Here is a 57,671-nt window from a genome sequence, read left to right as displayed (position 1 = left end):
TCATTTTAGCATGTGCCTATTCAGGTATTTCAGCCTTTTTACCTTTGTATGCAAAGGGTTTAGGCTTAGTATCGGCAGCCAGTTATTTCTTTATTATTTATGCCGTATTCATTCTAATTTCTCGCCCGTTTACAGGACGCTGGTCTGATCAATGGGGTGCAAAAGTTATCATATATCCTTGCTTGCTTCTTTTTGCTTTAGGAATGTTTTTGTTGAGCCAAGCTCACTCGAGTGCCATGATCTTACTGGCCGGAGCTATTATTGGTATCGGGTATGGTTCGGTAACACCTGTATTTCAAACACAAATCATTAGTTCAGTGGAGCCTCATCGGGTAGGAATCGCTAACTCCTTATTCTTTAACTCGATGGATGCCGGAATGGCACTTGGTGCGTATATCTTAGGGACTGTCGCAGGCATTGCAGGCTATGGCAGCATTTATGAGATTGGAGTCGTGTTAATTATTATTGCTGGCCTTCAATATTTTGTTCTAACACAAAAGAAAGAATTACTGCGAACCCAGTCTGATCCTTCTGTTTTGAATAACTAGAAGTTTGGTATTCTGTAGTAGGTAACGTTCTCCGCTAACATTATGTCGATTAGACAGTCCGAAAGGGCTGTTTTTATTATGTATTCAATTAGGTTAAAGAAGGAAAATCACAGCTTCTGTGGAATATTGTCAGATAAGAGATGTTTTTAACTGAATTAACAGATAATACATTTGTCGATTTTTGAGATAATGGGAGTGTCATACTATGGGATTCTTTCAATCACAACATATAACAGAGAACTACGAATACGCAATTGAGCAGATTCTAACTTACGAAAATTATAACCGTACTAGAAAATTTTCGGTCATTTTGTTTTTGGCAAGTATCATCCTTCTCTTTGTTGACCATATCAACAAGGTCGAAGGGCTCTGGATTATTTCAGATGGTTATAAGTATTTGTTTTATTCTCATGTGATTCTAGGCTTTGTTACACTCTTTTATAGTCTGGTTTCCTACAGAATTATTGTCCCCACCGCAAAAGGCATTACGCGATATCATAAATTTCACGTGATTGTTTTTTCCCTTTTTATACTAACTCTTACAGCTGTAACATCTGGTTGGATAGATCAAAAGATTCATGGACAAATCACCGTTTATGTTATAGGGAGCTTTATGATAGCTGTAATGTATAGTTATAAACCGAGAATTACAGCACTTTTATATGGATTATCCTTTGTCGCTTTTATGATTTTACTAACTATTAGTCAAAAGGATCTGGTGATACGCCATGGGCACTTTGTAAACGCATCTTTAGTAGTTGTAATATCATATTTTCTATCCAATGTACTCCATAAACTCAAGCATCAGGATATGCTGCATAAGTGTCATCTAGAGGATTTAGTTACAGAGCGGACGAAGGAATTACAAACTGCTAATGACTCACTTACACAGGAAATCTTGGAACGCAAGCGAGCTGAAATAGAGATGGCGAAGCTTGATAGATTAAACTTAATCGGTGAAATGGCAGCTAGTATTAGCCATGAAGTCCGAAATCCGATGACAACAGTGAAAGGTTTTTTGCAATTGCTTAGGCACAAACAAAATTCAAGGGATAGAGAGCATTTTGATCTCATGATAGAAGAACTGGATCGTGCGAATTCTATTCTTTCAGAGTTTCTTTCCATCAGTAGAACAAAGTCGACTATTTTTGAATCGCACAATATCAATGATATAGTCACTTCCACTTTACCACTCGTTCAAGCGGACGCACAAACCAACGATAATCTACTGACTGTAGAGCTTAATAATGTACCAAATTTACAACTCAATATACAGGAAATACGCCAACTATTATTAAACCTTGTTCGTAATGGACTTGAAGCTATGTCTGGTGGTGGGCAATTGAGAATAAGAACGTTTTCTACTAACAGTGAAGTAGCCTTAGCCGTATCGGATGAAGGTAAGGGAATTGAACAATTTGTGCTTGAAAAGTTAGGGACACCATTCTTTACAACGAAAGAAAAAGGTACGGGTTTAGGATTAGCCGTGTGTTATGGTATAGTTTCGCGGCATAACGGAAGGATTAATGTTGAAACTAGTCCTATTGGCACTACGTTTAATGTATATTTTGAATTGTCTTGAGTAAAAACAACGGACTCTACATATTTACGTAATACTTGATTATATCTTTCGCCTTTTATAGGGAACAAATAAAGTGGTTCTATTTTCCAGAATAGATATAATAATTGTTTCAACAGTGCTTAGAGGGCTCATCGAATAGGACAACTGTGATGGTCCGGAAAAGAGTTTGACTTCAATAGGAGGTAATAAGCATGAACAAGTTATATCCTTTAACAAACGCTCAGAAATCTATCTGGGTTGCTGATAATTTATATCCAGGTACAAGTCAAGCTGTTTTATCGGCAACTGCGATTATTCGCGAGGAAATCAACTATACTTTAATGAATGAAGCCATTAATTTAGTAATAGAACAAAATGATGCTCTTCGCATTAGATTGGTTGATCATGATGGGACGCCAAAACAATATTTTGCAGACTTTGTACATAAGACGTATGAAATACTGGATTTTAGTTATGGAGATGGAGAACTAGACTATAGACTATGGGAAAGGCAAATGGCAGAAACCCCATTTGCCTTAATCGATTCCGAGCTTTTTTACTTTGCTGTGATTAAGTTAGGTGAGCAAAAAAATATCTGTTTCTTCAAATTCCATCATACGACTACTGACGCATGGGGAGTCGTTCTGGTAATCAGAAAGACTTTGAAAGAATATTGGAAACTAATAAACGGTATTTATTCGGAAACTATCAAGGAGCCTTCCTTTATTGACCATATTAATGGCGAACTAGATTATCTGGCTTCCGAACGTTTTGAAAAGCACAAGGAATTCTGGTCGAATGTTTTTGAGACAGTTCCTGAGTTTATATCCGTCACACATAACAAAGGTTTTATCAGCTTAGCTGGAAAAAGGAAAAGTTATCCTCTATCCCAGTCACTGAGTACTAAACTGCACAGTTTTTGTGAGTTGAATAAAGTGTCGGCGTTTAGTGTCTTTTACGCACTTCTTGCCTTATACCTTTCTAAGAAAAATAATAAGAAGGATATCGCGATTGAGACCCCTATTTTAAACCGGTCGGGCAAAATGGAAAAAAACACAGTTGGGATGTTTATGCACAATATTCCTACCAGAATATATGTTGAGCCAAGTCTTGATTTTCTTGCTTTTGTTAATGAGTCATTCAGAGAGTTAAAAAAATTTATGAGAAATCAACGGTATCCCCATAGCTGTATATTAAAAGATTTCCGTGAAAAGCATCAATTTTCTGGAACGCTTGTGGATGTTGCGTTGAATTATCACAATAATAAGCTTGATTCAGTGATTGAGTACGAGGGAACCTGGAATTACTCTGGTGCTCAGTCTAACTCTCTGTCGATATGTATTAGTGACAGGGATGACACAGGCTTACCAGTATTGGATTATGACTATTTGTTTGAAGTTTACAGCGAGGAAGACATCGATCAAATGCACCGCAACATGTGTAATCTCTTGACAGATGTGCTACAAGACCCAAGTAGGAGGCTTAAAGAACTACAAATGTTCTCTAAGGACGAGTTAAATACGCTGTTAATAGAGTTTAATCAGACTGAATTACCGTATGAAGCCAAGACGGTGTCTGAACTGTTTGAAGACCAGGTTGTGAAATCACCCAATGACATAGCTATAGTTTTTGGTGACAGAAGATTGACTTACCGTGAACTCAACGAGAGGGCCAATCAACTTGCCCGTTATATCAAGAGCCAAGGGATGACACGGAATTCAATTGTAGGGTTGTTGCTCAATAGATCTTTGGAAATGATCATAGGTATTCTAGCGATTCTTAAAGCCGGAGCAGCTTATTTGCCTATAGACCCCGGCTACCCTAGTGAAAGAATCGCCTATATGCTTCATCAGAGTAATACTCGCTTGATTCTTACGGATAGTGACAATCCTGATATTAAATTAACTGCAAATTGTAAGCTTGTTAATATTTCGTTGAGTAATACTACTGCCTATACTTCTGAAACTGCTAATTTAGATAAAGATAATAAGGTTGATGCTGATGACTTAGCCTATGTGATTTACACATCGGGGTCGACTGGCAAACCCAAAGGGGTTATGGTTCATCACCGTGCCTTGTGCAATTTTATAAACGGTATCGCCTGTAATATTTATCTTGAGAATAAAACTATCGTTTCTATAACAACCATCTCCTTTGATATTTTCTTTTTAGAGACTATTTTGCCCTTAACCAAAGGAATGAAGGTCATTATCGCTAATGAGAAAGAACAAACGATACCCAAGTATCTCTTTGACCTTATTGCTAAAAACCAAGTTGAAGTTTTACAATCCACACCGTCAAGAATGAAACTAATATTGGATGAGCAACAGTGCCAGGAATGCCTAAATAGTTTATCCCACATTTTAATTGGGGGAGAGGAGTTTCCAACTACATTGTTATCCCGTCTAAAAAATGTTACCAGTGCCAAAATCTATAATCTGTATGGCCCAACAGAAACAACGGTGTGGTCAACAATAAAAAATGTGACCAATTCCGAAATTATTACGATCGGAAAACCCTTCGCCAATACACAGGTATATATCCTTGATGAGCATTTATCACCTGTATCTATCGAGTCAGAAGGCGAAATCTATATCGCTGGGGATGGAGTTTCCTTGGGCTATCTAGGTAACCCCGAATTGACCAAAGTGCGATTCTTGGCTAATCCATTTATTACCGGCCAAACAATGTACAGGACAGGGGATTTGGGACGATGGCTTCCCGACGGTGAAATAGAATATTTGGGCCGAAATGATAATCAAGTAAAGATCAGAGGTTTCAGGATTGAGATTGAAGAAATTGAAGCCTGCCTATCAGCACATAGCGCAGTTAAAGAGGCAATTGTAGCGGTTAGAGAAGACAAAGCGGGCAAGAAACATCTATGTGCTTACTTAACTGGTGAAAGCGGAACAAGCAATGAGGATTTGAGATGCCATCTGTTAAAGACTTTGCCAAACTACATGGTTCCTAATTGGTTTACTTGGCTCAAGGCAATGCCGCTGACTCCAAATGATAAGATCGATCGCCGCGCTTTACCTGAACTATGTGAAATGGATTTGGGTCAGTTAACCCATGTGTATGTTGCTCCCGGAAATGATCTGGAATGGAAACTAGCTATGTTGTGGGCAGAAGCTCTTGAAGTAGAACGAATTGGAATTGATGATAACCTTTTCGCGTTGGGGGGAGATTCTTTAACAATCCTTGAAATCATGTCTGGTGCCTTATCTTACGAATGGAAACTCAATGCCCAGGATTTCTATGAATGTCCTACCATTAGGCAACTATCCTCTAAAATTTCTGGTTGGGTCCAAGAAGATAAAGGAAATGAAGAAGAGATTTATATCTCCAGCAGGATAAGGCCAACAGAAATTATTATCAAACCAATGGATACAGGTAATGTGCTTTTGACGGGTGCGACAGGCTTTTTGGGAATACACCTACTTTGGGAGTTACTCGTTCAAACAAATAAAGAAATCTATTGCCTGGTACGGGGAAATCAGGCTAAAGCAAGATTGGACGAATTGATAAGTTTCTATTTCCCCTCACTTACGGTCCCTTTGAAAACTAGAATTATCGTGGTTGAAGGGGACATCTCCTTAGAGCAATTTGGGTTAAACGATAATTCCTATTATGATCTTGCTCAAAAGGTACAGACAGTAATACACAGCAGTGCGTTGGTCAAACACTATGGAAATTACAGTGAATTCGAGAAAAATAATGTTCAAGGGACTAGAGAAGTAATCGATTTTTGTTTGAGGTTCGACAAGAAGTTGAACCACATTTCCACGATCAGCATATCAGGAGATTTTGTGGTTGGCCAAAGCAAAGTCAATTCAGTTTTTAGAGAAGAAGACTTTTTTATTGGGCAGGATTACAAAACCAACGTCTATGTACGAAGTAAATTTGCCGCGGAGAACCAGGTATTTAAAGCTGGAATTAGAGGGTTAAGGGCATCTATCTTTAGGGTTGGTATCGTAACCGGACGCTTCCAAGATGGTAAGTTTCAGCACAACATCGATCAAAATTCATTTTATCGTAGAATTAAGTCTCTAGTGGCGTTAAGGGTTATCCCTGAAAGTTTCCTCGATCAAAGTATCGAGTTTACGCCGGTCGACTACTGCGCCAAAGGTATTGTGAATATTATTAAGGTTAACCAGGCTAATGGTTTGGTGTTCCATATATTTAATCATCAAAAGATTAAGGCAATCGAACTCCTGAGTTTTTTAAGGGCGCTAAATATTCCTGTGCGAACACTATCTAACATAGAATTTGATTCTTATATTGCACAGCTCTCAGTAACAAAAGAAGGAAAGGAAACACTAAGTGGTCTTGTGTCCGATCTAAGTCTTAATAAGAGCTTGAATTTAAGTAATGCTATTACTATAGATTCGAATTTTACCATCAACTATTTGAATCGGGTAGGTTTTGATTGGCCAGAGATAGATGTTGAATATCTTTCCAAAGTGCTAAGTTATATGCATGAAGTTGGCTTTATTAATGAGTCAATAAATTATATTGCTGCCAGAATGAAATAGAGTTTGCTTTGCCTTCGCTTATAAGTTTTGGAGAAAACGTGTGACATCGTGGCAGTGCTGAATATAGGGCTATTTACCTATTGAAGTTTGTAAATTCGACATGTAAAATGTAATTTAAGAATATTCTTGGTTGAAGCTAAGATCTTGTAGATTAATCAGTTATATACTCAGGGTCGGTTTCCGCCAAACTAAATTCGAAAGTTATGGTGCATGAAATGTCTTTGAAGAACAAGCTATTAGCATTGGTACAAACAAAAAGTATGTCTGGGTATATTCCCATTAGTGAAAAAAATAAATTTGACCAAGAACTTATAAATTCTAATTTCGATCGTTCAAAAAATTTAAATTTTATATTATTTATGGTTTCGATGGTTCTTCTTTTTACGGACCGCCTTAATATGCAAAAAGGGCTGTGGACGTTATTGCCAGGGTATAAATATCTTTTTTATACACACCTTCTACTTTTTCTTATAATGCTGATATTATTACCTTTTTTTCACATATATAGAGATATAGAGCCTAAGCAAATACGATGTAAGCTATTAATTGTTTTGTTATTGGCATATTTCGTTATTCTGGATTGTGCCTTGACCTCGATTGTCGATCAATGTATTCATGGTGAGATAACAGTATTTATTATTGGGGCATTTGCAATTGCCATAATGAATAATTTTAAACCATTAACTAGCCTGGGGGTCTATTTGACTAATTATTCAATATTTATAATAGGAATTACATTTATCCAGAAAAATCCTGCAATTTTAAGAGGGCATTACGTTAATGGTACAATACTTGCTGTGGTTGCGTGGTTTCTTTCGATCATACTTTATAATGCTAAAGTCAAGGATTTTCTGAGCAGGAAAACAATCGAACATCAGAAAACTGAGCTGGAAAAAGCCAATCAACTGCTCACTACGACTAATCATAACCTCCATGAATCGCTCTCCGCACTTGATGAATCCCAGAACATTATTTTTACACTTACACTTGCTCTTGAATCAAAAGATCCGTATTCACATGGACATTCAGAACGGGTGAAAGATTATGCGCTAGAGCTTGCAAGGTTCCTGGATTTAAGCAAGGTTGATCAAGTTAATATTTACCGCGCAGCAATTTTGCACGATATTGGGAAGATTGGAATTCCGGATGCGATATTAAATAAGCCGAGCGCTTTAACAAGAGAGGAATGGTTAATCATGAAGTCTCACCCAGAGCGGGGTGAGACCATTTGTTCCAAGTTAAACTTTGCCAGAGAAATTTTGCCGATTATTAGACATCATCATGAACGTTACGATGGAAAAGGCTACCCAGACGGCTTAAGTGGCGAAAACATTCCATTTCTAGCTCGTCTTGTTAGTATTGCCGATACGGTCGATGCGATTACTTCCAGTCGTCCTTATCGTTCGGCAGGAACGTTTGAACAAGTATTAGAAGAATTGCAAAAATGTGCGGGCACTCAATTTGATCCTGTTTTGGTATCGGCCTTCATATCTTTACTTAACGATAAAAATGGCAAAATTCAAGATCAGAATATCAAACTGATCGATCTTTAGTAATCAAGACTTAGGGTTTTTTATCGGAGACAAAGGGACTCGCTTATTAAGGCAAGTCCCTTTGTCTTTGGAGCTATTAATAATATCAAAATGGATATTTCAATAATGATTCTATTTTCCAGTCCACATATCCGTTACATAGTTAGCAAAATAGTCATAAGGGAGATAAAAATAGCCTTTATCTCCCCAGCTTTCGCCCCAGGAGTTTCGGCAAATCACATAGCCCTGACCCTTCCTTACTTCATCTTTGTAGCCTACCGCTAAGACCGCATGGCCTCCTAGGAACTTCTCCCAGAGTTTCGGAAGGGGGATAATCCCGTTCTGTGCTACTTTGTCGGACTCAAAGCTTTCGAATACCTTTATACCGATCACAACTGGATAACCTTCGGCCAAAGCAGTCTTCAATGATGTTAAGTCTGTCACCCTATGGTATTCATTAATTTTAAATTGTGCTGCGTCTGTAGTAGCTTTTACAGGGGGTGTTTGCGTAAATTTAGAAATGTCGTAAGGCCAATCTGCCTCTGGTGCACAGCCTAGTTGTTGAAGGATTTTCATGCCGTCTCGAATAATAGCTCCTGCATCTTCACTAACGGTTCCTTCTAGATACCTTTCTTCCCAGTAAAGCCACAAGCGGCTTAGCAGGGTTAACGATCCAACCTTGTTTTCCCAATATTCTCGCAGACCGCTAGCAATGGCATTGGCCGTACAGCTTCCCAACTCTCCCTGGTCGACAATTTGTGAACAGCCGGACCGAAGGTCTACACTCTTCGGCAGGACCGTTTTCGTTTTATAGACAGTAGCTCTATACACTCTGTCACGAAGGTCTTCCGTGTCTGGTTTTAGTTTATAAACTCTTTTGGCCATTTTTACCCCTCACAATTCTTCTGTCATTTAGTACTGTTTGGTAATAAGTCAGCGTGTCCTTACGCCTGAATAATGTATTTTACTCATGGTCGTCCTAATATGTGCACCGAAGTATCTTAGACTCAAGTTACAACAAGAATATTTTAAAGTATAAATTGAATTAATCGTTTGGATAAAACGGCATTATGCTAAAACTGGCGTTTGACAGTTATATGCTAGCGGGTTGCATGAAAAAACTAAGGCATCGACGCAAGCCGATACCTTAGTTTTTTGAAGAATCATCATTTAACAAATTGTTCATTTAAATACTATTCCGTTTCTCCTCCACTTTTCCTCTGTGTGAGGGATTTCTTTGCTTTATTTACATATCGTTCCGCCGTTGCGCGCATGGATACTATCTCCGTTTCAGTAAGCTCTCTCACCACTCGTGCAGGTACTCCCATCAGCATTACGCGAGGGGGATAGGTTTTATTTCCTGGAACGAGGGTTCCCGCTGCTATTGAAGTTTCCTCATTAATAACGGTGCCATCAAGAATAATCGCGCCCATTCCGACCAGCGAGCCTTTGCCAACCTTACATCCATGAAGAATAGCAGAATGACCAATCGTTACATAGTCTTCAATAATTACGGGTTGGTTCTCGTTGACATGAATAGCCACTAGATCTTGAATGTTTGAGCATTTACCAATACTAATTTTAGCAAGATCACCCCGAATGACTGAGTTATACCATACACTGGAGTCTTCATCAATGGTTACATCGCCCATTACTTTGCATCCGTCAGCAAGGAATACGCTCTTAGATAGTTCAGGTTCTATATTAGGATCATGTTTCATTTTTATTTCCCTCCATCAGCAAGGTTAAAGCTTTTTTTCGAGTTTAATTATACTGAGGAATGTGCTTAAATGCCAGCTATAGGCATAAACCTGTCTTAAATGTCTAAATTATGTCCACGAAGAATAGCAAGGCCTGCTATGAACGTATCGGGAACTTTAATCTCAACAAACGAACTCTGCAATGCGAAGATAGTATTCAGAAAAGCTGGGGTGTGATTAATCTCACACCAAAAGAATCTTTCTAATCACGGTCCAATGGTCGGATTTGATTTAAACTAAGCTTAGTCAACTTGAGCACAACAAAAAATTGAAATAAAATTTAGGGGGAAACAATTCATGAGTATGTTTTGTTATCAATGTCAAGAAACCGCCAAAGGAACTGGATGCACGATCAAAGGGGTATGCGGAAAAACCGAAAACGTTGCCAAATTGCAAGACCTTCTAATCTATACATTAAAAGGAATTTCTGTTTATGCGGTTCAGGCACGTGGCATGAGTATTGTTCGTCCGGATATTGATAAATTTATCATGGAAAGTCTTTTTGCTACGATCACAAACGCTAACTTCGACAGAAGTCGTTTCATAGAGCGAATCCAAGAAGGTCTCACCCTACGCGAAGGACTCAAACAAGAAATCATTAAAGCGGGCGGCACGATTCCAGAGAACTTAAATGATGCAGCAACTTGGACGGCCTCTGCAGATGAGTTTGAGGAGAAAGCGGCGCTTGTCGGAATATTAACAACGGAAAATGAAGATGTTCGTTCACTCAGAGAATTGCTCACCTACGGATTAAAAGGAATGGCTGCCTATGCAGAGCATGCATATACTCTCGAGTATAAAGACGCAGGTATTTTCGCGTTTATCGAAAAGGCTCTAGCAGCTACACTGGATGACACTCTCGCTGCTGATGGTCTGGTTGGTTTGGTCTTAGAAGCAGGTAAATACGGAGTTGATGTGATGGCCTTACTTGATAAAGCCAACACTACGACCTACGGTAATCCAGAACTCACCAAAGTAAATATTGGGGTCAGAAATAACCCAGCTATTCTTATCAGCGGTCACGACCTAAAAGACCTCGAAGAATTGCTCATTCAGACTGCAGGGACGGGTGTGGATGTTTATACGCATGGTGAAATGCTCCCAGCCAACTATTACCCAGCCTTTAAGAAATATGATAACTTTGTCGGAAACTACGGAAATGCTTGGTATAAACAAGATAAAGAATTCGATTCCTTCAATGGGCCAATTTTCTTGACCACTAACTGTCTTGTTCCCCCAAAAGATTCCTACAAAGACCGCATTTATACCACAGGTGTTGTTGGATTTGAAGGGGTTAAGCACATCGCTGATCGCAAAGATGGAAAGCCTAAGGATTTCACTGCGTTGATTGCACATGCCAAAAGTTGCCCAGCACCGACCGAAATCGAAACGGGTGAGATCGTGGGGGGCTTCGCCCACAATCAAGTTCTAGCCCTCGCTGACAAAGTCGTTGATGCTGTAAAAACTGGAGCTATTAAGCGTTTCTTCGTCATGGCAGGTTGCGATGGCCGCATGAAGAGTCGTGACTATTACACTGATTTCGCGGCTGCGCTGCCCAAAGATGCTGTAATTCTTACTGCAGGGTGTGCAAAATACAAATATAATAAACTGAACCTAGGGGACATCGGTGGGATTCCGAGAGTTCTCGATGCCGGACAATGTAATGACTCCTATTCCTTAGCTGTGATCGCCTTGAAACTCAAAGAAGTTTTTGGCTTGGATGATATTAATCAACTCCCGATCTCTTATAATATTGCTTGGTACGAGCAAAAGGCTGTCATCGTTTTACTGGCCCTTCTGCACTTGGGCGTGAAAAACATTCACTTAGGACCGACACTTCCAGGCTTCTTGTCCCCGAATGTCGTTAAGGTCTTGGTTGATAACTTCGGGATTGCTGGAATCAGTAACGTAGAAGATGATATCAAAATGTTCATGGCGTAATAGCGAACCAAACCAATATTTAACAAAAAGGAAATAGACTGCCTTCAAGAGGTAGTCTATTTCCTTTTTCAATGGTATTTTTAGTGTTCGAAATAGAGAAAATGATGAAAGTTTTGGCACTATTGACGGAAAGAAGGGAGGAATACATCGCCGAACGTCGAAAATACCTCATAATGGGTTAAATAGCAATTGGGTTACTGAGGAGTGTTTTCATGTCAGAGGTGCCTTGTTCAATTCAAGACTGGGAGCAGGCCATTAGGCAAATCAAATCAGTGATAGCTGCTCGAATCAACGTTAATAATCAAGGAGAAATTGAAGAAGTCCATATTCTGGCGGGCTCTGGACGATCACCTAAGCAGATCGTCAGGGATGTTGAGTCAAGTCTGGCTGCTCAATTCGATTTACAAATTGACCATAAGAAGATCAGCGTAGCACAAGTGGACGATAATGAGGAAGGAACATTCGCGGTCGTCGAGTCAACGCGACCTAAATTGGTCGGAGTAACACTTAGAACCGTTAACGGGATGGCTGAAGTTAAGGTGGAGCTGTTAACAGGTGACAAGCTCATGGAGGGAGTTGCACAGGGACCATCTTCATCTCATAATAAATTGCGTCTATTCGTTGAGGCAACACTTAAGGCACTTGCGCCTCTAACCTTGGATCAATTTCACTTCGTCACTGAGGATGTTGGAATTACACACTTAGCAAAGCAGCAAGTTGCTTTGGTAGCCATAACTATGATTGTACCCTCAGGTGAACAATCCCTGACAGGATGTGCTTTAGTCAGAAACGACGATCGAGAAGCCGTGGTTAAGGCAACTCTTGACGCGGTTAATCGGAAACTTAAATTTCTTAGAAACAACCAAAAATAATGTGCTGACTTTGGCCGACCATATCACAATTAGATTTAGAGTAACCCTGTTTTAATCCCCTATAGCGAAGCGGAAAAACAGCGGAACGAAGAAAGAGCGAAGCGGTTAGACTGTCCCTTTGATACAAAAAATCAAGGAGGTTTACCGTATGAGCAAATTATTTAAGGCTATCACTGTTCTCGTTACTCTCGTTCTTGCCGGAGGCGCAAACTACAGAATCTGATTGTGAAAGTTGGTTGGCCAGAACATATATGAGGTGGGAAATGAAGAATCTGCCGAAGGCCTTTGTCCGGCTTTTTATTTTAATGACACTATTAGCTTTAATAATTTGGCTTAGGGCAATATGTCAAATGGAGTGGTCCTCAAAAGATATCTTTCATTTGCTGATTTTCGGCTTACTTGCAGCTGCCAGTGAATCTTTGCCAGTTTCATTACCCAGGGGTGGATTTGTGACTGTGGGCTTTGCTGTGTTCCTTAGTGTAGCCATTCTTTTCCCTTTAGGGGTTTCTTCATCCGTAGCCCTTATTGGCGGAATGTTGGTTTTTGGGAAGGAAGTACGGGGAGAACCATTTTTCAAAAGGGTGTTTAATGCTTCACAGTTTGTAGTATCGTTAGGCGTAGCAGGCGTGGTACTTAAGACTACAGGAACAGGTTTTAGCGTCGAACCTCAGGCCATTATTATTTATCTTTTGGCGGCATTGGCTTATATGCTAACAAATATGACAGTGGTGGCAATTGCCTTAGGTGGATTACAAACCAAATCCCCTTGGCACATTTGGCTGGGGAATATTCGCTGGTCAATTCCAAACTTTGTTGCTTTGGCACCTCTTGGTTTGCTTATGGCTTTGATTTATAATAATTACGGTTCAGTTGGGCTCTTCCTGCTCTTTATTCCATTATTAATTTCCCGTCATTCTTTTCAACTCTACATGGACATGAGAGAAAATTACCTTAACACGGTCCAAGCTTTGGTTCAGGCACTTGAAGCGAAAGATACGTACACAAGCGGACACTCCTCTAGAGTTGAGCAACTGGCAGTAATGATGGCCGAATCAATCGAAATGAGTGAAGACAAGATAGAACTTCTCAAATACGCAGCAGTTTTGCATGACGTAGGAAAGATAGGGGTTAGCGAGATAATCTTGAACAAAGAGGGGAAACTCCTGGACTCAGAGTGGGAATCAATTCGCAGTCATCCAATCATTGGTCAAAAGATTATTAAAAGCATTAAATTTATGTTCGATATCGGAAATGTGGTTCGCCATCACCACGAGCGTTATGATGGGAAGGGCTATCCAGATGGAATCAAAGGGGAAGAGATTCCACTAGATTCACGGATTATTGCCGTAGCAGACACATATGATGCGATCACTTCAGACCGTAGCTATCGCAAGGGGAATACGTATGACGAAGCTATTAAAGAGCTTAAAAGAGTTGCTGGAGCACAATTAGATCCAGCAATGGTTGAAGTCTTTTGTAAAGTGGTTACAAAGGAAACGTCAAGAGAGATGCTTAGTGCTGAACGAATACAGATCGCTTAGTTATTTTAAGATTTTAGAGGTAGAGTATGCTTATAGAAACGTTGATTCTTGGGGCGGCGTTTAGCCTTCTGAGAAAGGGCAAACTAAGTCGGCTAAGCCAGCTGGTCCTTCGGGAATTTTGGTTGGTCCCTTTGGCTTTATTGATACAGAGTGGCGTCTATTGGGCTGCTGTTAGAGGAGCGGAGATAGGTCTCAGTTGGTTCAGTCCAGTGCTCGATACGGTGTCCTATTTTTTATTGTTAATATTCGCTGTGCGTAATATATTACTACCCGGAATGCATTGGCTCACGTTAGGAATTTTGCTTAATACCCTCGTAATTGCTACAAACGGTGGAGTCATGCCAGTCGACCCCTTATTTCTTCCAGAGACCAGTCGTCATGCATTATTAGGGGGGCAAGGGACTCACGGGTTGATGACAGTGGCGACACACCTCAGCTTCTTGGCGGATCGCTTCTATTTGGATATCTTGGGGCTGAGAAAACAAGTGTTTAGTATCGGAGATTTGCTGATTGATATTGGTAGTTTTCTTCTGGTTTTCAGGACGATGACCAACAAGCTGGATAAAACAAATCATCGAATCATTGGGATGAATTTAAACAACTAAAATAGTCTGTAATAAACTCGTTTTTTAGTTTGTTACAGACTATTTTCATTTTGGAAACTCCAAGTTGAGATATTCACCACTTCTTATTCCAGTAAGAGATCCCGCACGACTTCCCCGGCTATCAGAAGTCCAACAACGGGTGGAACAAAGGAAATACTTCCTGGGACTTGGCGTTTTTCTGCACAGTGGGCATCCCCGCTTGGGCAGATACAGTTATTTTTACAATCTGCTTCTGTTGAGAGCGGAGGAAGTGGAAGATCAGGGGAAGATACCACTTTAATTCCCTGGGTAATTCCTTCTTTGCGAAGTAGTTTGCGCATGGCTTTGGCAAGCGGATCTCCACTCGTCTTAGAAATGTCTGTTACCCTGTAGTTCTCGGCTGTCAGGCGGTTTCCAGCCCCCATGCTAGAGATCAAGGGAATTTTGCGAAGTAAACATTCTTTCGCCAAATTTACTTTACTAGAAACGGTATCGATGGCATCGACAATATAGTCTAGTTTACGCTCAAGTAAACGGTCCGCATCAGCGGAAGTATAGAACTCTTTAATTGTTTCCACATTGGCCTTTGGATTAATCTCCAAAATCCGACGTTTCATGACTTCGACCTTGGCTTCGCCAACGGTGGAGTGGAGGGCATGTAATTGGCGGTTGATATTCGTTAAACAAATATCATCAAAGTCTACCAGGATTAAATGCCCGACACCTGCACGAGCCAGCGCTTCCACGGTGAAGGATCCCACCCCTCCGACCCCGAAAATCATGACCGTGCTCTTGCGAAGCTTGTCCAAACCAAAGTGTCCTATCAGAAGTTCAGTTCTTGAGAATTCGTGTTGCATCATTTCCTCCGCATAAAGTCTTATTATTGCTCTATTTTAGCACATCATTGCACAAAGCAACTATCTGCATTTAATCATTTTAATTTGTTAAGGACTAAATGATAACAAATAAACACTTGAAGAGAAGTCTAGGGTCTAAATAAGAAATAGGATAACCCAAAAAACTACCCTTTAATAAAGGGGTAGTCTTTTGGGCTAATTTTATATCTTTCTCCGCTGCGTAAAGCTGGTATGAAGTAATTTGTGCGCCTTTTCTCCGTAGGGTTCGCCAATGAAATCCTTGTAGAGAGCAAGGACAGCTGGGTTTTCATGCGATTTGCGCAAGGGTTTGGAGCGATCTTCTTGATAAATGGCAGCAGCTCGGGCCTTGAGAATTTCAAGGTTGCCATGGTGATAGGGCTGTCCACCACCCCCAATGCATCCCCCTGGGCAAGCCATAATTTCGATCGCGTCATAATGGGCATCCCCTGCTTGTATCTTTTCTAAAATAGTACGAGCATTACCTAGACCGTGTGTGACTGCAATCCGAAAGTCTCGCCCGCCGATGGGGATGACTGCTTCTTTTATCCCATCCATTCCCCTAAGAGATTCAAATTCGACATTTTCTAAGGGTTGACCAGTCAGCCATTCGTAGGCAGTCCGCAACGCCGCTTCGATTACTCCGCCGGTGGCTCCAAAAACCACGGCAGCACCGGTTGATTCTCCTAAGGGGTGATCAAACTCTTCATCTTTGAGGTGATCAAAATGAATGCCAGCTTCTCTAATCATGCGCGAAAGTTCTCGGGTAGTGATGACGATGTCCACATCCGGGGTGACGGGGTCTTGCCCTAACTCAGGGCGGGCTGCTTCGTATTTCTTGGCTACACATGGCATGATAGAGACAACGGTTATTTTATTAGGATCAATCCCATACTTTTCCGCATAGTAACTTTTAGCTAAGACCCCTAACATTTGATGGGGAGATTTACAGGTTGAAGGGATGTCTAGCAGATCTGGAAATTGGTGTTCAAAGAACTTGACCCAGGCCGGACAACAACTGGTGAGGATAGGCAGACGACCGCCGTGTTCTATGCGATGAATTAATTCCGTTGCTTCCTCCATAATCGTCACATCAGCCCCGAACTCAGTATCAAAGACACGGTCGAAGCCAAGTTTACGCAGGGCTGCAACCATTTTCCCCGTGACAATCGTCCCTGGTTCTAATCCAAAACCTTCTCCGAGGGCGACTCGTACAGCAGGTGCCGTTTCGACAATAACATAGCGTGTCGGATCGTTGAGAGCCTTCCACACTTTATCAACTTGGTCTAATTCCATTAAGGCGCCAGTGGGGCAGACCGCTAAACATTGTCCACAGAACGTACAAGACGTCTCGTGAAGCGGTAGATCAAAGGCCGTTTTGACAACAGTTTCAAAACCGCGCCCTACGGCAGAGTAAACGCCCACGGTCTGAACATCATCACACATCGTTTCACAGCGGCGGCAACGAATACATTTGTTTGGGTCACGAATGATTGCCAAACTGGATTTATCGATTTCAAACTCTGATTCTTCCCCTTCATAGGAGATGTTACGCACGCCTAAATCCGCTGCAAGCGACTGGAGGTCACAATCTAGATTTTTGGGACAGGTCAAACAGGATTTGGGATGGTCTGAAAGAAGGAGTTCAACCATGGTCCGTCTCGCCTGAATGGCTTGAAGCGTATCCGTTTTAACGACCATGCCACTGGAGACAGGGGTTGAACAGGAGGGGGCTAAAGTACGACGTCCCTCAACTTCGACCAAGCAGACTCGGCAGGAAGCGATGTGATTATTGAGTCTCATTTCGTGAAGGTTGAGATAGCATAAAGTTGGAATATCGATGTTTATGGTGCGAGCTGCATCTAAGATGGACATTCCTTCTGGTACAGTAACAGATACGTCGTTGATGGTAAGCTGAATATCCATACAGAGTCCTCCTTCAGGGTAGCTTAATGATGACTAATGGCACCGAAATGGCATTTCTCCATGCATGCTCCGCATTTTAAGCAACGTTCTTGGTCGATGATGTGACGATCTTTGGTTGATCCTGTGATGCAACCGGCGGGGCAGTGCTTGGCACAAAGTGTACATCCTTTGCATTTGTCTGTGATGTGATACCTAAGCAAGCTTTTGCAAACCCCGGCTGGACAGGTTTTATCAACGATATGGGCTAGATATTCGTCTCGGAAATACTCTATCGTGGAAAGAATCGGATTGGGTGCACTTTGCCCAAGCCCGCAGAGGGAAGAGACCTTGATCGTCTTGCACAGTTTTTCGAGCTTATCTAAATCATCTAAGGCCCCCTTGCCTTCCGTGATTTTGGTTAGAATTTCATGAAGACGTTTGGTGCCCACTCTGCAAGCGGTACAGCGCCCGCAGGATTCATCGACCGTAAACTCGAGGAAAAACTTAGCGATATTGACCATGCAATCCCCTTCATCCATGACGATGAGCCCCCCGGAGCCCATCATAGAGCCGATGGCAATTAGGGATTCATAATCAATGGGAGTATCCAGGTGTTTGGCTGGAATACACCCGCCAGAAGGACCTCCTGTCTGCGCGGCTTTAAATGATTTGTGGCGTTTGATTCCTCCGCCAATGTCAAAAATTATTTTTCGGAGGGTTGTCCCCATAGGGACTTCCACAAGTCCAACATTATTGACCTTACCAGCTAAAGCAAACACTTTGGTCCCTTTGCTTTTTTCTGTGCCGATTCCAGCATACCAGTCAGCGCCCTTTAAAATAATAGGGGGGATGTTAGCCAAGGTTTCCACATTGTTGACACAGGTAGGTTTTCCCCAGAGTCCTTGTTGGGCAGGGAAGGGGGGTTTAACCGAAGGCTCTCCTCGGGTTCCTTCTATGGAATGAATAAGTGCGGTCTCTTCCCCGCAGACAAAGGCACCGGCTCCGTATTTTATCTCAACGTCAAAGCAAAATTCACTGCCCAAGATCTTTTCCCCGAGTAATCCGTATTGTCGGGCTTGTTTAATTGCGATTTCTAAACGATGAATGGCTAAAGGGTATTCTGCTCGGATATAGATGAATCCGTGGGAAGCTCCGATCGAAGAACCCGCGATGAGCATGGCTTCCAAAACGCTATGAGGGTCGCCTTCTAAGATAGAGCGGTCCATAAAGGCGCCTGGATCCCCTTCATCCGCATTGCAAATGATATATCGTTGTTTAGCCTCATTTTGACGTGTTAATTCCCACTTCGTACCTGTAGGAAATCCTCCGCCACCACGCCCACGGAGTCCGCTTTTTTTAATCTCTTCTATGACTGAGGTTGGACTCATATTGAAAAGGACTTTAGATAAGGCTTGATAGCCGTCGGCGGCGATATATTCACGAATGTCTTCAGGAGCAATATAGCTGCAATTTCGTAGCGCAATGCGAAGCTGACTATGGTAAAAGGGGAGGTCAGACGCAAAACGCTTTTCGGTATTTGGATCGATATAGAGAAGGCGTTCCACTAGCTTCCCTTGAATGAAATGTTCTTCGACGATGTCAGCTACATCCTCGGTTGAAACTTCAACATAGAGGACATTATCGGGGTGAATCTCAAGAATGGGTCCCTTTTCGCAAAAACCAAAGCAACCCGTTTGAAGAACCTGAACCTTATCAGATAATCCGCGTCGTTGTAGTTCTTGAATGAGAAGTTTGGCTATTTCTGGACTGTTTGAGGCATGACAACCGGTTCCTCCACAGACCATAACGTGCCTTGGTCTGTCTTGCGATTCTGAAGTATTAGCAGAGTTATTAGGTACACGCCGATTTTCAAGAAGAACGAGGTTTTGGATTTTTAGGGCATTTAGTTCGTCTGTGTTTTTGAGCTTCATGATGGCTTCCCTTCCTTTAATGACGGTCTTACGTATTAAAGCGATTTAAGAGTGCTGTACCAGGGACCTATTCAGACGCTCTAATGTACGACGGTCTCTGAGATCTGATTCTCCGTTTCGTAGGTCGCTAAGATATGTTCAACTTCCTTAGGATCGTTAAGGCGCCCATAAACTTTTCCATCCACCGTCATGACTGGGGCAAGGCCACAGGCCCCAATGCAGCGCACAGAATCCAAAGAAAAGAGATGATCAGTCGTGGTTTGTCCCGTTTTAATTCCCAGTTGTTTTTCGACTTCTGCTTGTAGTTTCTCAGAGCCCCGCACAAAACAGGCCGTGCCCATGCAAACGTTGGCAACGTGTTTACCTCGAGGTTTCATAGTGAAAAAAGAATAAAAACTTACAACGCCGTAGACTTTAGCGGAAGGAATGTCCAGTTTCTGAGCGATATGCCATTGTACTTTATCGGGGAGGTATCCAAAGAGTGCTTGAGCTTGATGGAGGATAACAATTAGGTCTTCTTTTTTATAGGGGAGGCTATCAATATAGTCATCGAGCTGCTGAAAAAGATGATCGGTTGAGGGGTTGTCGCACATAGTAATCCTCCTTTTATTGAGAGATATGCTTTATACTTCCCACTTCTCCAAGATTTACGTACGAACTTGAAAAAATAAGTAAGAAGAAAGCAATGAATCTGGGCACTTATGAAAAAGGAAATCAATTACTTATTGACATAAACTATTTCATGAGCTTACAATCGAATTACAAAGAACCCTTGGAGTGTTCCTAACCACGAGAGTTACGATTAGGGAAAAGCGAGGCCTTTATGTGAGTAGCTAACTAAATTCAGGAGCGACAGTAGCGTATATTTTAAAGGAGTGATAACCTGTGATCGAAGAAAAAGAAGTTGCTCTCATGGAGGAGACAGACCTTCTATTTAGGAGTGTTTGGAAAAAGTACCAATGCTTCCTAATGCCTGAACATAGCGAATTATCCATGCACCAAATGATGTTTCTGAAATATTTGGAACGTAGAGAAACCTGTACACCCTCTGATATTGCACAACAGTTCGGGATTACGTTGGGAGCAGTCACTGGATTTGTGGATCGTCTTTATAAGTTAGGTCTCATCACACGAACTCGTAGCGAGGAAGACCGTCGAGTGGTCCTTATCCAACTCTCTCCACAGGGAATTGAGCCTTTAAATGCTTTTGAAAAGGAAAGAGAAACAAAGTTTATACAGATCTTTAAAAAGCTGGATGCCCTTCAAGTGGCGGAATTTAATAAGGCCTTAGAACAGTTGAACGCTGTTCTGGATAGTTTAGCATCAGATGAGAAATAATTGCTTTGAAATCCTTTGTTAATCAACGGGGTAAACAAAACGGAGAAATAGGAGTTTTTTATATGCGGAGAAAACCGATGGGTCCAATGGTGATCTTGCTAATTATACAGTTTTTGGTCATGGTGGGATTTGGTATCGTGATTCCCATCCTTCCATTCTTTGTGAATAAGTTAGGCGGGGGAGCACTTTCCCTAGGGATTTTTATGTCCGCCTATTCCATCATGCAGTTCTTTTTCGCACCCTTTTGGGGCAGACTGTCTGATCGTATTGGTAGACGACCGGTTATTCTTATAGGGTTGAGCGGGTATGGTCTAACCTTTCTAATGTTCGGGTTGGTAAACAACCTATATTTGCTGATTGGACTTCGTGCTTTGTCTGGAATGGTTTCATCGGCGACGCTTCCGACAGCGATGGCGTATTTAGCGGATATTACAGTAGGCGAGGAACGCTCGAAGGGGATGGGATTGATTGGAGCAGCGATGGGACTTGGCATGATCTTCGGTCCAGCCCTAGGCGGCTTGCTCGGTCACTACAGTTTCTCTTTGCCTTTCTTTGTGGCTGGAGGTTTGGCTTTATTGCTTCTGCCGTTCACGTGGGCATTCTTGCCGGAATCCCTGAAGCAACCGACCTCTAACCTTTCGGGCCGTAAAAGGCCTAGACTTACTTTAGCCGTGTTACAAGACCCTATGTTTGCACTTTTTGCTTTTAATTTTGTCTTGAGTTTTACTATGTCCATGTTTGAGAGTACGTTTGCTTTACTAGCAGCAGCGAAGGTGGGCTTCGGTCCTCGGGACATGGGGGTCACATTTGCCATTTTGGGTGTTTTCGCTGTGATTGTTCAGGGTGGACTTATCGGCAAATTGGTGAAGAAATTTGGAGATACTAAGCTCGTGAACACCGGTGCAGTCTTATGTGCAGTGGGCCTTCTACTTATCATCCTGTCCGCGGATTATAAGAACATCTTTTTTTTAGTAGCGTCCACCGTGATCTTCATGGTAGGTAATTCTTTGATGGTTCCAACAAGCTCCAGTCTCGTCACGAAACAAAGTACGCAAGGGCAAGGTGCCTCCCTAGGCCTTTTTCAGTCCTTTGCAAGTTTAGGGAGAATATTGGGTCCTGTGACCGGCGGAGCCCTTTTTGGAATAGGTATGGGTTTGCCATATGTCACTGGAGCCGCCCTATTGGGGCTGATCGTCTTATTCTTTGGGAGTAAAATTAGAGTGAACGCACGCCCTCCACTGGTACAAGAATAGAAAATAGACTAAAATAGGGAGGAAGTTTCTTAGCCCGTTCGCATACGTTCCATTGCTATTCGCTTGGCGACGAAGCTAAAACGCTAAACCTCTGGGCTATTCTGCATGTGAACCTCTAGCGTTTCTTAACGCTTCATTGCCTGCTCTCATTGACGCAATTCCACTAAAGTGCTCTCTAAGCTAAGAAACTTCCTCTGGCTCGAGATGACGGGGGATGTATGAGCAAATTGGAGTCCTGCGGCGCTGTTTGCGTGCTTTCTGAAGCGTTTGCGCATGGATATTTATTAATGTTTGATGTAGGTGGAAGAAATAATGGTGAAGAAAAGAAATAATACCCAGAGTGCTAATCTAACCCTTGGGGGAATTACCCTTGGATTTTTGTTAAGTTACCCATTTCATACTAGTTTTGTAGGTGGACTCATCTCTAGTGGTTGCACTGCTGGGATGATCGGGGGGCTTGCTGATTGGTTTGCAGTAACCGCGCTCTTTCGGCGTCCGCTGGGAATTCGACCGGGTAAGGTGCTACGGACGGAGATTATTCCGCAGAACAGGGAACGGATTTATGCGGCTTTGGCTGATATGGTACAGCATGAACTACTTTCGCAAGACGTACTTAAGCGTAAACTATCCGCCTGGAATCTTTCTGGAGTGCTGATCCGGATATTTGCAGAGCAGGACGTTCGTGAGGCTGTGAGTCTATTACTTGCCAATCTCGCGGAGGATATCGAACACCATGTTGAGCCGGACAAGCTTAAACAGCAGATTCGGAGCGTAGTTGAAGAAAACGTGCATAGCTTGAATCTCTCTCGAACTCTTGCTGAAATAGTCGAGTTTTCCCTGGCACATGGAGATGTTGATCAGGCGCTGACGGTTATTTGCCGGACATTTTATGAATTTATGGACCAACCTTTGGTGAGTGGTGCTTTAACGGAGATGATAGAGGCTGCCTTAATGCGATATGGGGATAATAATCCCACGCGTAAAATTATCGGAAAGTTCCTTCCCTCACCTGAGATTCTGGCGAAAGGACTCCAAGAAAAGGTTAAAATAACGTTACAGGATGGTACGGTCGAGCGGTGGTTGAAGGATTCATTGCTCCGCTTAACGTTAGAACTCAAAACTAATTCTTCGCTCCAAGAACGACTCAATGCCTTTATCATCCAGGCCCTGAATGGGAGCACTGTAAAGGCATTCGAGATACAAGCTTTAATTGAGAAGTTTTTTAGTAATTTAGAGGACAATTGGGATGGTTACCTCGAAAAACTAGAGCGTAATCTTGATCTGAGGCAGAAGATGGATGAAGGGATCAAACAAATTCTCGAAAAACAGATTGCCTATCACCACAATGCGATTGGACGTATGGTTCGTGAGGGGTTAGACCCTTTGACAGATGAAACGCTCGTTGAATTGATAGAGGACAAGGCCGGGAATGACCTGCAAATGATTCGGATCAATGGATCAGTCGTCGGTGGATTGGTCGGAGTATTGATCTACGTACTCGGGGTGGTGTTACGCTCATGAATTATCACAAAAAGGCAAATGTGATCTTGGCAGCCGTTTTCCTCTTTTTCTTGATTGCGGCACTGTTAGAACATTATTACCCTAATAACTTTGGAATCAGGCTGTTTTATTTCGTCTCAGAAGCAGCCTTAGTGGGTGGAATTGCCGATTGGTTTGCGGTCACTGCGATTTTCAAAAAGCCACTTGGTTGGGGCTATCATACTGCACTAATTCCCCGAAACCGGGAAAAGGTGATTGAAGCTGTGGCATCTATGGTTCAAAAAGAACTTTTGCGAATGGATGTGATTCGTAAAAAAATCGAAGGGATTCCTTTCGTTGTGGGTATCCAGCAATATGTGGAAAAGCAAGGCGGGTCAGCCTATCTAACAGGTGAGATTTCAGGTTATCTGCGGCGTTATGTCGAGAAACAGGATTCTGCCAACCTAGCAGAGAAGCTCGCCGTGTTCCTTCGCGACAAAGCCAAGGGGTGGAACCTGTCGTCGAAAGTACCTGCTTTGTGTGAGTGGGCTCTAGAACATGGATATATCGATGAAGGGCTAGATGGCTTAGCTGAAGGATTATGGGATAAAGCTGCAGAAGGGGAAACACGCCGGGCTATTTTGGATTATCTAGAGGAGATTAAAGAAGAGAAATTAGGCAATGGCGGGTCAATATTTCGTACTTTAATGGGATTCGTGGAAATGTCTGATGGGTTAAATCTTGATGATGCAGCCGACGCCTTGCAAGTGGAGTTGCTTCTAACCTTGCGTAAATTCAAAGAGCCCAAACATCCTTTACGTATAGCTCTGAAAAGCACCCTTTTGAATAAACTAGCCGAATCAGACCAGGATATTCGAATTGCTTTACAAGTTGAGCGTTGGAAAGAAGATCTCTTGGCCGAGCCTTTGTTTGAGGAATTCTTAGAAACGCTTATTCAGGAAGCAATAAACGTTGTGGTCTCTCCCGCAACTTCCTCAGAGCCGAATGCACTACATCGAACGTTGCATCCTTTTGTAGAAAGGTATTGGGACAGCCTTCAGGAAAATACGGCACTTCGAGAAAAGATTAATTCCTTCATAGTTGATACCTTATGCAAAGTGATTCAAAATGAACATGATCTGATCGGAAACATAGTTAGAGAGACGCTTTCAGCGTACACGGATCAAGATCTCAATCAATTTATTGAGGACAAGGCGGGTAATGATCTTCAATGGATCCGGATCAATGGTTCGATGATTGGCGGAGTAGTGGGGTTAATCCTATTCTTATTCTTAGATTTAATCTATGCCCCCTATATCGGGCCGGCCTTAATGACCGTGATGACGCAACTGTATCGTTAGGGTGGATATATGGACTTTTGGACTCATGGAAGGTATACAGGATTCAAGTAGAGAAAGTATTGCAGACAGTTAATTCCCGTGCTACAATACCAAACATAAGGTGTGCACAGCCGAAAACCCATGGGTTAGAAAAGAGATTACAGCAAAGCAAAGGCGCTTTGAGACTACTCGAAAGAGTACCTCAAAGCGCTTTTTAATTTAAGAGGAGGAATGATTATGGATACGGGAGATACAGGATTTATTTTGATTTCGACAGCTCTGGTTTTCCTGATGACACCGGGTTTAGCGCTCTTTTATGGAGGGATGGTACGTAAAAAGAATGTACTCAGTACCCTCATGCATAGTTGGATCATTATTGGTATTATGTCACTTCAGTGGATTGTTGTAGGATATACTTTAGCTTTTGGGCCAGACTTTCACGGTATCATTGGAAGTTTAAACTGGTTGGGTTTGAATGGAGTAGGAATAGATCCTAATCCAGATTACGCAGCGACCATTCCGGCGATTGTCTTTATGGCGTTTCAAATGATGTTTGCTGTTATCACTCCCGCTTTGATAAGCGGTTCCATTGCAGAACGAATGCGTTTTCCAGCATTTATTGCTTTCGTACTATTATGGGCAACCTTTGTTTACGATCCATTGGCCCATTGGGTCTGGGGTGTTGGTGGTTTCCTAAGAACTCTCGGAGCCTTAGACTTTGCAGGGGGAAATGTAGTGCATATTAGTTCGGGATACTCTGGATTAGTAGCGGCCCTGATGCTCGGAAAGCGTAAAGGACTAGGTAAAGACTCGATGGCACCACATCAGGTACCTATGACCGTCTTAGGAGCAGGACTACTATGGTTTGGTTGGTTCGGGTTTAATGCGGGAAGTGCCTTAGGAGCGAATGGTTTAGCTGGTATGGCCTTTGTGAATACAAATACTGCTGCAGCTGCAGCGGCTATAGCCTGGGCCGTTGTGGAACGCATTCACAGAGGAAAATCAACGATGCTCGGTGCTGCCAGTGGTGCAGTCGCAGGTTTAGTGGCCATAACACCAGGCGCAGGATTTGTGACCCCGCTTTCTTCGATATTTATTGGTTTTGTCGGTGGGGTAGTTTGCTATTATGGAATCAGTCTAATGAAAGCGAAATTCGGGTATGATGATGCTTTGGATGCTTTTGGATGTCATGGAATTGGCGGGACATGGGGAGCCTTGGCGACCGGAATCTTTGCCACAAAATCCATTAATTCAGCTGGAGCGGATGGATTATTCTACGGGAATATGTCACTCTTAGGGATTCAGGCTCTCAGTGTTTTGATCACAGTGGTGTTTGCCGTGGTAGGGACGTTCATAATTTTAAAAGCGGTAAGCTTGGTGACGAAACTTCGTGTTAGCGATGATGAGGAAGCAACTGGTTTGGATTTATCCTTGCATGGAGAAGAGGCTTATCCGGATTTCATTTAAGTTTTATACTCTTAGACTAAGTTGGAGCTATTCAGGGTTAATTGGGTTTAAGCTGAGTTAATTGAGTCAAGGTGAAAATTGATTGTACCAAGGTTAAATCTGAGTGGGAGGGTTCTAAATGAAGAAAATTGAGGCGATTATCCGTCCAGGAAAGCTGGACAATGTGAAAGATGCGTTAGGTAATCACGGTGTCAACGGTTTGACGGTGACTCAAGTAATTGGGTGTGGCAAACAAAAGGGGCACACGCAGATATATCGGGGTGTGGAGTATACAGTCCATCTCATCCCTAAGGTTAAGATTGAAATTGTTGTTATGGACCAATACGTAGAAGAGATAATCCAAGTAATTAGGCAAGAAGCACGAACAGGCGAGATTGGAGACGGAAAGATCTTTGTGTCCAACGTGGAAAATTGTTATACGATAAGAACTGGGGATAGTGGAGAAAAGGCGATATAGAAATTGATTTAAAGATGAGTAAAAAAAAGGATATGAATGAGTAAGAAGGATCGTTGCCCTAGATAGGGATAACGATCCTTCTTTACGCAGTGGGAGTAATTGGAATAATATGGAACAAATTAAGGGGCAAAACGTATACTGTATCAGAAGAGTGAAAGGGGGATTTAATATGGCATTCGGAGCTGGTGCAGCTTGTGGCGGTGGTGTTGGAGCTGGCATTGCGATAGTGGTTGTAATAATTTTACTCCTCATTGCAATGGGAATTGTATTCTAAACCCTCGTGACAGAATTCAAAATAGTCGATGACTAAAAAATGAAGGAGGTATAATATTATGTACGGATATGGTGGAGGTTGTGGTTGTCCGGTAGCTCCTCCTGTTGTTGGGACGGGTGTTGGCGTTGGAATTATTGCTATCGCAATATTAATCCTTATTGCCTTGGGAGTTATCTTTTAAACATCATCTGGCAAGGAGGGCTCCTGAGGGGGCTCTCTTCTTTTGTTATGAAATAAAAGAAAAACATTTGACCTTAACTGACCTTTGTAATAAAATAAAGTCATTCGGTAAGAATATACTAAGTTAAACGTAGTACCATTAATAAAGATGGAATAGGAGGAATTATAAATGGGTTATCTCGTCCCAATGGTTGTGGAACAAACAAATCGTGGGGAACGTTCCTACGATATTTATTCTCGGCTTCTCAAAGACCGTATTATTTTTCTCGGGGGAGCTATAGACGATGATGTTTCTAATCTTGTAGTTGCACAATTGCTCTTCCTCGAAGCAGAAGATCCTGAAAAAGATATCAATCTGTACATCAACAGTCCGGGTGGTTCAATCACAGCCGGAATGGCCATCTATGATACCATGCAATACATCCGTTCGGATGTTCGGACAATTTGTATTGGGATGGCAGCCAGCATGGGAGCATTCCTTCTAGCTGCTGGTGCGAAAGGGAAGCGGGTCGCTTTGCCTAATTCAGAAGTCTTAATTCATCAGCCGTTAATCGGTGGGCACGGGCTCTCTGGACAAGCGACGGAAATCGAAATTCATGCAAGGCAGTTGCTCAGAACTAAGGCCAAGATGAACAGAATTCTCTCGGAAAGAACAGGACAGCCACTTGAGCGGGTTGAAAAAGACACAGATCGTGACTATTACATGACGGCTGAAGAAGCCAAAGAATATGGTCTTGTGGACCAAGTCTTAGAAAAAGTAGAACTTGCTAAGGAAAGCAAAGAGTAAACAGTGAGTAAGACCACAAACGCAAGGACGATTTAATCGCTCTTGCGTTTTGTTTATGATGCTTAACCTTAACGTTTATCCACACCTTGCAGGAACAGACTTTTTTAAGTAAAATCCTTGTTCTAAATTAAATTTTTCAAAAGAAATATTTCACACAGGATATGCGTTCGTAGTGTAGAATTAATATATTTTAGATTATTCAGCGAAGACAGAGAAGGCGGATTTATTCAACAAGAGGAGTGACAGAATTGGGTCTAAAAAAACGGAGACTTGGATTCCAAGTAACGGCATTAATGCTATTTATTGCTTTAGCGGCGGGCGTCGTGGGTGCAATTGGGATTTATGGAATGTCTCAAATGCACAATACCTCGGATCAGGTCTATAAACAGGATGTCGTTCCCATGAACCTGCTCTCGGAAATGCATTTTCATGCCCAGGCCTATCGAACGAATGTAGCATTGGCGGTCAGCGCGCGTACGTCTGAAGAATTTCAGAAGTTTGTGGCTCAAGCCAATCAACAAGAGACCCAATTAGAAGAACATATGGCTGCATACGAAACCATTGCAAGATCGGTAGAAGAGGATGACTCTTGGAAAAAGTTTAAAGCCGCTTGGAAAGATTATTTAGAGGCGGCTCAAGTTACAATTAAAGCTTCAGATTTAGGCCGAGTGGACGAGGCTAAAGCCAATATGTTCGGGATAGCAGGAACGAAGAATCAGTTAGCTGGGGATATGCTCCAAAAGATGGTTGATACCAAATTGGAGAAGGTAGATACCAACAGCATGACAAAAATGAGTTTGATTTTCAAAAAATCATCCTCTATTTCTATTATTCTTGTTGTAATTGATGTTATAGTCAGCATTTTTATCGGCTGGGCCTTAAGTCGATCCCTCACTAAGATGATGAATCATTTACTGCAAAATGCCAACGAAATTGCGTTAGGAGACATAGCCCGCAAGAAAAAAGCTCCTTGGAAAGTTTGGAACCATGAAGAATTTGAACTGCAAAAGTCCTTTGGAGATATGGTGTTTTCTCTGAGAGATACCATGACGAAGGTAGCGGAAATGGCTAACGATTTAGCTAAAACGGCCCAAGAGATGCGTTTAGGTGCGGAACAATCCGCTCGGGCCGCTGAACAAGTGGCTACATCGGCAAGCGATATAGCTACTGACGCAGAAATTTCAGTCACAGAAATGACGGAAAACCATGAACGGATGACTCAAGTAATAGATCAACTGAATCAAACAGAACGGCATGCTGAAAAAGTAAGTCTTGCATCTGGGCGTTCCGCTGAGCTTTCGCGCAATGGAAATATTGCCTTGGGACAAGTGGTTCAGCAAATGAACGAAATAGAAAGTCAGGTTCACAGCCTAAGCCAAGTAATTGGAGATGTGGATGAAAAGTCAGAGGAGATCGCCCAGACGGTACAAATAATTGATAGCATTGCGCAACAAACAAACCTTTTAGCCTTAAACGCTGCCATCGAAGCGGCACGTGCAGGGGAAAACGGCCGTGGGTTTGCAGTGGTGGCAGAAGAAGTGCGTAAACTTGCAGAACAAGTCCAAACAAGCTTAGTCGATATTTCTCAGCGAGTACAGGAAATGCAACAGGCTTCTCGGAGCGCCCATCAAGGAATGAAAACGAGCGTAGATAGTGTGAACAAAGGAAGTTCCTACTTAAAGGAGATTTCTACCCAATTCACAGTAATTCTTGGCTCAGTAGAAGAAAGTGCTGAGTTAGCTCAGGATATAGAAAAGACTGTACGGAAAGTACAACAGGATGGAGAACATATAAAGGCTGGCATGCAAATGGTTGTAAATAAGGCCGAATCCACCTCCGCAGGTACCCAAACTACGGCCGCAGCGGCAGAACAACAAAACGCTTCAGTCGAGGAATTGTTTGCCTCGGCTGAAAGCTTAAATGAATTGGCAAGAAATTTAAAAGACTTAATCGGTTATTTCAAATTATAGTAAGAATTTTAAAATTAAGGACTTTTAAAAAACGAGGCTTCGCACCCTCGTTTTCCAATTCTATAGGGATTATTCTAGTTGGTGTAGCTAGTTCACTTACAACGATAAGAAAAAAAGAATTAGTAGGGTTGTTCGTAGATATACATAAGAGGTATTGGTGATATATATAAGGGGTAAATGATTGTTGTTAAAAAGGAGAGCTGAAGAATGCGTAAAATTCGTAAAGCAGTGATACCGGCAGCCGGGCTGGGAACCCGTTTTTTGCCAGCAACAAAGGCTCAACCAAAAGAAATGCTGCCCATTGTGGATAAACCAACGATTCAATACATTGTGGAAGAGGCCATTCGATCTGGAATTGAAGATATTATTATTGTTACAGGACGGAATAAACGGGCTATTGAAGACCACTTTGACCGCTCTATGGAATTAGAGGCGTTTTTGGAAAAGCACGCGAAGGATGAGCTTTTGGATTTGGTGCAGGATGTCGCAAGGATGGCAGATATATATTATGTGCGTCAAAAAGAAGCGCTAGGCTTGGGGCATGCAATCTATAGTGCCCGGAAATTTATAGGAAACGAACCCTTTGCAGTTCTTCTAGGGGATGATGTTATCTATTCAGAAGTGCCTGCGCTGGGGCAAATGATGAATCAATATGAGCGTTATGGAGCAAGCATGGTAGGGGTCCAAGAAGTTCCGCTTGAGGATACGTCTAAATATGGTATTGTCGATGGCGAAAAGTTTGCGGATCGGCTTTATCGAGCTAAGGATATGATAGAAAAACCTCGGTCAGAGGATGCACCGAAAACTCGCTTAGCCATTATGGGCCGATATATCCTAAATCCGGAGATTTTTGATATTTTGAGCATTCTTGAACCGGGCAAGGGTGGAGAGATTCAGCTCACAGATGGGATTAAGGAGCTGGGTCGCTATCAGGAAATTCTGGCCTATGAATTCGAAGGTCGGAGGTATGATGTCGGAGATAAACTGGGTTTTGTGGAAGCGACCATCGAGTATGCACTGCGTCGAGGGGACATTTCAGAGGATCTCATGAATTATTTGCGGGATTTAGTTCTAAGATCGGAAATTGATGAATAGACAGACTGGGGATTATTGTGGATAATGCTGCTTAATTTTCGCGAAATTTATAGACCAGAAGGAACCTTTTGGCATTTATCCGAAACAGAGGACGGAAAATGGGCCTAGCTCTACAGCAAAAGTGACACGCTTCTCTCCTGAAAATTGGTAAAATACTAACGTACCAAGACAAAAAAGATTTAAGGAGGGAAGAGACCAATGAGACCAATGGACAAAAAGAGGATTGCAACCTTAGCAGGAACGTTGGTTCTAGCTGGTGCTGTTGTTGCTGCGGGGGTATATGGCCCCAGTGTCTGGAAAGTTTTTAGGCAACAAAGCTCCATCACTGACCAGGTAGTCATTCAATCCCCAGTCGTCAATGGCACTAATGCAACGGACGGCACGAAGGCAATTGATGGTGCCAAGAGCACGTTGCCAGACAGTAAAGCTCCACCAGGAAATGCCACACCAACAACGACAGAACCCAGTACGATAACTACGCCTCCGCAAAGTGATACCGGCTCCAAGAGTAAATATAGGGAACCGGACACCAAATTGATAGACCTGGCACCGTCTATCTCCACGTTCTTCGGTGAGAACGCATTAAGTAATGATACCAAAACATTAGCGTTCGGCACCGCGTGGAATATCCACGAATATGTAGATGGGTATCTCTTCGGGCCAGCAGCTGGTCCACAGTTGAATGAACAGGATATTAAGAAATATATCTTGTTCCATAAAACACTATTGGACAAGCAACTCAAAAATGAAGCGAATGCCTCCAAAGCAGTCGCCTTTACCAATTACTTAGATGTTCTGTTAAATACAGGAATGGATGCCTTCGATTCGAAGGATAAAGCGAGAATCGAACAATTCCACCAAGGAATTCATGATTTAGATGCGCATATCATGCGTAATGATGTAAATTCAAAGATCTACGGTGCGACGCCATTTGCAACCAAGCGGTAATAATTTAAGCCATCAGATCAAGCAATGGAAGTAAGAATGAATTGTAGCTTAGTCAGAGTAATGTAGATGACAACAAAAACACCGAATTATATCCCGGGTGCACAATGGCTCTTATTGTTTGGATTTTAGAATAAATGACACATTAGGCTTGAACAGTGCTTAATCAGAGCATGAACCCGAACTTGATATAAATTTGTTATAATCACATAACAATTTGTAAAGCGCAGGATGTAGTTGCGATATTCACGTGAAGAGCTAATTTAAATTCAAAGGAATGATTTTATAAGATAGTAAGTAATCTTTTTCATAATTGAATAAACAACTTATTTCATTAGACTGTAACCTTGTTTTACAAGGTTGAAAACTGAAGTTAGTTGTTGCATATTTCAGTCGTAAAAATTGAATAAAAGCGCAAGGTCTGCCCTAAAGGGACAGACCTTGCGCTTTTTAGTGACCAAGTCAACATACTTATGAATGCAAATTAGCGCTGGTTCTATGTCTAAACTCCCTTTTTACTGGTCAGACTAGTACTAAAATCCACAAGAAGGAGATTTTGGTACTTATGCGTAAAATGAATTATTTATTTGGGGCTTTAGCCTTAGGTCTTGGCGTACTGGTGGGGACCCTAGGTATGTCTTTGCTCACGAATTCAAGTTCCCCAGCGTCTTTTATTTCCAAACTGCGGGGCCAGGACAAGATCCAAACGGTATCTGGGGCGATTAGTGATTCAGCAAAAACCTCTCCAACCCTAAACACGGCAGGAGGTATTAGTGATAATAACGCCACCTTAAATAAAGGTAAACTAGATCCGACGACAAATCTGGTAGCACAACAAATTATTACAGACTATAAGCAAGATATTGGGATGTTTTTTGGAGCCTGGAAGTCCGCGGATATGGCCACCTTTAGAACCAAATTGTCCAAAGCCTATACTGGGGACTTGTTTGAAAAGCATGCTAGGCGAGCGGAAGAGTTTTTGGTTCAAGGCATAGGATTAGATGTTAGTCAAATAACCTTTGACCAGGTTGATATTGAAAGCGCCGATGATAATACCGCAACACTTCAGGTTAATTATCGATATACCGCTAAGGATTATAACTTGACTGATTCCGCCCCAGTCGGAGAAGAGCATGAACAAATCGTGCATATGCGCGTTAATCTATTAAAACAAAATTCGCGTTGGTTGATTACTGGAGAGAGTGTGATCCAGTAGTTGTTTGGAGGACTACCATAAATGTGATATGGTAGTCCTTTTCTTCGTATAAGAGACAGGTGCACAAGCACTCCAAGCTAGACGAAGACCTTACTATTAGTTGTCCTTAAATCATGATATACTAAATTGAAAGTGAGATATTAATAAAGGTGAGCTAGATTATGCTGTTTAATTCCTACTCGTTTATTTTCTTGTTTTTGCCGACTACTATGGTAGTCTTTTTTGTGTTAGCCCGTTGGCGTCTTCTACCGCTAGCAACAGGGGCATTAGTAATAGCTTCTATCTTTTTCTATGCTTATTGGGATGTGCGAAATCTACCGGTTTTGATTAGCTCAATGATATTTAACTTTATAGTGACCAGACTCTTGCAGGTCCGACGTAGCAAATCGTTATTGATTGTCACTGTTGCGGTCGATCTAATGACATTGGGCTATTTTAAATACACTGGTTTTATTGTCAGTAATTTAAATAATTTTTTTCACACAGGGCTCAATGTTCCCGAAATAATGCTCCCTTTGGGACTGTCCTTTTTTACATTTACTCAGATTGCTTTCGTGGTGGATGCCTATCGCGGTGAGACTAAAGGTTGCGATTTGCTCACTTACAGCCTTTTTGTTACCTTCTTTCCCCACTTGATTGCTGGACCGATTCTCTACCACAAGGACATCATTCCCCAGTTTAAGAGCTTACGTAGCCGGATTTTTTCCCATAAGAACCTAGCAATAGGATTAAGCATTTTCGTTATTGGTCTAAGCAAGAAAGTAATCATTGCTGACCATTTATCGGCTTGGGTTACACCAGTATTTGCCCAGCCAGACCATAGTTCGTTCTTGGAGGCATGGGCTGGTGCATTGGCTTATACCCTGCAATTGTATTTTGATTTCTCTGGGTATTCCGAAATGGCCTTAGGATTAGGCAAAATGTTCAATATTAATTTACCTGTAAATTTCCTTTCTCCCTATAAGTCCGTTTCTATTATCGAATTTTGGAGACGTTGGCACATATCCTTATCCACTTTCTTAAGAAACTATCTCTACATTCCCCTTGGCGGCAATCGCCGAGGTGAAATTCGAAGATTTTTGAATTTATGGCTCACTATGTTGTTGGGCGGCATCTGGCACGGTGCAGGCTGGACATTTATTATTTGGGGCGGATTACATGGAACATTTCTCGTTATAAACCATCTGTGGCGTAAGCTCAAGATTCAACTGCCAAAGTTGTTAGCTTGGTCCATAACCTTTGTGGCAGTGGTGGTTGCCTGGGTCTTTTTTAGGGCAAACTCAATGCACACCGCTAAGAGCATTGTGCTTGGAATGGTTGGTTTCAATGGAATTGTTTTGCCAGGAGTCAACGGATCTGTACTGGGATTTAGTTTGAATTTTGGAAAACTACCATTATTGCCCGGGGGAGGTAAGGAGCTACTCGTTTTGCTTGGACTAGTGTTATTTGTAGTATTAATGCCTAATGTGCCAGAAATTCATACAACGCGATTCCGCCCTTCCTTGCGCTGGGCCCTTTTAGGAGGGTTCTTGTTTACAATATGCCTGCTCCAGTTGGGGCATGTCGCTGAATTTCTATACTTTCAATTTTAGAGAAATGGGTAAGGTGGAATGAACAAAAACCAGAAAATGAAGGGTAGAGGAACAAAGTATCGAAGGTTTAACATCGTTGTTTTGTTAATTCCTCTTGTTTTAGTGGGTTCAATTGGACTCAGTAATATGTTGATCGATCCATATGGAATCTGGAAGTTGACTAATTTTAGCTTAAACAATCAAAAAATCGAGAAATATAATCATCAACGCCTATTTAAAGCTGAAGATATCATTGATTTAAAACCGAAGGTAGTATTATTGGGGTCTTCACGGACTTTCTTTGGTCTGAATCCTGATTACTATGAAAAAATCACTGGACAAAAGGCTTATAATGCTGGCTTTAGTGCCGCCAATACCGAGGAAGAGTTGGCCTATTTAAGGCATGCTTTGGCAAATCAGTCGGATATACAACAGGTTATTATCGGACTAGACTTTTATTCATTTAACGAACATAATACGGGGCGGAAAGATTTCACCTTAGATAGGCTAGGAAAAGATCATATTAATTGGAGCGATTTTACGAATATTCTTTTTTCTCAGGATGGGGTTCAGGCTTCTCTAAATACAATTAAGTTTAACCTAAATAATAAACTTCCTGAACCGCTGATATTTCCAAATGGACATATTAGTGCAAGTGGAATTAAGCAGTTTCACATATTAGGGGTTGATGGCAAAGAAGCATTTGAACGGGAATTGAAGGTCTACATCAATTCTGGTGAGTTTTATTACAACTATAAGTATTCAGCTCAGCGGCTCCAAGATGTTCGGACTATGATTGAGTTGTGCAAAGAAAGAAAAATTGATGTAAAAGTCTTTATTTCCCCGTCTCATGCTACCCAATGGGAAGCAATTAGGACGTCTGGGCTTTGGGGACAATTTGAGCAGTGGAAGAGAGATATTTCAGCGATAACTCCAGTATGGGACTTTTCGGGATACAATAGCATTACGACAGAAACAATCAGTAATACTATGCAATACTATTGGGACAACTCTCACTACACAGAAAAGACGGGTGAATTAATAGTTGATCGTTTGCTAAATCACGATGTCGCTTCGATACCGAAGGATTTTGGTCGACTCTTAAAACCAGAGACTGTTAACCAAGCAATAAAGGAAATCAATTCCGAAAGAGTCACGTGGTTGCAGAATAATAAAAAAACAATTGATTTTGTGGAGAAACTTAAAGAACATAATTAAAACTAGCCAAAGCATAGATATAGATCCTACTTGCATTCGAGCAAGGGTTAGCTGCTCTTAAGGGTATTTAGATATGATAGTGGGTTCTTAGAAGAAGGGAATAGTATTATGTATGGATATGAATAGGATCAGTCAGGCGAAATTGAGCCCAATTAAGGAAATTCATTTATTAAGAGGCTTTGGTGTCTTAGCAGTCATTGCTATCCATACGTCTGGCTATTTTACAGAAATACCACGCTTTAATACCTTAGTTTTAGTAAATTTATGGACAGACATATTTTCTCAGTTTGCTGTGCCCTTATTTGTCTTCATTTCCGGTTTTGTGTTAACCAGGAATTATTCGTCTAATTTCTTATTAAGCGAGTTTTATCAAAAGAGAGTGCGCTCGATTGTTCCTCAATACCTCATTTTTTCAGTGGCTTATACTGTCTTTAACAATTGGGAAGTGATGCAAAGTAACCTAATCAAAGAAAATGGCGCTCTCTTATTTAAAAATATCTTGCATTCCGATGCATCCTACCACTTATGGTTTTTCTCAATCATAATTCAATTTTATATTGTCTACCCACTGATCCTTAGAATATATAATTTTTTTAAACAGCAAAATAGGGTAGAGCTCTTGTTAGCCGTTTTTTTGATACTTCAAACTCTTTGGATGGAAGGGCTACATACCAATTATTTCGGAGTTTTGAAAATTAACTTCATCGCTTATCTGTTTTATTTCGGAATGGGGATGTATAGCTCTAACCACTTTGAGCGATTAAGGAACTCATTGAAGGGTTTAACCCCTATCTTCTTAACAATATCGTTAGTTTTAACCATAGGGGTAAGCTTTTTTATAATTATTGGTTTAAAAATGGGCTATCGATACAATGAAATCCCTGCTTATTTTTTAATGGGCGCGGAACTCATTTTCCCGATTCTTAGAATTTCAACCTTTTTGCTTTTGTTTAACCTAGCAAGGAATCTGGTGGGGAAACGGAATAGTTTAGAAAAGGCTATTTACAAATTAGGAGATTACTCCTTTGGAATATACCTTATTCACATCTTTTTTAACCAGTATGCAATTAGAATTTTAAGAAACCATTCTATAGGTTATAGCAACTGGATTTTTTACCCACTCGTATTTTCCGTGACACTGATCATAAGTTATTTGGCGGTGAGACTCATCAGTTATCTTCCTATTAGCTATTACGTTATTGGTCATCGGGTCAAGTTGCCGACGAATAAGAAGATCCAATAGAATACGACAGTTAATGTCTCTATTCGATAGAATGGTTGTAAAGGCACGTAAATTGTAGTAAACTTTGAACGATAAAGTTTACGCAGGTTATTTTAAAGGGGCTGAGCAAGTGTCATTACGCAAACGAATACTAATTCTTATGCTGATTGATGTTATGTTAATCAACTTAGCAGCTTTCGGCAGTTTTTATCTCCGATTCGAAGGAGGTATTCCATTAGAATATTATCAAACGTATTATCATACAGCAGTAGCCTCAACCATCCTTTATATTACGGTTTTTTACGTTTTTGGATTATATAATCGGCTTTGGCAATATGCCAGTACAGGGGAATTAGTTTCCATTATTTACGCTGTAACCGTCGGAACAGGCGGAACAGTCGCTGTGGTTTATTTCTATGGCCTGGCTAAAGCAGCGACACTCCCGTTTAGACTACCACATACTGCTGCTGTACTTTTATGGCTCGCTATGGTGTTTTTAGTGGGGGGCTCACGATTTATTTGGCGGATCGTACAAGAAAATACGTTTGTTAGGCATGTTCCAGGATCGCAAAAGCAAGTACTTATTGTTGGAGCTGGTGATGCAGGCGTGTTAGCAGCGCGAGAGTTAAAAAATCGCAATTATCGGGATGGACGACCGATTGGTTTTATCGATGATGATCGTGCAAAGCAGAAATTGCATTTACTTGGAATCCCGGTTTTGGGTACGCGTAAGGATATCGCGCGCATTGCAAAAGGGCATAATGTGGATGAAGTTATTATTGCTATGCCTTCAGCTTCAGGTGAATCTGTGCGGGAAATAGTTCAAATCTGTGAGAAATCCGGGGTTGAGTTAAAGATTATGCCTGGTGTCTATGACATCATTAGTGGAGATATTAATGTCAATGCTATAAGACAGGTTCAAGTCGAAGATTTACTAGGACGAGACCCTGTTTCCGTTGACCTGGAAGAAGTAGCAGGATATGTGACAGGTGAAACAGTCTTTATTACTGGAGCAGGTGGTTCCATTGGCTCGGAAATTAGCCGTCAGATTGCGAAGTTTAATCCGGAGAAGCTTGTTTTACTTGGGCATGGCGAAAATAGTATTTTTGACATCGAACAGGAATTAAGGTCTGAGTATCCCAGAATCGACTACATTACAGAAATAGTGGATATCAAAGATCGAGAGAAAGTGTTTCTAATCTTTGAACGATACAAGCCGGGCGTTGTTTTCCACGCAGCGGCGCATAAACATGTTCCGCTAATGGAACGCAATCCCGAAGAAGCATTAAAAAACAATGTCATTGGGACACAGAATCTGTCTGAAGCGGCGGATAAAGTCAAGGTAAAAACGTTTGTTTCTATCTCTACAGATAAGGCAGTTAACCCTACAAGTGTCATGGGGGCAACCAAACGAACGGTGGAAATGCTTATCCAAAGTCTTGATCGTCGTTCACAAACAAAGTTTGTAGCGGTAAGGTTTGGAAATGTCTTAGGGAGTAGAGGGAGTGTTATCCCTACGTTTAAGAGACAAATAGCTCAAGGTGGACCAGTAACGGTCACCCATCCTGATATGGTGCGGTATTTTATGACGATACCAGAAGCAGCCCAGTTAGTCATTCAAGCGGGGGCTATGGCGAAGGGCGGAGAAATATTTATCTTGGATATGGGGAAACCTGTAAAAATTGTGGATCTAGCCAAAGACTTAATTCGGCTTTCGGGTTTCGAGCCTGATGTTGATATTAAGATACAATTCACGGGAATTCGACCGGGCGAAAAACTCTTTGAAGAATTATTAACCGCGGAAGAAGGAACAACCTCAACGAAGCACAGCCGGATTTTTGTAGCTAAACCCAACGTGATTGACGTTGAACGTCTTGAAGAACTGACACATATTGTTCGAGAACGGGGTAGTTACTTAAAGAGAGATGAAGTTATTGAATTGTTGCAAACGGTTATACCGACCTTTCGCAAGAAAACGCCTAAGGCTTTAGCCAATCATTAAGGAGGAAATAAATAAGATGATCACCGTAAAGAACGTTATTACTTGTGACGATGTTGTTGCTCAGACCCTTAAAGAGAAAATCGAGAAACACGTTGCACAAATTGGAGTAATTGGTTTAGGGTATGTAGGACTCCCTTTAGCTGTTGAAAAGGGTAAAGTGGGATTTCCAGTCCTTGGTTTTGATATAAACCCAGCCCGCGTTGATAAGGTTAATGCTGCTGACAACTATATCGGGGATGTCAAAGACGAGGATCTCCAAAATTTAGTGCACGAGGGATTGCTCGTAGCGACCACGGATTTTACTCGTTTAGCTGAATGTGATGTCGTGATCATCTGCGTGCCTACTCCCTTGACAATTACCCGTGATCCAGATATTTCGTACATCCAAGCTTCGACAGAGGAGATTGTGAAAAGCCTTCGACCAGGACAGATCATTACCTTAGAGAGTACAACCTATCCCGGAACTACGGAAGAGGTCATTCTTCCTCTCTTGGAAAAGACGGGACTTAAGGTAGGTAAAGATTTCTTCCTCGCGTTCTCTCCGGAACGTGTAGATCCGGGTAATAAACGTTTTAGTACAAAAAACACCTCTAAAGTGGTTGGAGGTATGACCCCCATTTGCTTGGAGATTGCCTACACACTTTACGTTCAAACCATTGCCAATGTTGTTCCTGTGTCTTCACCTGCTGCTGCCGAGTTGACAAAAGTCTTTGAAAATACTTATCGGGCGGTTAACATAGCGATGGTGAACGAATTGATGATGCTCTGCGATCGCATGGGAATTGATATTTGGGAAGTTGTTGAAGCGGCTGGAACAAAACCGTTTGGTATTCAAACGTTTTATCCAGGGCCTGGCGTCGGTGGTCACTGTATTCCCATCGATCCATTCTACCTGACTTGGAAAGCGCGTGAATACGACTTCCATACCCGCTTTATAGAACTTGCTGGCGAAGTTAATGTAGAAGTGTCCTATTATGTTGTCAATAAAGTGGTTAGAGCTTTGAATAATGTGAATAAAAGTTTGAAAGACGCCGAAATCTTGCTCCTTGGAGTAGCTTACAAAAAAGATATTGACGACATGCGTGAGTCACCTGCTTTGAAAATCATCGAACTTTTGCGCAAACAGGGCGCTAAGATCACGTATCATGACCCTTATATTCCAGTCATCGAGCCGCACGGCGGAAGTACTCTCCACCTAGAGAGCGTTCCATTAACTGATGAGGCGCTTACGGGTGCAGATGGTGTGTTGATCTTAACAGATCATACTGCGGTTGATTATGAACGAGTGGTTGGAAAGGCCAAACTTGTGGTGGATACTCGTAATGCCACGAAAGAGGTTCAAGAAAACCGTGAGAAGATCCTGAAAATCTAATATTTTAATTAGGGATATGATTCTGCTGCAAAAACTCCAATTGCGGGTCAAGCACTATTGAACGATACGGGAGAGATTATACGCGATATAGGTTTAAGGGGAATCGACAGATTCCCCTTAAACCTATATAAATAAACTATATGCCCTCCATTTGACCAAGTAGATGTTTATCGACATCAAGTCAATGTCATCATCGTCAACCATAGACAACCACGAATTGCATGGTCAAGGGACTATTGCAGTGAAATAATAACGCAAAGAAAAGAGCTGTTGTATTATGATGGAAGAGAAAAAGATTCGATTTGGGATTATAGGATGTGGGCGAATTGCCCCGAAACATGCTGAGTCCATTATGGCGCTTCCAGAAGCAGAGCTAGTCGCCGTATGTGATGTTGTACCGGAGCAGGCCCAGGCCTTTGCTGATAAATACGGTGCAGAGCCCTATACGGATTATTTGGAAATGCTGAAAAGGGATGACATTGATGTTATTACAATAGCGACTCCAAGTGGTTTACATGCCGAAATTGGGATTGCTGCAGCTGAGGCAGGTAAGCATATCCTAGTGGAAAAACCTATGGCCATGACCTTGAAAACTGCAGATGCTATGATTGCTGCCTGCAGCAAAGCAGGGGTTAAATTAGCCGTTATTCATCAAAACCGCTTTAATGATTCGATTAAACTTCTTCGCAAGGCCTTAGAAGATGGCCGTTTTGGTAAGTTGACCCATGGACAAGCTTCTGTGCGTTGGAATCGGAACGATAATTATTACACTCAAGCACCTTGGCGCGGGACAAAACTCCAAGACGGTGGGGTCCTTATGAATCAATCCATTCATAACATTGACCTTCTTCAATGGACATTTGGGCCAGTAGAATCTGTTTTTGGATATACAGCGACCTTTATGCGCAAAATTGAAATGGAAGACATGGGTGCAGCTGTTATCAAGTTTAAAAGCGGCGCCATCGGCATCATTGAGGCAGCTTCAACCATCTATCCTAAAAATATCGAAGAGACCTTGAACGTCTTTGGAGAGACAGGCTCGGTCATCGTCGGTGGGATCGCCGTCAATCGAATCGAGGTCTGGGAATTACCGGATAGTGTAGAAGAGAAAAAGGCGATCTTCGACAGCCAGGAAGGGGATCCCCCTACGGTCTACGGCTTTGGGCACAGGGAACTCATACTGGATCTAATTCAAGCAATTCGAGAAGATAGAGAACCAGCTATTCCAGGGGAAGAAGGACGAAAAGCGTTGGAAATCATTTTGGCGATTTACAAGTGCCAGGAGACGAAGGAACCGGTCGTGTTCCCGATGGTGGTAGAATAACGGGGGAGATTTTGATTTACGACAAGTGCGCCCTCTAACGTGAGTAGTCCACCAAACTTAGGCCAACCGACACTTTTATCCAGCAGGTTTGCCTTAGTTTGGTCTGCGAGCGGAGGGACGGAGCGGCTGTAACTCGACTCTCCTGAAAAGAGGTAGAATCAATGACAGAAAACAACATGCCACGCCAAATCTTCGCCAGTGCCACCGTACCTTCAAGCGTAACGGTCGGGCCGTTTTGTGTGATCAGTGAAAATGTCGTGCTGGGTGAAAATGTAGTCTTGGGAGTTGGGTGTGTTCTCGGCGAAGGAGCTAGCATTGGAGCCGGATGCGATCTTGGCAACTATGTTACAGTCGGGACTGGGGGAACCATAGGGGCTCGCACTCGCATAGGGGATCACACTACGATTTACTCAAAAGCAGAGCTTGGAGAGGATGGCTTTATTGGTAGCAACTCTTCGATCGGGCGTTTGCCTAAAGCGGCTGCGACAAGTACGGTGAAGGCGCAAGCAGATTTGCCTCCTCTCAGGATAGGAAATGGCTACACAATCGGGTGCTCTGCAGTCCTCTATGCTGGGACAAGCTACGCTGATAAGGCCTTCGTTGGTGATGGAGCTGTGGTACGGGAGAGATGCTCGATTGGCGAGAGCGTTGTTATTGGTAGTGGAGTAGCGGTTGAAAATGACACAAAAATAGGCGCTTTTACTAAAATCCAGACAGGCTCATATATTACGGCCTATATGGAAATCGAAGAGCGAGTGTTTATAGCTCCCATGGTGACAACGACCAATGATAACTTCATGGGTCGCACCGAAAAGCGGTTCAAGTCTATCAAGGGCGCGACAATTCGGAGGGGAGCCCGAATCGGCGGAGGGGTAATCCTTTTGCCAGGTGTCGATGTTGCACCAGAAACATTTGTGGCTGCGGGAGCTTTGGTTACTAAGAGCACGGGGGAAAAACGTGTGATTAAAGGGTTTCCGGCTAAGGATGTTCGAGAGGTTCCAGGGGATGAACTCCTGCAAAAATAATTCGTAACGAAAGGGAAGATTAACTATGCGTATTCCGCTGTTAGATCTTAAAGCCCAATATTTAACGATAAAAGAAGAGATTGATCGGGCCATCTTTGATGTGCTGGATTCCTCTGTATTTATTTTGGGTCCACAAATGAAGACATTAGAAAAGGAAATCGCGGCTTATTGCGGGACGGAGGAAGCTGTAGCGGTAGGCAATGGTACTGATGCGTTGGTACTCACGCTTAAGGCCTTCGGCATCGGACCGGGGGACGAGGTGATCACGACGCCGTTTACGTTTTTCGCGTCGGCAGAGACGATCGCGCAAGTTGGGGCAACCCCTGTATTTGTGGATGTTGACCCGATAACTCTTAACATGGACCCTGCACTGCTAGAGAAGAAGATAACCTCTCGCACGAAAGCGATTATCCCGGTACATATTTTCGGTCAAATGCTGGATGTTGAGAGAATCATGGAAATTGCTGCGCGCTACGACTTAAAAGTTATAGAAGACGCGGCCCAAGCCATTGGGGCAGAGTATCAGGGCAAGAAAGCTGGTTCCATCGGACATGCCGCAACGTTTAGCTTCTTTCCGACGAAGAACTTAGGGGCTTATGGTGATGGCGGAATGATCGTCACTAATGATAAAGACCTAGCCTCACAACTTCGGATGCTCCGATTTCATGGATGTAAAATAAAATATTATCACGATGAAATCGGCTATAATAGTCGTTTGGATGAAATGCAAGCGGCAATTCTTAGGGTCAAGCTACGTTATTTGGACACTTGGAATGAAGGTCGCCGAGAAAAGGCTAAGGTTTATGATGAATTATTGAAAGATTCACCGATCAAACTACCCGGTCGTGACCCGTCGGCCAAACCCATCTATCATCTTTACGTACTGCGCTCCTCGCGTCGAAAAGAGCTTATGGAAGCCCTCAATGAGGCGGGCATCGCTAGTGCCATATATTATCCAGTCCCCTTACATTTACAGCACGCCTTCGATAACTTAGGTTATCATGAGGGTGACTTCCCCGTTGCGGAGAAGGCCTGTCAAGAAGCCCTCGCAATTCCTTGTTATCCAGAACTGTCTCGGGCAGAGCAAGAAGAAATTATCCGTGTAATTGAAGGGGTACATCGTGGAAAATAAAGTCAGGAAATTAGGGGTGTTTCGCCCGAGTAATTTTATCCTGATTGGCTTCTTTATAGTAGTACTGCTGGGGATCTTTATGGCATACGCGCAAGTCAAAGGGCCATTTACGGAAACTGAGATCCGAAAAGCACAAAGTGGAGCTACCCGCTTTGTTAACGGAGAATTGAAGATCAGTCAGGGACAGCTAATTGATGTAAAACATTACTTCTTCGTTGGAACGGTTTACATTGTTGAAACCTCTAAGGGTAGAGATAGTCTAATTTCCTTTATCACCCCATTAACCACCCCGACCCCTGGACAAAGGGTAGAATGGGTAGGGGTGGATAATTACGCTTCAGCCGTCACACCCGTCTTTCCAGAGGAAAAAACGATGGATGGAGAGATCATTTCCTTAGAACGTATTTCTCCGAAAAACAATGAAGAATTTTACTGTGTAGTTCACTCCTTGAAGGACGATACCGTCCAACGTTTTATTGTAGACGCCACTCAGTTGGCAAGTCTTAGGACGCTAAATAGTGTCCACGTAGACTATCACTCTTCAGGGGAGAGTCATGTTGAACTAGTTGCCAATACCCAAAAAGTGGCTAAGGGCTATATAAGTGATCTCTGGTTAACGACGATGGTCAAAGGATTAGAATTGGAACGTGATTTTGACTTTGACAAATATCCTTCGTATATCACGGTGTCTCCTGGCCCAAATGCAAAATACACTTGGACGTTTTATCTTACGAAAGAGCAAAGGGCTCAAGTGAAGCTTGGAAATGTCGTTGAAGTTCACTATTCCTCCGTATTCCCTTCCAGTATTACCATTGTAAGTCCAACCGTAGATCCGGCCGCTCTGGTGGACAAACCAGCAAATGGAGTAAACCCATGAGCTTTATTCGAAATAGTTTTTTAACACTTTTTGGAACAATTGCTCGAGTTCTGCTTTCCATGGGGAGCCAAATCATCATTACCCGAGTATTGGGACCTGCCGGCAAGGGATTGTATGCCTTTCTTGTTCAGATTCCTACAGTACTTGTTCCACTGAGCAGTTTGGGATTAAATTATGCCAATACATACTATATCGCCAAAAATCCTGAAGATGGAAAAAAAGCTGTGGGAAGTTCACTAGCCATGGCTATTATCTTGGGCGGAGTAATGGTGCTAGGCGTCGGAATAAGTTACCTCTTCTTGAGGAATGGTTATATGCAGGCAGTAACGCCAGTGCAACTTCGACTTATTCTTCTGGCAATTCCGTTCGGATTGCTTAATCTGTACTGGTTGAGCGTGCTTTGGGGAATGGATTCAATTGGGAAATATAACCTAGCCTTGATGGTTCAATTCATCGTGCTCTCTTTTGGGGTCGCGGTGGCAGCGGCAATGCATCGTCTAACCGTGACCACGGGTTTTGGAATCTGGGTAGTCGGGAATATTTTGACCACACTTTACATGCTCCCAGATATGGCGAAGATTGTTCGTTGGCGTTTTCAAACGTTTAGCACCTCTTACATACGCCAAACTCTGAGCTACGGAGCTAAGTCTTACTTAGCCAATGTTATGATGGTCATTAACTATCGCCTCGATCTTTTTATTATCACTGGCTTTTTACCGTTGACTCAGGTGGGCCTTTACGCCACCGCGGTGACCCTCGCCGAAATGGTTGGGTATATGGGCAATGCCGTTAATACGGCGCTTATTCCAAAACTGGCTTCAGGAAAAGATAGCCTGACCTTCTCTATGACACCGAAAGTAACTCGGTTAACCCTATTGCTCACCTTGCTTGCAGCGCTAGGGATGGCCTTAATTGCTTACCCCCTAATACTTCTCTTCTTTGGAGCTCGATTTAGTGCGTCTTTTTATCCCTTGCTTTTACTACTGCCCGGAATTGTCGCACTCAGCGGGTCTTCTGTGCTTTCGGGTGACTTAATGGCCCGAGGAAAACCCATTTATACTAGTATCTCCTCAGGTATTACGGTCGGATTGACAGTGATCCTTGATTTCACACTCATTCCACTTTGGGGCATACTGGGAGCGTCCATCGCTTCAAGTTTGGTATATCTATCCCTCTTTGCTCTGAATTACGTCTTTTATCGTCGTGAAAGCGGAGAAAGCTTGAGAACTGTCTTGATTTTTACCTGGGAGGATACTAGAGAGATGATGTTATTTGTTAAGAAAGCTCGCTTTAAATGGGCATCGAGGAGGGAGGAAGGGTAAAGATGAAGACAACAGATATGAAAGAGACGAGAGCAAAGGGAGGCAGTTGCAAGGACAGAGAAAACCATTTGCTTGTAATTCTCGAAGTCCTTGTCACTCTATTATGGGTTTATATGGTTGTTCGATGGATTTATTATCCCTCGACCTTGATAACCTTGGGCTATTTATGGGGACTTGTCTGGGTCGCTGTCAAACATCCTAGATGGCTACCAGTTGTCCTAGTCGTCACTGTACCTCTGGAGGTTTCGAAAGAGTTTATTCCAGCTTATAGCTTGTCTGAGCGGGTTGCTGGGTACAACGTCTCCATTTTAGATTTCTTCCGCATCGCCCAGCTCGCGATTTCTCTTCGTTGGTTAAGTGATCTCTGGCAGGGCCGAAAGCTTGCAAAGGATAAAATCCGGGTGTGGATAAGAGTTAAGAAGGACGCCCTACTTTGGCTACCTATCTTGCTTTTAGGCGTTTACCTACTATCGACAGTTTTTTCCGTTTCTCCCAAACATTCATTAACTGAAACTGTACGGTTGTTTTCCTTGCTCATCACGTTCTATTTTGCTGTAGCCTATATCCGAGATGAGAAGGACTTGCAGCGTTTGGGATATACCCTGATTGGGGTAGGAAGTGTTCTCGGTTTGATTGCCATTGGAGAGTATTTCACGGGGCATTTCTTTTTCAGTGCCACGCCAGCTGTCGTTATTAACCGTCGCGCCAACGCCACATTCGCTGATCCCAATATTCTGGGTCGTTTTCTCGTTGTCACCTTCTTATTTTCTGTTGCAGAACTTGAACGGCGTGCCTTCTGGAAGAAACGCCTTTTACCGCTCGTAGCTATTCTCTTGCAAGGAGCGGGCTTGGGAATCACAGGATCACGTGGTGGAATTCTAGCTTTGGCAGTTTCCACAGTTATCTTTGTGGTCTTAATCCCACGCCGTAAATTAACGCTTTCCGCACTGGTTCTAATGGTGCTTGCTATTATTGCCGCAGCCGTTTTGAATCCTGTCATCATGGCTCGTTTTGAAAGCTTACGCACAGGTTTGTTAAGTGCTTCAGGAGGTATTCGAGAATACTTGTGGCGATCCGGAATAGCCATGGTTAGGGATCATCCACTGTTCGGCGTTGGAGTGGGAGCGTTTGGGTTCTCATTTACCACAATCTATCCCTACTTTAATCCCTACTCCACCTTTTATGTCTCTTTGTCCCATACTGCGATACTTACCGTTTTAGCAGAAACGGGTTTTCTCGGATTCACCATGCTATATTTCCTTTTTGGTAAGACAATCCAAAGAGGGTGGGATATTTCTCGCCTAGTAAGCCATGAACGCCTACGCTTTTTAAGTACCAGTACAGTGGCCGGGGTTATTGCGATCTTCGTCAGCGCACAAGGGGAAGGACGTTTATATGAGGAACCTTTACTCTGGATACTCTGGGCAATGCTTGTCTCAGTCTCTCGTCTAACTAACGAGAAAATCGGAAAGGATAGTTTATAACTATGAAAATAGCAACGGTCATAGGGGCAAGACCCCAATTTATAAAAGCTGCAGCGGTCTCCCGGGTATTAAGAACTCAGCATCAGGAAATTCTGATCCATACGGGGCAACACTATGATCCCAACATGTCCGATATTTTTTTTGAGGAATTGCATATTCCACGACCCGATTTTAATTTGGGAATCGGATCAGGACGGCATGGCGCGCAAACTGGGGCAATTCTAGAACAGGTTGAGGAAGTACTAATAAATGAAATTCCAGATGCTCTTTTGGTCTATGGAGACACGAACTCCACATTGGCGGGGGCCTTGGCCGCATCGAAACTACATATCCCAGTGATTCATATTGAAGCGGGACTCCGAAGTTTCAATCGCAGAATGCCGGAAGAGATTAACCGTGTGCTAACAGACCATCTCTCCCGTTGGCTTTTCTGTCCCACTGAAACAGCTGTCAAGAACCTGACAGCAGAGGGGATTACGGAGGGAGTCTATAAAAACGGAGATGTCATGTTCGATGCCTTCCTTTATAACCTCGAGCTGGCTAAGGAAAAATCCAATATTATGAGAAAACTTGGATTAACATCCAAATCCTTTATCCTCTGTACCATTCATCGTGCAGAAAATACCGATGACCCAGCACGATTGACACAAATTCTTAAAGCCGTATCTCGAATTTCCCTACCCGTCGTCCTACCACTACATCCGCGAACCCGAAAAATTGCACAACAGATGGGGCTTAATTCCCTTCTAGAGCAGGTTAAGGTTATCGAACCCGTCGGTTATCTCGACATGATTACCCTTGAAGCGCACGCCTTAAAGCTAGTTACCGATTCCGGTGGGGTTCAGAAAGAGGCCTACTTTGCCGGCGTACCTTGTATCACGATGCGGGATGAAACAGAGTGGGTCGAAACGGTTGAAGTGGGTTGGAACCGCCTAACCGGCGCAGATGAAGGGAAAATTCTAGACGCAGTAGAGTCATTTAATCCGCCTGAAAGTCACCCAGATATCTTCGGAGATGGTCATTCCGCAGAGCAATTTTTAACCATACTAAAACAATAAGAACCAAGTCGAAGAAAGCGGGGCAATTATGAATTGCCCCCCATATTTTCCAATAACGTCGTTCCACCTCCCGTCGACCCAAGCCAGAGGAAGTTTCTCTGCTTAGAGAGCACTTTAGCGGAATTGCGCCAATGAGTGCAGAAGCCCAGAGGTTTTGCGTTTTAGCCTTAGCGACAAGAGAATAGCAATGGAACGTGTGCGAACGTGCTAAGAAACCGACTCTTAACTAAAAAGGAAAGGAGGGCAAATAATGCGGTTTTTGATCTTGACCCAATATTTCCCCCCGGAAACAGGGGCTGCCCAGGTGCGGCTCAAAGAACTGGCGAAAGGCTTACAGCGACAGGGGCATGAGGTTGTCGTCGTCACTGCATTTCCTAATCATCCCTCCGGGGTTATTCCGCCGAAGTATCGAGGATACTGGTCTATGAAGGATGAAGTCGAAGGATTACCTGTCTACCGGACATGGGTTTATCCCGTGCAACGGGGACATTTTTGGAAACGCCTGTTAAATTACTTTTCATTTACCTTTTCTTCGTTATGGGGAATTTTAAAGGCAGGCCCCTGTGATGTCCTTTTCGTAGAATCACCCCCACTATTTTTGGGGATGACCGCCGTACTTGGAAGTTGGATCAAACGGGCCCATCTTGTGTTTAATGTCTCAGACCTCTGGCCTGAATCTGCCGTTGCACTAGGCCTGGTTACCAATAAGACAATGATTCGTATGACAGAAGCCTTAGAAACTTGGCTCTACAATCGTTCCTGGAAACTTTCTGCGGTGACGTTAGGAATTCGGGATACTTGGTTAAAACGGGGAATACCGGCCAAGAAGATCTCCTTTTTACCGAATGGGGTCAACCTTGAACTTTTTCGCTTACTACCTCCAGATGAGGATTTGAAAGAAAAGTTGGGGCTTTCGGGCAAATTTGTGTTGGTCTATACAGGCACGATGGGTTATGCCCAGGGACTTGAAACATTATTAGAGGCGGCAAAGCTTTTGGGTTCCGAGCCACAGTATCATTTTCTCTTTCTAGGAGACGGGACTGAAAAACCGAAACTCGAGGCGATGGCTGCAGAGATGAAGTTGACGAACGTGCAATTCCTTGGCTTTCAACCGGTTACAGACATGCCGCGCTATTTATCCTTAGCTGCCGCGAGTATCATTCCGCTAAAGAAGCTAAAGCTCTTTGAAGGGGCTCGTCCGTCAAAAATGTTTCCTGCGATGGGCTGTGCAGTTCCAGTGATCTATAGCGGAGAAGGGGAAGCTGTAGAACTAATCCAAAAGGCCGGAGCAGGACTTACGGTTGAACCAGAAAATCCGAAAGAGATGGCTCAAGCGATCCGTTCCCTTTATGAACTAAGTGACCAGGGAAGGTCTATGGGTGAAAATGGACGGCGTTATGTCGAAGAACATTATTCCTGGGATAAAATTGTTAGCCGATGGCTTCAGGAACTTAAATAGTCCATTCGAAGCGAGTCACCATTAAAAGCAGTTTCAAATTGGAGAGGAAGTGACGGGTGTGAAAAAGTGGGGAGGTTGGATTATTCCCCTGTTTTTTGCCCTGGTGCCTTGGGATATCAGCAAAGTATTGTTTCCCCCATATCAAAGTGGTTCGGAAACGCAAACTACCTTGACCTTTCTACGTATTGGTATGGTTATTTTAATTGCCTGGGGAGCATGGCAATTTGCCCAGGGAGGGATCAGAAAGACGTTTCGACGAATGGTGGGGGCCCCATTAATCTGGGCTGTTATTCCTTTGTTTATCGCAATCCTTGTTTCACTGACAACGTCCCTGCAACCACGGACAACAATGGTAGAAGGGATGCGCTTAGTTCTTCTCTTCGCTGTCGGAGTTAGCATGGCTTTGGGCGCGGACCGAAAGGTAGTTTTCGAACGCATATTTAAGGTGATCTTTGTAATGGCCACCCTTACTGCGGTTATAGGGCTGATACAATACCTGAGCGGTCAATGGATCTGGGGAGGAGGCATCAATATCCTTGGAGTACGGAGGGTGAATGCAACCTTTATGGATCCCAATATTTTCGCCCGTTATCTTGACGTCTCTATCCTAGGAACGTTAGTCCTTCTCCTAAGGCGTGAATGGTATTTGAGGATAGGGATAGCCCTATCACTTATTATCCAAGTAGTGGCCTTGGGGGTTACTTTTTCGCGAACAGGCTGGATCATTTTACTCTTAGGGCTCATTATATTGGCTATCGGAGCTGCAGAACACGGGAGAACGCGTTGGAGTATGCTGGGGATTGGGACGTTGGGATTAGCTGTTCTTATCATAATCCCTAGTATTCGTGCCCGATTTGAAACACTCTTCACGGGTATCGGTGCGCTTGGACAGCGTCAACACCTGCTAAAGGGCGGTTGGGCTATGTTTATCGAACACCCACTGACGGGAGTCGGGTTGGGAAACTTTCAGTGGGCCTTGGAAAATCCGTACCATTATCTTGTGCCTTGGAGTGATGCAGTCACTCGATCACATACCAGCCTGGTTACGGTGGCTGCTGAGATGGGGATTTTAGGGGTTATCGGCATGGCTTCTTTTCTTCTTCTTTTAACGGGTATGAATTTGCGAGTGACGAATCAAATGAACGCTTTTGCACAAGTAGTGTTGATTAGTGTGTTCGTAGTTTGGCTCAGTTCCCAGGGGGAAGGTCGGTTTTTTGAAGACCCTATGGTTTGGGCCTTTTGGGGATTGAGCCTAGCTATTCAGTGGAAGCCATGGGGGGAGGACTGGGATGGCTAAACTTTGCTTATTAGCCAATGCAGCCAGCACTCACACAGAGAAATGGGCCATTGCTCTGTCAGAACGAGGGTGGGAGATAGATATCCTAAGTTTTCTGCCCGCTGAATTTCCTCATGTCAAGGTTCATGTGATTCCCCGTTTGGCCGGAGGAAAGGCGGATGCGATATTACGTCAGGCATGGGTAAGGAAAAAGATCAAAGAGATTCGACCGGATTTGATCCATGCCCACTACGCGACGAGCTTTGGACTGCTCGGAGCCTTGGCTCGTAGGCATCCGCTCGTCATTTCCGCCTGGGGCAGTGACATTTTTTCTTTCCCCCGAATTTCTTTTTTACATCAAAGTCTGTTAAAATGGATTCTGGGTCATGCGGACGTATTGTGTTCGAGCAGCAACATTATGGCACAGGAAATGCACCGTTATATTGGTACCGAACAAGCCGTTGAAATCATTCCGTTTGGAGTAGATATGACTCGTTTTTCTCCCTCGCAAGGGGAAAATGGCCCTGGGGAGTGCGCCTATCCGAAAAGCGGTGGACTAGAGGCTCCCGTTGTGTTCGGAGTAGCTAAAGGCCTTCATCAAGTGTATGGGTTAGATCTTTTGATAAAGGCATTTGCCCTGGTACATGATCGTTTTCCTCAGACACTTCTTCGGATCGCCGGGGACGGTCCAGAACGAAACACACTGGAGGATTTATCAAAAAAGTTGTGTGTTAACGAATATGTTGAGTGGTTGGGGCGACTTCCCAATACGAACGTCGCTGATTTCTATCGAAGTGTCGATGTGGTGGTTGTCCCTTCCCGTGAAGAAAGTTTTGGCGTGACTGCGGTAGAAGGATCGGCCTGTGCCCGACCGGTGATTGCCAGCAGAGTTGGAGGACTAACGGAGGTTATCGTAGAGGGCGAAACCGGTTTTCTTTTCCCTTCCGAAAATATCTCCGAGTTAGGCAAGGTTATGGAGCGTCTAATCGAAAATCCCACCCTGAGGGATACGATGGGTCAACGCGGAAGATCGCATGTGCTTAAACACTATGACTGGCAAAAAAATGTAACCCAAATGGAACTTGTCTATGAACGAGTGCTCCATTCTCATAATTGAAGGCTTCGAAGCAAGAGTAGTAGCATCTGAATGTTTGAAAGGAGTATATAATCTTATGCGTAAAGAATTCTTAACCTACGGGTTGCCTCTCATTGAAGAGGACGACATAGCCGAAGTGGTGGATAGTCTTAAATCAAATTGGATTGCAAAAGGACCTAAAACCAATCTGTTTGAAACAAAGTTTGCAGAGTATGTCGGAGCTAAACATGCAATTGCTGTGAACTCTTGTACAGCAGGGTTACACCTCTCACTGGTCGCTGCCGGACTGGGTGAAGGAGATGAAGTGATCACGACACCGATGACCTTTGCGGCTTCAGCGAATGTGATCATTCATACTGGGGCAACACCGGTCTTCGCAGACATCGATCCTATTACCATGAACATTGATGTAAACGAAATTCGTAAAAAGATAACCCCCCGTACCAAGGCGATTATTCCAGTGCATGTGGCCGGTCATCCTTGTGAAATGGATGAGATTATGGACATAGCCCGGGAACACAACCTCTTTGTCCTTGAGGATGCGGCCCATGCCGTTTATACTCAGTACAAAGGGAAATTAATCGGCTCGATCGCAAATGCAACGGCATTTTCCTTCTACGCCACGAAAAACTTGGCGACCGGAGAAGGTGGGATGGTCACTACGAACGATGATGTCCTAGCTGAGAAAATAAGAATTATGTGTACACACGGTATGAGTCGGAACGCTTGGAACCGCTATTCGGCCTCGGGTTCATGGTACTATGAAATTCTTTATCCCGGGTTTAAATATAATATGTCTGATATCCAAGCATCTCTCGGTATAACTCAGCTTGCTAAGCTCGATCGCATGCAGGGGATCCGTCAAGAAATAGCCGAACGATTCAACGAAGAGTTTGGCAAAATGCCCGAGCTAGAAATTCCAGTCGAAAAAGAATATGCTCGCCATGCCTGGCACTTGTATATCTTGAAACTAAATCTGGAGAAACTATCCATAGACCGAACGGAGTTTATTGAAGAATTAAAGAAGGAACAAATTGGAACGAGTGTGCACTTCATCCCCGTACCAATGCACCCCTACTATAGAGATACCTTTGATTTCAAAAAAGGGGACTTTCCACAAGCGGAAACGACGTTTGAACGTATTATATCCTTGCCGCTTTATCCGAAGATGAGTAAGCAAGATACTGAAGATGTCATTGAAGCTGTGAAGCGAATTGTGGAGCGTTCACGCAAGTAAGAACGGGGGGGTTGTTTGAGACGAAGTTTGGCTACTGCTTACGCAAGTCATACATTTGTTGTGAACGACCCCCTTCTTTTACGAGGTGAACGCAAGCTTAGTGACGGAAAGGAGATAAACGGATGGGTCAGAGATCTACTGTATTCTCAGAAAGTAAAGAACTTGAATATCCTCAGTGGCAACTTGTTTCGAAACGGTTGCTTGATCTTTTAGTTGCCGCTGTTCTCCTTGTGATCGTATCTCCGCTGTGGCTTTTCATTGTCCTGTGGATTCGCATGGATTCTTCGGGATCGGCCATTTTCACACAAACACGTGTGGGACGCGGAGGCAAGCCCTATACCATATATAAGTTCCGCACGATGATTCAGAATGCCGATGATTTAATGAAGTCAAAACTGAAAAAAGTGACGGACCTAGAAAACTTCGTTTTCCAAGAGAAGGATGATCCTCGGATAACACGCAGTGGGAAGTTTTTGCGTAAAACCAGTTTGGACGAATTGCCACAGCTCCTTAATATTCTTCTTGGGAATATGAGCCTTGTAGGGCCTCGCCCTGAAGTCCCGGATATTGCCAAACACTACACACCGGAACAACGCCTTCGTCTTAATGTCTTGCCTGGAGTTACTGGATTAGCTCAGGTGAACGGACGGAGTGAGTTAACCTTGGGGGAAACGCTGGCTTATGATGTCGAATACGTCAGACGTTGGGATTTCTGGTTAGATCTAGTGATCCTATGGAAAACTTTCTCTGTCGTATTCTCCGGTAAAGGCGCGTACTAGATGAATAAACAATCGACGGAACAATTAAAAGGAATTGCAATCCTTTTGGTTGTTTTAGGACATCTTTTTGTGACAAAATTCATAAATTGCTCGAGCTTGGCCTTTGGTTACCTAGGAGCTCAGGGCGTTGCCATTTTCTTAGTCCTCTCGGGCTATGGATTGACAACATCCTTTTTAAAAAATGGAATAGATAAGGGCTTCCTCGTGCGGCGTTTGCGCGCCGTGTTGCTTCCGTATTCTCTAGTGACCATGCTCTGGTTTATGGTTGATTATTTTTTCAAGGGCAAAATGTATCCCATAAAGACAATCGTACTTTCATTAATAGGCTTCGATTTTCAACTCACAATGGATGCGACGATGTGGTATATCACCTTTATCCTGATGTGGTACCTAATTTACTATGTAATATTTAGTCTTAAGCTCCCTAATATTCTGAGAGTGGGGCTATTGTTTGGGTTAGCCTATCTTTTCCGCTATCATTCGAGGGTAAACTTCACAGAACTCGTTTATTGGCAATGGGGCCTTCACGCTATTATGTTCCCGCTGGGAGCACTCTTCGCCCTCGTCCGTTATCCACGTTTAAGTGATAAAACCGTAAACCTTGGGCTTGGCTTATTTGGAATTGTAGGCTTGGGATTTTATATCATAAACCTTAAAGACAATGGCCTAGGGTTAGGCCCTTACATGCTCTCTAATTTCGCCTTCTCCGCAGCGACGATATCCTTGATGATCCTTTTGGAGCGGTGTGGCCTTTATTCACGGCTACTGCGGTTTATTGGTTCAATTTCCTATGAGATTTATTTACTTGAGGCCGTTTTTATGTACAAGCTCAACCTCCCCTATGTTTTCCCAAACAAAGTGCTTTCTCTTTGTCTCTATATCGCAGTCTTGGTAGGATCAAGCCTGTTACTGAAAAAGGGCATGATGTTATCGCTTAAGTTATTCTCGCGCAGCCAACGCATGAATCGAGAAGATGCCTGGGGAGAAGGAATTTCAGGTTGAGGGTTAGAATCAACGGATTTCTTGTCTTTGGTGTCTTGGCCGAACTAGCTTCCCCGGGTTACCTTATGGGGTAACTGGGGAGGCTTTTTAATATTATTCAGGCCCCCATGCCATTGCTTAGTACAATTAATATGAAACATTAAAGCAAAGAGGGTAAAATATCCAATTTTAGGTTATGCTATTTCGTAAATCTGGGCAGGAACTATTTTCCTTTCTGTCGAATAGAATGGGACGGACCGTGAACAAGTTAAAACGCAACTCAAGAACGTCTTTACATGCACGCCAACTTGCATCAAGAGAGGAGGAGAAAACGTGATAAGAGGGAAAATCCTTGATATTCTAACCGATATTTGTGGTACGGATGAAATAGAGCGGAACCCGGATCTAGAATTGTTCAAGAATGGATTGCTCGATTCCTTTGGAATCATTGAATTATTTGTGGCTATTCACGAGCAGCTCGACATTGAAGTGGCTCCAACAGAAATGGAACGTGAGGAATGGGACACCGCCAATAAAATCATTGCGTACCTGGAAGAGCGTAGGGCTTAATGATCATTCGACGTCGTCTAGGGCCAATGCTTATTGCCATTATTCTTTTCGCGCTAACTATAGTTTGGATGAGCTCACTGACCCAACTGGTTGTAGGCCATTTTTGGCTTAAACCAGGCGTTACCCAAACCATCGGCGGCTCACAGACTCCTGTAACTTATCAGGGCACGATCTTGCAGGAAAAAGCCATGGAATCGCCGGATATTCTCCCGATTTATGGATCTTCGGAGTTTTCATCCGTCTCAGAATTTCACCCGTCACGTCTTTTTGAGGGAGAACCCACCGGGTTTGCCCCTTTTCTTGTGGGAAGAGGGGGGACTCAGGACATCATCCATGCTTTAAATATGGCTGCTCTGGGACAGTCCCTTAAAGATAAAAAAATTGCTATTATACTTTCAGCGCAGTGGTTTACTCCAGAAGGAATTGGCCTGGCGTACTTTAAACAGAATTTTTCTCCGCTGCACGCCTACCGGATGTTTTTTAACTTATCTTTGTCCGCACAGACTAAAAATCAATTGATAAAACGTCTCTTGGCTTTTCCCGGGGCCTTTGATGAGGAGCCTACTTTACATGCGCTTCTTAGTCAAAGCTTACTTGCAGGCCAGACCTCGACATTCCAGAGCGTGAGATTAGCAGGTAAGGGAAGGGTTGAGATGGCGGCGCTTGAAGTCCAAGACGCGCTAAGGACCATCGCCTATACACGGCTGATCGATGAGAGAGGTTCTGCGATTAATGCTACTACAACGGCGCCGCCGCTTTCTTCGTGGCTAGAACTGAAAAATAAAGCAGCCGGGCAGGGAAAAACAATGGCCCATAATCGGTTTAATATATTGGATGCCTACTATGCAGCGAATGTAAAACCTAAGCTCGCCGAGAACAGGGGTTCAGCTGCAAAGGCGGGATTCTATCCGTCTCCCGAATATCAAGATCTAGAACTCTTATTGAAGTTACTCCAAGAGACTAAAGCCCATCCGATGTTCATTATTGTGCCAGTCAATGGACTTTGGTATGACTATACTGGGTTTCCGATAGAGGAACGTAAAGCGTATTATGAACGAATCGAGAAGCTGGTCAGGGACACGGGCTTTGAAGTTGCAAATTTCGGAGACCATGAATATGATTCCTACTTCTTGCAGGATACTATGCACTTGGGGTGGAAAGGATGGGTGAATGTCGATGAAGCACTGGACCGATTTTATCACGAGGGGGCCTAAGAAATGGAGTTCAACCCTTACTTGGTTGAGTCGAGTTGCCTATTACTACCTTATCTTGCTGGGGTT

46 protein-coding genes (1 of these 46 only partly in view) are annotated in these 57,671 nt (G+C 43.0%); 40 read left to right on the top strand and 6 right to left on the bottom strand.

Going from position 1 to position 57,671, the window contains the following annotated elements; all coding sequences use genetic code 11:
* From E4K68_RS03305 to E4K68_RS03290, 4 genes are all read left to right on the top strand, one after another.
* Positions 1 to 548 carry the 3' end of an MFS transporter gene (locus tag E4K68_RS03305; RefSeq protein WP_135377329.1) on the top strand. 655 nt of this gene lie to the left of the window's left edge, so only the last 548 of its 1,203 coding nucleotides appear in the window; the start codon falls outside the window, past its left edge; the stop codon is at positions 546 to 548.
* Positions 549 to 753: 205 nt separating this feature from the next.
* Complete coding sequence (locus E4K68_RS03300) at positions 754 to 2,130, top strand: ATP-binding protein (RefSeq protein WP_135377328.1); 1,377 nt, start codon at positions 754 to 756, stop codon at positions 2,128 to 2,130.
* Positions 2,131 to 2,321: 191 nt separating this feature from the next.
* Positions 2,322 to 6,644 carry a non-ribosomal peptide synthetase gene (locus tag E4K68_RS03295; RefSeq protein WP_135377327.1) on the top strand — a complete coding sequence of 1,441 codons (4,323 nt, stop codon included), beginning with the start codon at positions 2,322 to 2,324 and terminating at the stop codon, positions 6,642 to 6,644.
* 242 nt (positions 6,645 to 6,886) lie between these two features.
* The gene (locus tag E4K68_RS03290) at positions 6,887 to 8,197 is read left to right on the top strand and encodes an HD-GYP domain-containing protein (RefSeq protein ID WP_243450246.1); all 1,311 of its coding nucleotides are present in this window, start codon (positions 6,887 to 6,889) and stop codon (positions 8,195 to 8,197) included.
* 111 nt (positions 8,198 to 8,308) lie between these two features.
* On the opposite strand, the gene E4K68_RS03285 is transcribed toward E4K68_RS03290, so the two are convergent.
* Both E4K68_RS03285 and E4K68_RS03280 read right to left on the bottom strand, forming a co-directional pair.
* Positions 8,309 to 9,061, bottom strand: a complete 753-nt coding sequence (locus tag E4K68_RS03285) for a C1 family peptidase (RefSeq protein WP_135377326.1) — start codon at positions 9,059 to 9,061, stop codon at positions 8,309 to 8,311.
* Positions 9,062 to 9,369: 308 nt separating this feature from the next.
* The gene (locus E4K68_RS03280; protein ID WP_135377325.1) at positions 9,370 to 9,897 is read right to left on the bottom strand and encodes a gamma carbonic anhydrase family protein; all 528 of its coding nucleotides are present in this window, start codon (positions 9,895 to 9,897) and stop codon (positions 9,370 to 9,372) included.
* 336 nt (positions 9,898 to 10,233) lie between these two features.
* On the opposite strand from E4K68_RS03280, the gene hcp reads away from it, so the two are divergent.
* From hcp to E4K68_RS03260, 4 genes are all read left to right on the top strand, one after another.
* Positions 10,234 to 11,877 carry a hydroxylamine reductase gene (gene hcp, locus E4K68_RS03275; protein ID WP_135377324.1) on the top strand — a complete coding sequence of 548 codons (1,644 nt, stop codon included), beginning with the start codon at positions 10,234 to 10,236 and terminating at the stop codon, positions 11,875 to 11,877.
* Positions 11,878 to 12,089: 212 nt separating this feature from the next.
* Positions 12,090 to 12,749, top strand: coding sequence for a hypothetical protein (locus E4K68_RS03270; protein WP_135377323.1), 660 nt, complete (start codon positions 12,090 to 12,092; stop codon positions 12,747 to 12,749).
* Between the two features lie 263 nt (positions 12,750 to 13,012).
* A complete protein-coding gene (locus E4K68_RS03265; RefSeq protein ID WP_135377322.1) occupies positions 13,013 to 14,290 on the top strand; it encodes an HD-GYP domain-containing protein in 1,278 nt (425 codons plus the stop codon).
* A gap of 26 nt (positions 14,291 to 14,316) precedes the next feature.
* Complete coding sequence (locus E4K68_RS03260; protein ID WP_135377321.1) at positions 14,317 to 14,895, top strand: DUF5317 domain-containing protein; 579 nt, start codon at positions 14,317 to 14,319, stop codon at positions 14,893 to 14,895.
* 83 nt (positions 14,896 to 14,978) lie between these two features.
* Here E4K68_RS03260 and E4K68_RS03255 read toward each other — a convergent pair whose 3' ends face one another.
* The 4 genes from E4K68_RS03255 to E4K68_RS03240 form a co-directional block, all read right to left on the bottom strand.
* The gene (locus E4K68_RS03255) at positions 14,979 to 15,731 is read right to left on the bottom strand and encodes a tRNA threonylcarbamoyladenosine dehydratase (RefSeq protein WP_135377622.1); all 753 of its coding nucleotides are present in this window, start codon (positions 15,729 to 15,731) and stop codon (positions 14,979 to 14,981) included.
* 201 nt (positions 15,732 to 15,932) lie between these two features.
* On the bottom strand, positions 15,933 to 17,675 hold the full coding sequence (locus tag E4K68_RS03250) for an NADH-dependent [FeFe] hydrogenase, group A6 (RefSeq protein WP_135377320.1): 1,743 nt from the start codon (positions 17,673 to 17,675) through the stop codon (positions 15,933 to 15,935).
* 23 nt (positions 17,676 to 17,698) lie between these two features.
* Positions 17,699 to 19,585: an NADH-quinone oxidoreductase subunit NuoF gene (locus tag E4K68_RS03245; RefSeq protein ID WP_135377319.1), complete on the bottom strand. Its 1,887-nt coding sequence runs from the start codon at positions 19,583 to 19,585 to the stop codon at positions 17,699 to 17,701.
* Positions 19,586 to 19,665: 80 nt separating this feature from the next.
* Positions 19,666 to 20,178, bottom strand: coding sequence for an NAD(P)H-dependent oxidoreductase subunit E (locus tag E4K68_RS03240; RefSeq protein ID WP_135377318.1), 513 nt, complete (start codon positions 20,176 to 20,178; stop codon positions 19,666 to 19,668).
* A gap of 292 nt (positions 20,179 to 20,470) precedes the next feature.
* Here E4K68_RS03240 and E4K68_RS03235 point away from each other — a divergent pair, with 292 nt between their 5' ends.
* The 32 genes from E4K68_RS03235 to dltD all read left to right on the top strand — a co-directional run bounded on the left by E4K68_RS03235 (position 20,471) and on the right by dltD (position 57,605).
* The gene (locus E4K68_RS03235) at positions 20,471 to 20,923 is read left to right on the top strand and encodes a MarR family transcriptional regulator (RefSeq protein WP_135377317.1); all 453 of its coding nucleotides are present in this window, start codon (positions 20,471 to 20,473) and stop codon (positions 20,921 to 20,923) included.
* Between the two features lie 62 nt (positions 20,924 to 20,985).
* Positions 20,986 to 22,176 carry an MFS transporter gene (locus E4K68_RS03230; protein WP_135377316.1) on the top strand — a complete coding sequence of 397 codons (1,191 nt, stop codon included), beginning with the start codon at positions 20,986 to 20,988 and terminating at the stop codon, positions 22,174 to 22,176.
* A gap of 312 nt (positions 22,177 to 22,488) precedes the next feature.
* Positions 22,489 to 23,697 (top strand): DUF445 domain-containing protein, encoded by a 1,209-nt coding sequence (locus tag E4K68_RS03225; protein ID WP_135377315.1) that lies wholly within the window; start codon positions 22,489 to 22,491, stop codon positions 23,695 to 23,697.
* Entirely contained in the window at positions 23,694 to 25,016 is a 1,323-nt protein-coding gene (locus E4K68_RS03220; RefSeq protein WP_135377314.1) for a DUF445 domain-containing protein, read from the top strand. The genes E4K68_RS03225 and E4K68_RS03220 overlap by 4 nt, the downstream gene beginning before the upstream one ends.
* A gap of 216 nt (positions 25,017 to 25,232) precedes the next feature.
* Complete coding sequence (locus E4K68_RS03215) at positions 25,233 to 26,462, top strand: ammonium transporter (protein WP_135377313.1); 1,230 nt, start codon at positions 25,233 to 25,235, stop codon at positions 26,460 to 26,462.
* A gap of 118 nt (positions 26,463 to 26,580) precedes the next feature.
* Entirely contained in the window at positions 26,581 to 26,919 is a 339-nt protein-coding gene (locus E4K68_RS03210; RefSeq protein ID WP_135377312.1) for a P-II family nitrogen regulator, read from the top strand.
* Positions 26,920 to 27,251: 332 nt separating this feature from the next.
* The gene (locus E4K68_RS21355) at positions 27,252 to 27,374 is read left to right on the top strand and encodes a hypothetical protein (protein ID WP_282432960.1); all 123 of its coding nucleotides are present in this window, start codon (positions 27,252 to 27,254) and stop codon (positions 27,372 to 27,374) included.
* Positions 27,375 to 27,542: 168 nt separating this feature from the next.
* Positions 27,543 to 28,160 carry an ATP-dependent Clp endopeptidase proteolytic subunit ClpP gene (clpP, locus tag E4K68_RS03205; RefSeq protein ID WP_135377311.1) on the top strand — a complete coding sequence of 206 codons (618 nt, stop codon included), beginning with the start codon at positions 27,543 to 27,545 and terminating at the stop codon, positions 28,158 to 28,160.
* Positions 28,161 to 28,408: 248 nt separating this feature from the next.
* A complete protein-coding gene (locus tag E4K68_RS03200) occupies positions 28,409 to 30,130 on the top strand; it encodes a methyl-accepting chemotaxis protein (RefSeq protein ID WP_135377310.1) in 1,722 nt (573 codons plus the stop codon).
* Between the two features lie 207 nt (positions 30,131 to 30,337).
* Complete coding sequence (gene galU, locus E4K68_RS03195) at positions 30,338 to 31,225, top strand: UTP--glucose-1-phosphate uridylyltransferase GalU (protein WP_135377309.1); 888 nt, start codon at positions 30,338 to 30,340, stop codon at positions 31,223 to 31,225.
* A gap of 198 nt (positions 31,226 to 31,423) precedes the next feature.
* Positions 31,424 to 32,173, top strand: a complete 750-nt coding sequence (locus E4K68_RS03190; protein ID WP_135377308.1) for a hypothetical protein — start codon at positions 31,424 to 31,426, stop codon at positions 32,171 to 32,173.
* A 562-nt stretch (positions 32,174 to 32,735) separates the two neighbouring features.
* A complete protein-coding gene (locus tag E4K68_RS03185; RefSeq protein WP_135377307.1) occupies positions 32,736 to 33,386 on the top strand; it encodes a hypothetical protein in 651 nt (216 codons plus the stop codon).
* 161 nt (positions 33,387 to 33,547) lie between these two features.
* Positions 33,548 to 34,978, top strand: coding sequence for an MBOAT family O-acyltransferase (locus E4K68_RS03180; RefSeq protein WP_135377306.1), 1,431 nt, complete (start codon positions 33,548 to 33,550; stop codon positions 34,976 to 34,978).
* Positions 34,979 to 34,996: 18 nt separating this feature from the next.
* Entirely contained in the window at positions 34,997 to 36,175 is a 1,179-nt protein-coding gene (locus tag E4K68_RS03175; protein ID WP_135377305.1) for a hypothetical protein, read from the top strand.
* A gap of 118 nt (positions 36,176 to 36,293) precedes the next feature.
* Complete coding sequence (locus E4K68_RS03170) at positions 36,294 to 37,418, top strand: acyltransferase (RefSeq protein ID WP_199241674.1); 1,125 nt, start codon at positions 36,294 to 36,296, stop codon at positions 37,416 to 37,418.
* Positions 37,419 to 37,527: 109 nt separating this feature from the next.
* Positions 37,528 to 39,399 (top strand): nucleoside-diphosphate sugar epimerase/dehydratase, encoded by a 1,872-nt coding sequence (locus E4K68_RS03165; protein ID WP_135377303.1) that lies wholly within the window; start codon positions 37,528 to 37,530, stop codon positions 39,397 to 39,399.
* Between the two features lie 16 nt (positions 39,400 to 39,415).
* A complete protein-coding gene (locus E4K68_RS03160) occupies positions 39,416 to 40,771 on the top strand; it encodes a nucleotide sugar dehydrogenase (protein WP_135377302.1) in 1,356 nt (451 codons plus the stop codon).
* Between the two features lie 277 nt (positions 40,772 to 41,048).
* Positions 41,049 to 42,095, top strand: coding sequence for a Gfo/Idh/MocA family oxidoreductase (locus E4K68_RS03155; protein ID WP_135377301.1), 1,047 nt, complete (start codon positions 41,049 to 41,051; stop codon positions 42,093 to 42,095).
* A gap of 161 nt (positions 42,096 to 42,256) precedes the next feature.
* Positions 42,257 to 43,120: an N-acetyltransferase gene (locus E4K68_RS03150; protein ID WP_199241673.1), complete on the top strand. Its 864-nt coding sequence runs from the start codon at positions 42,257 to 42,259 to the stop codon at positions 43,118 to 43,120.
* A gap of 25 nt (positions 43,121 to 43,145) precedes the next feature.
* Positions 43,146 to 44,252: a DegT/DnrJ/EryC1/StrS family aminotransferase gene (locus E4K68_RS03145; protein ID WP_135377300.1), complete on the top strand. Its 1,107-nt coding sequence runs from the start codon at positions 43,146 to 43,148 to the stop codon at positions 44,250 to 44,252.
* Positions 44,242 to 45,129: a hypothetical protein gene (locus tag E4K68_RS03140; RefSeq protein WP_135377299.1), complete on the top strand. Its 888-nt coding sequence runs from the start codon at positions 44,242 to 44,244 to the stop codon at positions 45,127 to 45,129. Before E4K68_RS03145 ends, E4K68_RS03140 begins: the two co-directional genes overlap by 11 nt.
* Entirely contained in the window at positions 45,126 to 46,451 is a 1,326-nt protein-coding gene (locus E4K68_RS03135; protein WP_135377298.1) for a flippase, read from the top strand. The genes E4K68_RS03140 and E4K68_RS03135 overlap by 4 nt, the downstream gene beginning before the upstream one ends.
* Positions 46,452 to 46,453: 2 nt before the next feature.
* A complete protein-coding gene (locus E4K68_RS03130; RefSeq protein ID WP_243450245.1) occupies positions 46,454 to 47,935 on the top strand; it encodes an O-antigen ligase family protein in 1,482 nt (493 codons plus the stop codon).
* 2 nt (positions 47,936 to 47,937) lie between these two features.
* The gene (gene wecB / locus E4K68_RS03125) at positions 47,938 to 48,993 is read left to right on the top strand and encodes a UDP-N-acetylglucosamine 2-epimerase (non-hydrolyzing) (protein ID WP_135377297.1); all 1,056 of its coding nucleotides are present in this window, start codon (positions 47,938 to 47,940) and stop codon (positions 48,991 to 48,993) included.
* A 250-nt stretch (positions 48,994 to 49,243) separates the two neighbouring features.
* On the top strand, positions 49,244 to 50,452 hold the full coding sequence (locus tag E4K68_RS03120; protein WP_135377296.1) for a glycosyltransferase family 4 protein: 1,209 nt from the start codon (positions 49,244 to 49,246) through the stop codon (positions 50,450 to 50,452).
* Between the two features lie 58 nt (positions 50,453 to 50,510).
* Positions 50,511 to 51,749, top strand: a complete 1,239-nt coding sequence (locus E4K68_RS03115; RefSeq protein WP_135377295.1) for an O-antigen ligase family protein — start codon at positions 50,511 to 50,513, stop codon at positions 51,747 to 51,749.
* Entirely contained in the window at positions 51,742 to 52,845 is a 1,104-nt protein-coding gene (locus E4K68_RS03110) for a glycosyltransferase (protein ID WP_135377294.1), read from the top strand. The genes E4K68_RS03115 and E4K68_RS03110 overlap by 8 nt, the downstream gene beginning before the upstream one ends.
* Before the next feature lie 55 nt (positions 52,846 to 52,900).
* Positions 52,901 to 54,061 carry a DegT/DnrJ/EryC1/StrS family aminotransferase gene (locus tag E4K68_RS03105; RefSeq protein ID WP_135377293.1) on the top strand — a complete coding sequence of 387 codons (1,161 nt, stop codon included), beginning with the start codon at positions 52,901 to 52,903 and terminating at the stop codon, positions 54,059 to 54,061.
* Between the two features lie 122 nt (positions 54,062 to 54,183).
* On the top strand, positions 54,184 to 54,840 hold the full coding sequence (locus tag E4K68_RS03100; protein ID WP_135377292.1) for a sugar transferase: 657 nt from the start codon (positions 54,184 to 54,186) through the stop codon (positions 54,838 to 54,840).
* Complete coding sequence (locus E4K68_RS03095) at positions 54,841 to 55,842, top strand: acyltransferase (RefSeq protein WP_135377291.1); 1,002 nt, start codon at positions 54,841 to 54,843, stop codon at positions 55,840 to 55,842. It begins immediately after the preceding gene.
* 312 nt (positions 55,843 to 56,154) lie between these two features.
* Positions 56,155 to 56,391: a D-alanine--poly(phosphoribitol) ligase subunit DltC gene (gene dltC, locus E4K68_RS03090; RefSeq protein WP_135377290.1), complete on the top strand. Its 237-nt coding sequence runs from the start codon at positions 56,155 to 56,157 to the stop codon at positions 56,389 to 56,391.
* Complete coding sequence (gene dltD, locus E4K68_RS03085) at positions 56,391 to 57,605, top strand: D-alanyl-lipoteichoic acid biosynthesis protein DltD (protein WP_135377289.1); 1,215 nt, start codon at positions 56,391 to 56,393, stop codon at positions 57,603 to 57,605. The genes dltC and dltD overlap by 1 nt, the downstream gene beginning before the upstream one ends.
* Positions 57,606 to 57,671 lie beyond the last annotated feature (66 nt).

This window comes from Desulfosporosinus sp. Sb-LF (assembly GCF_004766055.1).
GTDB lineage: Bacteria > Bacillota > Desulfitobacteriia > Desulfitobacteriales > Desulfitobacteriaceae > Desulfosporosinus.
This window is presented reverse-complemented; position numbering and strand designations above follow the sequence as displayed.

Excerpts from the sequence above, each read along its gene's own strand:
- E4K68_RS03135 (WP_135377298.1), top strand. The coding sequence starts at position 45,126 with ATGAGCTTTATTCGAAATAGTTTTTTAACACTTTTTGGAACAATTGCT.
- E4K68_RS03180 (WP_135377306.1), top strand. The coding sequence starts at position 33,548 with ATGCTGTTTAATTCCTACTCGTTTATTTTCTTGTTTTTGCCGACTACT.
- E4K68_RS03150 (WP_199241673.1), top strand. The coding sequence starts at position 42,257 with ATGACAGAAAACAACATGCCACGCCAAATCTTCGCCAGTGCCACCGTA.
- dltD (WP_135377289.1), top strand. The coding sequence starts at position 56,391 with ATGATCATTCGACGTCGTCTAGGGCCAATGCTTATTGCCATTATTCTT.
- wecB (WP_135377297.1), top strand. The coding sequence starts at position 47,938 with ATGAAAATAGCAACGGTCATAGGGGCAAGACCCCAATTTATAAAAGCT.
- E4K68_RS03240 (WP_135377318.1), bottom strand. The coding sequence starts at position 20,178 with ATGTGCGACAACCCCTCAACCGATCATCTTTTTCAGCAGCTCGATGAC.
- E4K68_RS03220 (WP_135377314.1), top strand. The coding sequence starts at position 23,694 with ATGAATTATCACAAAAAGGCAAATGTGATCTTGGCAGCCGTTTTCCTC.
- E4K68_RS03095 (WP_135377291.1), top strand. The coding sequence starts at position 54,841 with ATGAATAAACAATCGACGGAACAATTAAAAGGAATTGCAATCCTTTTG.
- E4K68_RS03190 (WP_135377308.1), top strand. The coding sequence starts at position 31,424 with ATGAGACCAATGGACAAAAAGAGGATTGCAACCTTAGCAGGAACGTTG.
- E4K68_RS03255 (WP_135377622.1), bottom strand. The coding sequence starts at position 15,731 with ATGCAACACGAATTCTCAAGAACTGAACTTCTGATAGGACACTTTGGT.
- E4K68_RS03155 (WP_135377301.1), top strand. The coding sequence starts at position 41,049 with ATGATGGAAGAGAAAAAGATTCGATTTGGGATTATAGGATGTGGGCGA.
- E4K68_RS21355 (WP_282432960.1), top strand. The coding sequence starts at position 27,252 with ATGTACGGATATGGTGGAGGTTGTGGTTGTCCGGTAGCTCCTCCTGTT.
- E4K68_RS03185 (WP_135377307.1), top strand. The coding sequence starts at position 32,736 with ATGCGTAAAATGAATTATTTATTTGGGGCTTTAGCCTTAGGTCTTGGC.
- E4K68_RS03250 (WP_135377320.1), bottom strand. The coding sequence starts at position 17,675 with ATGGATATTCAGCTTACCATCAACGACGTATCTGTTACTGTACCAGAA.
- E4K68_RS03175 (WP_135377305.1), top strand. The coding sequence starts at position 34,997 with ATGAACAAAAACCAGAAAATGAAGGGTAGAGGAACAAAGTATCGAAGG.
- E4K68_RS03170 (WP_199241674.1), top strand. The coding sequence starts at position 36,294 with ATGAATAGGATCAGTCAGGCGAAATTGAGCCCAATTAAGGAAATTCAT.
- clpP (WP_135377311.1), top strand. The coding sequence starts at position 27,543 with ATGGGTTATCTCGTCCCAATGGTTGTGGAACAAACAAATCGTGGGGAA.
- E4K68_RS03145 (WP_135377300.1), top strand. The coding sequence starts at position 43,146 with ATGCGTATTCCGCTGTTAGATCTTAAAGCCCAATATTTAACGATAAAA.
- E4K68_RS03285 (WP_135377326.1), bottom strand. The coding sequence starts at position 9,061 with ATGGCCAAAAGAGTTTATAAACTAAAACCAGACACGGAAGACCTTCGT.
- E4K68_RS03265 (WP_135377322.1), top strand. The coding sequence starts at position 13,013 with ATGAAGAATCTGCCGAAGGCCTTTGTCCGGCTTTTTATTTTAATGACA.
- E4K68_RS03260 (WP_135377321.1), top strand. The coding sequence starts at position 14,317 with ATGCTTATAGAAACGTTGATTCTTGGGGCGGCGTTTAGCCTTCTGAGA.
- E4K68_RS03110 (WP_135377294.1), top strand. The coding sequence starts at position 51,742 with ATGGCTAAACTTTGCTTATTAGCCAATGCAGCCAGCACTCACACAGAG.
- E4K68_RS03225 (WP_135377315.1), top strand. The coding sequence starts at position 22,489 with ATGGTGAAGAAAAGAAATAATACCCAGAGTGCTAATCTAACCCTTGGG.
- E4K68_RS03280 (WP_135377325.1), bottom strand. The coding sequence starts at position 9,897 with ATGAAACATGATCCTAATATAGAACCTGAACTATCTAAGAGCGTATTC.
- E4K68_RS03270 (WP_135377323.1), top strand. The coding sequence starts at position 12,090 with ATGTCAGAGGTGCCTTGTTCAATTCAAGACTGGGAGCAGGCCATTAGG.
- E4K68_RS03120 (WP_135377296.1), top strand. The coding sequence starts at position 49,244 with ATGCGGTTTTTGATCTTGACCCAATATTTCCCCCCGGAAACAGGGGCT.
- E4K68_RS03130 (WP_243450245.1), top strand. The coding sequence starts at position 46,454 with ATGAAGACAACAGATATGAAAGAGACGAGAGCAAAGGGAGGCAGTTGC.
- E4K68_RS03160 (WP_135377302.1), top strand. The coding sequence starts at position 39,416 with ATGATCACCGTAAAGAACGTTATTACTTGTGACGATGTTGTTGCTCAG.
- galU (WP_135377309.1), top strand. The coding sequence starts at position 30,338 with ATGCGTAAAATTCGTAAAGCAGTGATACCGGCAGCCGGGCTGGGAACC.
- E4K68_RS03210 (WP_135377312.1), top strand. The coding sequence starts at position 26,581 with ATGAAGAAAATTGAGGCGATTATCCGTCCAGGAAAGCTGGACAATGTG.
- E4K68_RS03295 (WP_135377327.1), top strand. The coding sequence starts at position 2,322 with ATGAACAAGTTATATCCTTTAACAAACGCTCAGAAATCTATCTGGGTT.
- E4K68_RS03300 (WP_135377328.1), top strand. The coding sequence starts at position 754 with ATGGGATTCTTTCAATCACAACATATAACAGAGAACTACGAATACGCA.
- E4K68_RS03100 (WP_135377292.1), top strand. The coding sequence starts at position 54,184 with ATGGGTCAGAGATCTACTGTATTCTCAGAAAGTAAAGAACTTGAATAT.
- hcp (WP_135377324.1), top strand. The coding sequence starts at position 10,234 with ATGAGTATGTTTTGTTATCAATGTCAAGAAACCGCCAAAGGAACTGGA.
- E4K68_RS03245 (WP_135377319.1), bottom strand. The coding sequence starts at position 19,585 with ATGAAGCTCAAAAACACAGACGAACTAAATGCCCTAAAAATCCAAAAC.
- E4K68_RS03105 (WP_135377293.1), top strand. The coding sequence starts at position 52,901 with ATGCGTAAAGAATTCTTAACCTACGGGTTGCCTCTCATTGAAGAGGAC.
- E4K68_RS03230 (WP_135377316.1), top strand. The coding sequence starts at position 20,986 with ATGCGGAGAAAACCGATGGGTCCAATGGTGATCTTGCTAATTATACAG.
- E4K68_RS03215 (WP_135377313.1), top strand. The coding sequence starts at position 25,233 with ATGGATACGGGAGATACAGGATTTATTTTGATTTCGACAGCTCTGGTT.